We start from the raw sequence: 43,982 nt of genomic DNA on the forward strand, positions 1-43,982 counted from the left end.
CGGTTCGCCGCCACCGGTGACGCGCGCCAGGTGGTGACCGATCCGGCGGCCCGTTATTACGGTGCAGTGCTCCACGAGGACACCATCGTCCCGATCGACGGGGAAGACGCGACCATCTATCCCACGCGTTTCAGCGACTGGATGGCCTCGAGCGCGTCGAGCGGCGCGCAATAAAGGTGCGTCGAATGGAACTGACTAATCAGACTGCCGTCGTCACCGGTGGAACGGCGGGCATCGGGCTGGAATCGGCCCGGTTGCTCGCCAGCGAAGGTGCCACCGTCATCATCTCGGGACGAGACCCCGCGCGAGGTGCGCGGGCAGTTGAGACGATCGGCGCAAACGCTCGGTTCGTCCAGACCGACATGGCCGACGCCGAATCGGTGAATGCGCTGGTGCGGGAGTGCGGAGAGGTCGACATCGTCGTCAACAACGCCGCCAGCTTTCCCTCGGCGCTGACCGTCGATCAGGACATCTCCGCCTTCGAGACGATGTTCGACACCAACGTCCGGGGCGCCTACTTCCTGGTCGCCGGACTGGTGCCGGGCATGCTGCGGCGCGGCAGGGGCAGCATCGTCAACGTGACGACAATGGTGGCGTCCAAGGGTGTGCCGGGGGCATCCGGTTACAGCGCTTCCAAGGCTGCCCTGGAATCCCTGACCCGGACGTGGGCCGCGGAGTTCGGGACGGGTGGGGTGCGGGTGAACAGTGTGGCACCCGGCCCGACCCGCACGCCCGGGGTCGCCGCCGAATGGGGCGAGGTGAACGAGGAACTCGGGAAGGCGCTGCCGCTGGGCCGCACCGCCCACGCGGCCGAGATCGCCGAGGCCGTACTGTTCCTCAGCTCACCACGTGCCAGTTTCATTACCGGCTCGACGTTGCACGTCGACGGCGGCGGTTCGGCGGTCTGACTGTCTGACGGACTGACCAAGCGATCAGGCGATCGCGCGCACCACGCCCATTGCGACGGCACCCCAACTGGGCGGCACCACCAAGCGGCCGACCACCACACCGTGGCCCACGGCCACCGTCATGTCGGGTGGCGCCGGGATCTTGGGCCGTGCCGATGTACCGGACAGGGTCATGCTCCTCGACGAACTGATCGCCGACGCGAACACACTCACCGGCGAGACGAACTTGCACTGCCGCAGCAACTGAGTGATCCCCGAGGTGACTGCGGCCGAACGCACCGGGCCCGCGAGGCTACGCAGCGCCTGCGGCACCGCTGGCATTGCCGGGGCCAACATCGCCGGCGCGCCGTCGTCTCCGTCGGAACCCATCAGCGCCGGCATGTTGTAACCCAACGCCGGCGGCGCCAGCTCCGGCAAGGTGGCGGCAGTGGCCGAGGCGGCGGCATAGCGGTACATCGCGGCGGCGTCCTGCGCCCACATCTCGCCGTAGTCGGCCTCCAGGGCCGCGATCGCCGGTGTGTATTGCCCGGTGGCATTCGTCGAGCTCAGCGCCGCCAAGCGGGCGCGGTTGGCGGCGATCACGGCTGGCGACACGGTGGCCGCGAGCGCATCGTCGAAAGCGCTGGCCGCGGCCCTGGCCTGGCCCGCGATCTCCTCGGCCTGCGCGGCGGTACGGGTGAGCCAGCGCAGGTAGGGGGCGGTTGCGTCGGTCATGGCGTCCGCTGCGCAACCCTGCCAGCCGTCGGCGGCCAGGGTGGCGACGGTCGACCGGTAGGCGTTGACAGTGCCATAAAGTTCGTCGGCCAGCCGGTCCCATGCGTCCGCGGCAGCCAGCATCGACCGTGAGCGCGAACCCGCGTACATCCGGTCCGAATTGACCTCGGGCGGCAACGCTCCGAAATCCATTCCTCGTCACCCCCGTCGTGGCGTCGCTCAGTTCACCTGTCGTTAACCTTATGTTAAGGCCTGATTGGGTGGATGTTCGCCACACTGACGAAATTCACATGAAACGCAGTTGATGCGGTCTAGTGATCAGGAGTCTCGGCCCGGCGGGCAGCCTCGCGCGCCAGTTGCAGCCGGGATGAAAAACCCAGTTTGGTGTACATGTGCGTCAGGTGCGCCTGAACAGTGCGCGGTGAGATGAACATGGTCTCGGCGATGTCTTTGTTGGCCAAACCCTCACTGACCAGACGGGCCACCTCGAGTTCGGTGGGGGTCAGCGCGGCCCAGCCACTCGTCGGCCGCTTTCGTTCGCCTTGCCGGCGCAGCACGTAACCAGTGGCGTCGTCCACCGACCATGCCGACCCCTCACCGTATGAGGCCTGAAAACCGTCCTCGCCCAACGCTTGCCGACAACTGCCCAGCATCGAGGCGTATGCGGACTGATACATGGGAAAGCGGAATTCGCCGGTTTCGGCGCGCAGGGTGTCTGCTAACCCGATAAACCGCACCCCCTCCGCGTGGTTGCCGCCGGCGACGGCTAACCGGGCGAGGACCTCGAAAACCGAGGGGATGCTGAGACGAACACCGTTGTCGGCCGCGAGCATCAACGCCCTACGCGCGTCGCGGCGGGCCTGCTCGGGCTCACCGCGGTCCGCGGCGACGTGGGCGCGAATGCTCAACGCAAAAATGTGGTGCCAACCGGCCAGCGTGGCCACGGCCTCGTCAGCCAGTTCCTGCGCTTTGGTGAGATCACCCTCAGCGTGGGCGCACAGGGCAACGGCAGTGGCTGCCACCGTGCCGCGGTGCACGCCGGGATGGTCCCAAATTTTTGCGCCGAGCGCGTTCGCCGACGAAGCGTCGTCGTCGGCCATGGCGGCGATGGCCAGGACGGTCGCTGCCGCGAGTTCCACCACGTCGTCGAGTTCCGCTCCTGCGGCCATCGCCGCGCGGCCCACGTCCCGGGCGGCGGCAACATCACCTCGATACACCAGCGCGCACCCCAGGCTGACCAAACACAACATCATTCCGACGGTGTCGCCGTCGCCTTCACAGTCGGTCAACACCGCCCGGTAGGTGTCGATCGCACCGTCCAGGTCGGCACGAAACATCTTCGACATGCCAGCGCTCCAGCGACACATGTGTTCGTTGAGCCAGTCGCCGAGCGCCCCCGCGACTTCCGTTCCCTCCTGGCCGACGGCGTCGGCTGCCACCGGATCCCCCGCCATGGCGGCGAGAAATGCCTGCCGACCCAGGATTTGACTAAGCCGCCAGTCATCGCCGGTCACCCGCACTAAATGGATCGCTTCGGCCAAATACTTTCCCGCTGAATCGAAGTCGAGAACCGCGATGCACCCACAGGCGGTCAAAGTGCGGGCTAGCAGCGCGGGATCCCCGAGTTCGCGTGCAGTCTCCAAGGCGCGGTGCACCTGCCCCATGCTGTCGGTCGCCGCGCTATACGAATCCAGGACAGCCTTATCCGCGATCGCCCGTGCATGTATCGCCGGGTCGATGGCGTCCGGATCGAAGCCGTCGCAGTCCAGAACCGAGTTGAACCAAGACAAACCCTCACGCAATCGACCGCGGCCCTGCCACAGCGGCTGCAATGAGGAGACAAGTTGCAACGCCTGTTCGTACCGGCCGTCTTGGCAGCTGTAGGCGAATGCGGCCCGCAGGTTGTCCAGTTCGTTCTCGACGCGAACGACGTAGTGCCGAAAGTCGTTGCGGGTCGGGGTATCCAGTGCCGCGGCCAGCACCGTGTAGTAGTCGCGGTGCCGGTGACGGACCGCCTCGGCCTCACCCGAGTCGCTCAACTTCGCCAACCCGTATTCGCGAATTGTTTCAAGCATCCGGTAGCGCGCTCGGTCGGCGATGCTGTCGGCTTGGACCAGGGACTTGTCCACCAACAGGGTCAGTTGGTCGAGTACCTGGTAGCGCTGCACGCCTGCGCCGCCGCACACCGCCACGGCGGCGTCGAGGTCGAAACCACCCGCGAATACCGCCAACCGGCGAAACAGGATGCTCTCGGCGTCAGTCAGCATCGAATGTGACCAGTCCACCGAGGCACGCAGTGTCTGCTGCCGCCGCACGGCCGTGGGGGCTCCCCCGGTAAGCAGCTCAAAACGGTCCGTCAAACTATCGCGGATGTCGGCCGGCGACAATGCCCGCATCCGCGCGGCGGCAAGTTCGATCGCCAGCGGCATGCCGTCGAGTCGCCGACAGATCTCCGTGATGGCCTCTGTATTACCTTCTGTGACAGCAAAATCAGGCCGAACGTGGCGGGCGCGGTCGCTGAATAACTTCACGGCGTCGTCGACCACCCCCAGCGAGGGAACCTGCCAGTTCACCTCCGCTGCAGTGCGCAACGGTTCGCGACTGGTCGCCAGTAGTCGCACGGCAGGACAGCGGCCCAGCAACGCCTCCGCCAGTGCCGTCACCGCTTGGCGCAGATGCTCGCAGTTGTCCAACACGATCAGTTCCGCGCGGTCGCCGATGCGCGCCGTGAGAGTGTCCAGGGTCGGGCGGCCAGGTTGATTCGGTAGGCCGAGAACTTGCGCGACGGCTCCCTCGGCCAGGGCCGGGTCGCTGATCGGAACAAGATCTACGTAGTGGATCTGCCTACCGGTCTCCTCAACCAGGTGGTTTGCCAGCTCAATAGCCAACCGGGTCTTGCCGACGCCGCCGGCGCCAGTCAGTGTCACCAACCGGTGTTCGCCGAGCAACTGCATGAGCTCGACGATCTCGGTGCTGCGCCCGACGAAGCTGGTCAGTGGAATCGGAATTGACTGCGCCACAGCTCTGTTCGAGGACCGCAACGGCGGGAACTCGACGCGCAGATCCGGATGGCAGAGTTGCAGTATCCGCTCGGGGCGGGCCAGGTCGCGCAGTTGATGGATACCGCGATCGGTCAACCACGAGCCGTCCGGTAAATAGTCGGCCAGGACTTGTTCGGTGGCCGCGGTCAGCACCGTCTGGCCACCGTGGGCCAGGTCGCGCACCCGAGCGGCTCGATTGATGGTGGGCCCGAAGTAATTCGCGCCATCGCGCAGCTGGATCTCTCCGGTGTGCACTCCAATCCGCAACCGCAGCGGGGCCAGCGGTGCCCGCTGCAACGCCAACGCGCAGCAGGCGGCGTCGCTGGCCCGCGCGAAGGCGATGACGAAGCTGTCACCCTCGCCCTGTTCCATCGGCCGCACCCCGTGATGCTCGTTCACCAGCCGATCCAACGTCGCGTCCAGTCGCATCAGCACTTCGGGCATCTCGGTTGGACGGCTCTGCCACAGACCGGTGGATCCTTCGATGTCTGCCAGCAGCAGGGTCACCGTTCCGGTTGGCAGTTCGTTCACGCCCAACTCGCTCCAGTTCAGCGACACCTTGTGCACGCAAGGATCAGATTCACCCATGCTAGCCAGCCTGCGCCGTGCCGTTCCTCGCAACATCAGCGAATATGCGTAGAAAACCGGCATGTCGCGGGAGGCGGTGAATTACGCGGTCCGGCCAATGCTGTGTGGCCGGCTTGGACCGCATAGTCGAACACACCGACGACAGAGGAGACGGACGACAATGACCCAACAATTCTGTGAGGCCGCGGTCGGCGCCGTCATCGCCGGTCACTATGACCCGCGGTGCACCGACCTCGTCGCGGCACTGGCCGACGAACTCACCACCGGCGGTGAACTCGGCGCCGGTATCGCCGTCGACATCGACGGCGAGACGGTGGTGGACATCTGGGGCGGATACGTCGACCGCGCCAAGACCAGGCAGTGGAACTCGGACACCATCGTCAACGTCTTCTCCAGCACCAAGAACATCACCGCGCTAGGGGCGCTGCTGCTCATCGACCGGGGTGAACTCGATCCGTACGCGCCCGTCGCGAACTATTGGCCGGAGTTCGCCGCAAACGGCAAGGATGCCGTCGAGGTGCGCCATGTGTTGAGTCATACCTCGGGAGTATCGGGTTGGGAATTGCCGTTCACGATCGAGGAGGTCTACGACTGGGAGAAGTCCACCTCCAAGCTCGCTGCCCAGGCGCCGTGGTGGCAGCCCGGCACCGCGTCCGGCTATCACGCGGTGACCAGCGGCCATCTGATCGGCGAGATCGTTCGCCGGATTACCGGCCTTACACTGAAACGATTTGTCCTTGAGTCGATTTCCGAACCCTTGAACGCAGACATCCAGATCGGCGCGCGCCCCGAGGACGACAGCCGCATCGCCGAGTTGATCCCGCCGCCGCCATTGGACGTGCCGCTGGACGCGGTGCCCGAGGATCATCCGATGCGCAAGACGTTCGGCATGCTCGCGCCCAACGCCGAAGCCGCGCTGATCGCCCAGACAACGGCCTGGCGGCGCGCGGATATCGGAGCGGCCAACGGTCACGGAAATGCCCGTTCTCTGATGCGAGCGCTGTCGCCGATCTCCCTCGGCGGGACCATAGCCGGTCAGCAATTCTTGCGCCGGGAAACCATCGACCTGATCTTCGACGAGCAAGCCGATGGAATCGATCTGGTGCTGGGCATGCCGGCGCGTTGGGGCATCGGGTACGCGCTGCCCAAAGCAGAAGCGGTGCCTGACATTCCGTCGGGTCGAATCTGCTACTGGGGCGGCTGGGGCGGTTCCGTGGTCGTCATGGACCTCGATCGCCGCATGACATTCGCCTATGTGATGAACAAGATGGGGCAGGTCACTTCGGCCGGGTCGGACCGTACCCAGAAATACACCCGGTTGGTCTATCAGGCTGCTGAACGGTTTTGTCCAGCCGACTCAGCCCCGCGACCGTGACAATGCCCACCAGGATCAACGCGCCCCACACCATTCCTTCGGCGTGCAAGCGGTGCGCCACGCCGAACAAAAACCCGACCACGAGGTTGCCCACCAGGATTCCCACCCCGACGATGGTGCTGTAGAACCCATAGTGGGTGGCCACCCGGTTGTTCTGCGAAAGGGTTACCACGGTTCGCATTTCGAAGGGGAACAGCACGGCAGACGCGATGGCCAGCAGGCCCGCCGAAAGCAGCAGAGCCGACACACCGGCGGCCGTTCCGAACCGCTGGCCGTTCGGTACCAAGGCGAGCGGCACATAGGACGACGCCAAGATCAGCGCGCCGACCACCAGGGCGCGGCTGGGTTCCCAGCGCTCGGCGAACCATGCGACGGTACGCAGTTGCCCAGCAATGGCGATGAGTCCGGACACCGCGAACATCGCGGCAACCAACAGTGATGGTCGCCTCGGCGCCAGGAGCGCGGCCTGCATCGGCAGCGCCAGATAGATCTGGAACGACAACACATAGGCGCCGATCATGGTCGCGGCGAAGCCGAGGAACCTGCGGTTGCCCAGCACCTTGCGCCAGTCCTGCGGGATCGAAACGCGGGCGTCCGCGGGGTCAGCTTCGCGCTGCGGCAACGTTCGCAGTTGTGCGACGGTGAGCACAGCGAACACCGCAGCCGCAGCCAATACGGTGACGCGAAAATCCAACGCCACCAGAGTAAGTCCCGCCAGCGGGCCCAGCAGGATTCCCGCCTGATAGAAGACGTTGAACACCGCGAACGCCTCGAGCTTGCGGTCACCGGAATCGACTGCCACGTAGGCCCGCACTGCCGGGTTGAACAGTGCCCCGGCGAAACCCGTTGCGGCCGCCGCGATCAGCAGCGCAGGCAGGGATTGCGCGAAGCCGAGCAGAACGAACCCGCCGGTGCGCAACAGGCATCCGGTGACTATCAACGGCTTGTAACCGAAGCGGTCGGCAAGCGTACCGCCTACAAAGAACATGCCCTGCTGCGAAAAGTTGCGTATACCCAGCACGAGGCCGACCGCCCAGGCCGCCAGCCCGAGAGGGCCGGCGAGGTAGGCGGCCAGATACGGCATCAGCAGGTAGAAGCCGAAATTGATGCCGAACTGGTTCACCATCAGCACCCGGGTGGCGGGGTTGAAGCTGCGGAACTGCGCGATGAATCGCATTACGTCACCGCCCGCATCGGGTCGACTACGGATGTGGTGCGTGTCCAGCGGCTTGCCACCGCGTCCGCCGCAGCAGCTATTTCGTCGGGTCTGGTGGCTGGTCGCCCGCCCAGCAAACCGTTTGCGGCGCAATACTCGTCGTTGTAGATGGTGTCGAAATACCGCTGCGGGCCATCGGGGAAGACTGCCGCGATCGTGGTGTCGGGCGACAGCGTGCGCGCTGCCCAGCCTGCGACCAATGCGACAGCCCCGACGCTCCACCCGCCGCCGGCGTAGTGGGTGGCCGCCATGCTGCGTGCCGCCCAGACCGCCTCGGCCGGAGCGACCCAGTGCACTTCGTTGAACGCACCGTAGTCGACGTTGCCGGGATAGATGCTCGAGCCGAGCCCGCGCATCAGGCGTTTGGCTGCGGGTTGTCCGAAGATGGTGGACCCGATGGTGTCGACGCCGATCAACCGCAAATTCGGATTGAACTCCCGCAATACTCGCGCGACCCCCGCCGAATGTCCGCCGGTGCCCACCGAGCAAACCAGGACGTCTACGCGCCCGAGTTGGGCAGCCAATTCCAGAGCCATTGTTCGGTACGCATCCACATTGTCGGGATTGCTGTACTGGTCGGGGTTCCACGCACCGGGTTCAGCGGCCAGCAGTTCGTCCACCCGATCTTTGCGCGCCTGTTGCCAGCCGCCCACCGGGTGGGGCACGGTCACCATGTCGACCCGGGCACCATAGGCGGTCAACATGCGCGCGATGATCGGTTCCAGACCCGGGTCGGTAACGAGCGTGACGGGGTGCTGGTGCACGTTGCCGGCTAGAGCGAGTCCCAATCCCAGTGTCCCGCTGGTGGACTCGATGATCGCTGCACCCGGCTGCAGGTCGCCGCGAGCGCGGGCACGCTCGACCATGTGCAACGCAGGGCGATCCTTCATACCGCCTGGGTTGAATCCCTCCAGCTTGGCCCAGAACCCACGATCAGCGGTTCGGACCGGGCTGGTGTCGCCGGACACCCAGAGCACCGGGGTGTTGCCAACCATGTTGTCCGGCCGATGATTTCGGCCCGGCACTGGGTGGTAGCCCGCGGGGACCTGACGGTAGCGATCTCGGATCGCTCGCAGTGAGGTGTGGTGGGAGCGGGTGGGAACTCGCAGATTGTCAATGGTCATTGTCCGGTTCACTTTCGTCGCTTCTCCATCGGCGCTAGCGATCTCGCCAGCTTGAGAGATGAGGTTTGGGTCAGCGGTCTCCGGCCGTGGCGGCGTGGCTCACGGCTTGGCGCTGACCGATCAGCGACGGGCCAGGCAGTAGCGGATCAGGAGGTCTTGACCGGACGGCGGCTTTCCCGACGACCCCGGTGGGCCACGTCCGGCCTGGTGATACGGATAAGCGGGCATGGCGGCGATGGTCGAGACCGCGGCCGCCGGGATAGCTGCGAAAGTTGTTGTATCCGCCAGTGCTGGCGGGACACCCGCAATATCGGGCGGGCACCCAACATGGTGCATGTCGACCATCGACGCAAAGCTCGTCGGGGCCGCCGCCAGCGCACTAGTGGACTGGCGGTTTACCTGGGGCAACCAGCAGTGGGCCACCAGCGCGGTCACCGACCATGCCGCGACGACGACAACTATCGCCAATCGCATACCGTGGCGCCGCCGGTTCATGTCGGCACTGTATACCCCCCATGGGTATACTGTAAAGCGGCCACGGGCCAACGCCTGTCGGCCGCACGGGTTGCGATATGGCCACGCGCTGAGCAGGGTAGAAGACGTTCGGAATCGACCGCGGCGAATCGACACAGACGAGGAGCAGTCCATGCCGGTCCCGCTGACCAGCGGTTACCCCGCAGACAGCGTTCGCTTCAACAGACGTGACTTCCTCGCCGCCGGTGCTGCCGCTGGCGGTTTGGCACTAAGCGCCTGCGGTCGGCCAAAGGGACCGGTGTCGCCCAGGGCCGCCGCGATCGCTGCGGTGGAGGCCACTCGCCCGCGCAGTGGCAGGACCGTGACGACCAGCCTTACGCCGCAACCCGCGCGCATCGACATCGGTGGCCGGATCGTCGATACGCTGGCCTACGGTGACGCCATCCCGGGCCCCCTGATCCGGGCGACCGTCGGCGATGAAATCGTCGTCTCAGTCACAAATAAACTCGATCATCCGACCTCGGTCCACTGGCACGGTATTGCACTGCGCAACGATATGGACGGCGCCGAACCCGCCACCCCCAACATCCCCGCCGGTCAGCACTTCACCTACCGGTTCTCCGTGCCGAATTCCGGTACTTACTGGGCTCATCCGCACACCGGACTCGACGCAGACAAAGGCCTCTACTTGCCGTTCATCATCGACGACCCGACCGAGATCGGTCGTTACGACGCGGAATGGATTGTCATTCTTGACGATTGGACCGACGGCGTGGGCAAGTCACCGCAGCAGCTCTACGACGCGCTCACCGCGCCCAACAAGCCGCCCAGGCAACCACCACCGCCCCCGCCGACCACGAGCACGAGCACGAGCGCCACGACTTCCAGTGCGCCCGCGATGACCTCGACTTCGGCCAGGCCGACGGACGGGATGCCCGGGATGCCTGAGATGCCCGGGATGCCGGGAATGGGTGGTGTTGGCACCAGCGACCTGCTTGGGGGCGACGCCGGCGACATCGCCTACCCCTACTACCTGATCAACGGGCGAATCCCTCAGGCCGCCACCACATTCAGAGCCAAGCCCGGTCAGCGAGTACGGATCCGAATCATCAATGTGGCCTCCGATACCGCGTTCCGCATCGCCCTGGCGGGACACACGATGACGGTCACCCATACCGACGGTTATGCCGTGGTGCCTACTCGGGTCGACGCCCTGCTGATCGGGATGGCCGAACGCTACGACGTCCTCATCACCGCGGCGGATGGTGTGTTCCCGTTGGTCGCAGCCGCCGAAGGCAAGGACGCACTGGCCCGTGCATTGCTGGTCACCGGTGCGGGCAGTCCGCCCGACCCGCAGTTCAGGCCAGGCGAACTGAACAAACGTGTCGGAGTGATCGACATGTTCACCGCGGTGACCTCGGCCAATCTGGGTCGTCCCGCACCCAATCTCGATCTGCCGGTGGTGCTCGGCGGCACGATGGCGAAGTACGACTGGACGATCAATGGCGAGCCGTACAGCAGGACCAAACCGTTGCATGTGCGGAAAGGCCAGCACCCGACTCTGACCTTCGACAACACCACCATGATGTGGCATCCCATCCACCTACACGGGCACACCTTTCAGGTCATCAACACCGATGGCACCTTGGGCGCACGCAAAGACACTGTGATCGTGCTGCCCAAGCGCAAGCTGCGCGCGGTGTTGATTGCCGATAATCCGGGGACGTGGGTCATGCACTGCCACAACACCTACCACCAGGAGGCGGGCATGATGACTCGGCTGGACTATGTGTACTGAGGGCACCTCGGCCGATGTCGAAACTGAAGATTTGCAGGTGCCCACTCGGACTTCTTCTGCAGATTTTCAGTCTCGATGACTCGCGGCCACCCGCTAGCCGGCGAAGAACTCCAACAGTATTTCGTTGACGCGGGTGGCTTGTTCGATCTGCGGACAGTGGCCGGCACCGGGAACCACCACCGAGCGGGCACCGTCGATCTGGTCGGCAATCTGCGCGGCCCAGCCCGGAGGAAGAAGCTTGTCGCTGCCGCCCTCGACAACCAGCGTCGGCAGACCGATCCGATGATAGGGCCGCGCGCTCGACGCCAGCGCAGGCGTCGCGGCGTTGGGGCGCCGAAACCTGGCCGCCGCGACCGCTTCCCACGCTCCCGGCGCGGTGCTGGACTCGTAGCGGCGCCACACATAGTCCTCGTCCGCGGGATATTTGGCGTCGTAGAACAACGCTTCGACGATCTTGCGCATTGCCGGCAAGGTGGCGTCGTATTGCTGCAGCGCGTCGAAATGGTGGTTCTGTTGGATTTCTCCGCCCCCGCAGATGATCGCCATGCTGCGCACCGGCAATAGCGGCGCATCCGACGTGGTGTCGGTAAGCAGATTGATCGCGCCCATGGAATTACCCGCGAAGTGTGCCGACTCGACACCGAGCAGCGCGCAGAATCGCGCCACATGCCGGATGCGCATGGCCCTGCTGTTGACGAAGTCGACGACCTTCGCCGAACGCCCGAACCCGAGTTGGTCCGGGGCCAGCACCCGGTAATGCGCTGCGAGTGCGGGTATGGTGCGCTCCCAACCTAATTCAGCACTGGCGCCGAACTCGCCGCCGTGCAGCAACACCACCGGCTCGCCGTCCCCGGCCTCGAGGTAACCGGTGGTGAGGCCGTCGACCTCGATGGTTCTGTGTTGTATCTCCATCATTTGATCGCGATCGGATTGACCGGCGAGCCCACTGCTCCCGTGAACCGCAAAGGCGGTGCAATCAACTGGAATTCGTAGACGCCGTCGGCGGCACAGTCCGCTGCCAGCGCGGTCAGGTCCCAGTATTCGCCCAGCATCATCCCCATGTCACGCAGGCAGAGCAGGTGGAACGGCAGGAACAAGCCTTCGACGCCGGAGACCGGATCCTCCACCTGCAGGTTGTCAGCCGCCACGGCGGCGATGTCGTGGTCGTGCAGCCACTGGGCGCAACGCCAATCCAGCCCGGAATACGGCTCCATTTTGTCACCGGTCAGGAGAAACCTGGTCCACCAACCGGTTCGGATCAGCACGATGTCTCCGCGTTCGATCGTCACCTGCTGAGCGCGAACGACGTCGTCCAATTCCTCTGGAGTGATGGGGTTCCCGTGCTCAAGGAACACCTCGGCGCCACGGTGTCGGACCAGATCGAGTAGCACGCCGCGGGAGGTGATGCCTTTGACGTCGACCTTGTCGATGCCGCAGTGGAAGGCACCCAGGCTGGTCACCGAATCCGCCGGGAAGCCGTTGTAGAGCTGGTCCTCGTAATACACGTGGGACAACGCATCCCATTGCGTGGCGGCTTGCAGCGGCATGATGATCATGTCGTCGTTGAACCGAAACGGGTTGTCGGCGAGGTAACTGCTCAACTGGACCGCCGTCGGATTTTTCTCCCACCCTGGCCCGTACTGCAGCAGCGAGCTCGCGTCACCCCCATCTACGGTCATCACGTGTACGGGGTTTTGCCGAAAGCCGAACGCGCCCTGGGGCCCCGACGATCCGAAGTCCACTCCGAGGGGGAAGACCTTGCCGTGCCGCACCAAGCTGGCCGCCTGTCGGACCTTTTCGGCGGTGATGAAATTCAGGGTGCCGAGCTCGTCGTCATCTCCCCACCGCCCCCAGTTGCTGAGATCTTTTGCGACCCGACGAAAGTCGGCCATCGTTGCCATCAGGTCTCCTCGAGCTCACGGGCGATCGCGGCCCCCACGTTCCCGCCGTCCACCCACACGACTTGGCCCGAAATGTAGCTGGCCGCAGCACTGTTCAGGAACAGCAGCACCGCGGCCTGTTCGGCCGGATCGGAGACCCTGCCCAACGGCTTGGGGATGTCGTCGAGGAATGCCGGGCCGTACGCAGTCCGCAGCTGGTCCAGGATCGGGGTTTCGGTGACCCCGGGGCCCGTGCAGTTGATCCGAATCCCTCGCGCACCCAAATCGGTAGCGCTGCGCATGGTGTAGAGAATGACGGCTTCCTTGGATAATTGGTAGCCCGCGCCCAGCGTGTCCGGGTGGCACTTTGCCCAGACGATGCCTTCCTGCATCGTGGCGGTGCGCAACAGCGGAGCGACCTGCGTCAGGTGCTCGCGGTATGCCGCGGCTGCCAGTGACGAGACACTCACGATCGAAGACCCTGCCGTCATGGTGGGAATCAGCGCTTCGGTGAGATGGCGCAGGCCCAGAAAGTTGATGGTGACGACCAGGAGCGGGTCACCGACTCCCGACGACACACCGGCGACGTTGAACAACGCGTCGACGGGTCCGCCGATGGCGGCGACAGCCTGGTCGATCGACGCCGGATCGGCCAGGTCGACTGGGTGGAAAGCGTTGACCTCGAGCGCGGGCCGGCGTTTGTCGAGCCCCACCACCTCGGCACCGAGTTCGGTGAGCTGGCGTACCAGGTGCGCACCGATGCCCGAAGCACATCCGGTCACCACGACACGACGACCGTCGTAGCGCCACAGCTCGTCGTATCCGGTCAACCGCTCTCCTGCGCAAGCCGATTGTTCGTCACTTGCCCTGCTCCTTCAGTCGCTGCGCGGCCTGCACCCGGCCTTCGTTGATCTCGGCCATCGCCTCGGGAATCTCACTGGCGGTGAACTTACCGCCGCGCCCGGTCGGCAACCCGCCGAACGAGTAGGTCTCGTCGAACGGCGGCACCGTCGATTCGGGGCGGCGCGCCTCCACCTTTTCGATCACCGGTGCCAGCCGGGCAGCCTTCTCCGCCACGTGCTTGGCGTCGCGCTCGATGAACTCGGGCAGCACCTCCTTGCCCATCAACTCGATGGACTCCATCGTGCCCTCGTGACTGCGCGGATTGAGCAGCAGGATGATTTCGTCCACACCGCTTTCTTCGTAACCGCGCAGGAACTCGCGAACGGTAGCCGGGGATCCGATTGCGCCGCGACCGGGGCCGTAGGCCAGCGTCGGATCCTTCTCGACCTCTTCGAGATAACGCTCCCAGACCCCGGTCCGGCCCGGGGTGTGCACACCGGTCATGTAGTAGTGCATGATCCCGAACGAGAAGAAGCCGCCGCCCTGTCCGAGGCGCTGCAAGGCCAGGTCGTCGGACTTCGCGACCATCATGGACAGATCGCCGCCGATAGCCAGGATGTTCGGGTTGATCGCGGGCGTGACGGGTACGCCGTTCTCCTCGAATTCCTTGTAGTACCCGTTGACCCGCTCGGTGAGCGGCCCAGGCCCGGTGTACGCGAAACTCAAGGCCCCGATGGCCTTTTGGGCGGCCATCTGCACACTGGCCGGTCGGGTGCAGGCGACCCAGACCGGTGGATGAGGTTTCTGCAGCGGCTTGGGAATGACGTTGCGGGCGGGCATCTGGACGTGTTCGCCCTTGAACCCCGTGAACGGCTCCTCGATCATGCAGCGGATGGACACCTCGAGCGCTTCCTCCCACTGCGCCCGCTTGTCGGCGGGGTCGATGTTGAATCCCCCGAGTTCCCCGACTGAAGATGACTCGCCGGTACCGAATTCGACTCGTCCGTTGGACAACAGATCCAGGGTGGCAATCCGTTCCGCTACCCGGGCAGGATGATTGACCACCGGCGGAAGATGCATGATGCCGAAACCCAGCCGGATGTTCTTGGTGCGCTGGCTGGCCGCGGCCAAGAAGATCTCCGGCGCGGTGGAATGGCAGTACTCCTCGAGGAAATGGTGTTCGGTCAGCCACACGGTGGAGAAACCGGCTTTGTCCGCCGCCTCCACCTCGTCGAGGCAATCCTGCAACATCTGTCGTTCATCGTCCGGCACCCAGGGCCGCGGCAGCGCGAACTCGTAGAACAGCGAAATCTTCATCTTTTACCTCCTAGGAGAATTCAGGGTCTGGGTTGCATCGAGGTTGGCCTGTTGTGCAATAAGGTGATTCGCCGCGACGAAGCCAAAAGTCATGGCCGGTCCGATGGTCGCGCCGGCGCCGGCGTAACTGCGGCCCATCACCGGCGCGGAGGTATTGCCCACCGCGTAGAGTCCGGGCACCACGGTGTCGTCGCGGCGCAGCACTCGGGCGAATTCGTCGGTACGCAGACCGCCTGACGTGCCGAGGTCCCCCAGCACCACGCGGAACGCGTAGAAGGGCGGGGCGCCCAGCGGATACAGGTTTGGGTTGGGCAGCGTCGGGTCGCCGTAGTAGTTGTCGTAGACGCTGTCGCCGCGCAGGAAATCGTCGTCGTGCCCTCGGCGCGCCAGTTCGTTGAAGCGCTCGGCGGTCGCTCGCAGTTGCTGCGCGGGGACGTCGATTTTGGCGGCCAGTTCCTCCCATGTCGATCCGGCACGCACGACGCCGGAGTCCAGCCAGGCCTTCGGCACCTTGCGCCCGGTCGGCACCGGCGCACCAGGAATCTTCGGTATCGGCAGATGACCACCCACGACGTAACGATTGAACGACCGGTGATCGGTGATGAGCCAGCACGGGATATGCGTCACACCCGTCTTCTGGCCCTCGATCATGGCGTGACCGAAATCCATGTAGGGCGCGGCCTCGTTGATGAATCGCCGGCCCTCGCCATTGACGATGAACTGCGCCGGCATCATCCGCTCGTTGAGCATGAATTGCATTCGCCCATCCGGCCATTGGATGGCCGGGAACCACCATGCCTCGTCGAGCAGGTCGGCGGCGGCACCCACCTGCTGACCGGCCCGGATGCCGTCACCGGTTGCCGCGGGGTTGCCGAAACTCCAGTCCCGATCCACTACCGGCTGATGTTCTTTGCGCCAGGCCATGTCATGGTCGAATCCGCCGGACGCCAGGACCACTCCGCGCCGGGATCCGATCCGCTGCGGCTTGCCGTCCCGCTCCACCAGCGCGCCGATCACCGATCCGTCTGCGGCGGTGAGCAATTCGGTCATCGGCGTGTTCAGCCACAGCGGAACGCCGCCGTCGCGCATCGCGAGCCGCAGCCGTGCGGCCAGGGACTGCCCGATGGCGGCGATCCGTTCCCCCAAGACCCGGGCCCGGACCATCCGTGCGATCAGTTTCACCAGTACGGCCTTGCCGGTCCAGGACTGCCGGATCTGATAGAAGGAACGGAGCTCTTTGGGCCCCAGCCAAATTCCCTTCGGCGCCAGGGCCAGCGGTTGCAATAGCTTGTCTTCGTCGTCACCGAGATGACGCAGGTCGATGGGTGGCACGTTGATGGTGCTGCCCAGCTCGGACCCGCCGGTCAGTTCGGGGTAGTAGTCGGCATAACCGGGTTTCCACACGAATTCCAGCCAGGGACTCAGCCCCTCCAGGAAGGCCAGCATTCGCGGCGCCGACTCGACGTACTGCTGCAGTCGTGCGTCACTGACCAGTCCGTCGGTGATCTGGCGGAGGTACTCAACGACCGCGTCCGGGTCGGGTGAATAGCCCGCTCTGCGCTGCGCGGGTGCACCCGGCACCCAGATGCCCCCGCCGGACAGCGCGGTGGAACCGCCGAATCGCGCCGACTTTTCGATGACCAGTGCATCCAGGCCGGCGGCGGCCGCGGTCAGGGCGGCGGTCATGCCCCCCGCGCCGGAGCCGACGATCAGGACATCGACGACGCGATCGAACTCGTCGCGGGCAGGCACGGCAGTCATCCGGCGGGCACCGCCGTCCGGATGGCGAAGCCGGCGATCAGGGCGGCCGCTTGCTTGTAGTAGCGCACCGTGGTGCGGTACGGCCCAGCCGTCGCCAATGCCGCGAAAGCGGCGATCCAGGTTCGGATCTCGTGTGCGGAACTACCGCCCTCGTGCGTGACGAACGCATTCGACCACTGGTCCAGATCAGCGAGGTGTCCGCTGTCCACCACATCCAGAAAGCGTTGGTCCCAGGCCGGGTTGAGGCACTGCAGGTCGGTGGTCCCGTCGGCGAAGCGTTTGGCGACGTCGATGACTTGTGCCTGCCGGGCCTGGCGCTGTTCGGCGGTCATGGGCCGCCCGTGCACGATCCGTTCCAGCGCCGTGGGATCGGCGCTGGCCAGTGTCGGCACCGGCGGGCTGTGGGACAGGCCGCCCGATCCGATCACCAGCACGCGCTGGTCCAGGGTGGCAAGAAAGTCACCCACCGCGGTGCCCAGGGCGCGGCACCGACGCAACGGGCCCAACGGGGGCGCTACCGCATTGATGAAGATGGGTACGAGCGGGCGTGAGGTCGCGGTGCCGAGCAACCTTTCCAAGGGCTGGACGGTGCCGTGGTCGACATCCATGCCGGCCGATACCGCGACGTCGACGCCCGCGGCCAGAACCGCATTCGCGCAGTCTTCCGCAACGTCCTTGGCCACTTCAAGTGGACCGGCGTGGGTTCCGTAGTCGCCGACGCCGTTGGCCTGCATGCCGATACAGAACGGCGGCATCAGTTTGTAGAAGAATCCGTTGTAGTGGTCCGGGGAGAAGATGACGACGAGTTCCGGGTCGTAGTCGGTGACGAATTCGCGCGCCTGGGCGATCGCGGCATCGACATCGTCAAGCAGATCCCGCGGCGGCCCCGGTAGATTCAGAAGCGGGCTGTGGGACATACAGCAAAGAGCCAGTGGCACTGTCGAACTCACCCCCTTGCGGCGTCAGGGCGAGGGCTTCGATGAGCGCCTTGCTCAACTCGGGTGACCGTTGAGCGATGCAGGCCCCGGCGATGCAGCGGTCCGGACGCAGGAACACCACCGATTCCGGGTGTGCGTCGAACCAGGCTTTGAGTCCGCCGGAGCGGTCGCCGACGATCACCACGTCGGGATCGTCCTGGCCGGCCCAATGCAGCTGAGTCAAGGGTCGCAGCGCAACGAAACGGGCGCCCAGGGCTTTCCAGTCGGCGAAGGCCTGCTCCCCCAGGATCTTGCGCGGATCGTTGTTCCAGCACAACACCGCGAACCAGGGACCGAGCACATCGTCGAGCAGGACGTTGGGCTGCGTCCGGGTATCGACGCGGGGCTGCACGAACAACGTGCCGGCCGGTGATTCCGGACGGCCGTGTACCACCGCGCCGTGCTCGTAGCGAGGCATCGGTTTGAACCGCATCTCCAGCACATACCGTTTGAGCGTCGGCACGATCGACGCGGACCGGATCAGCACGTCGCGCGCTCCGGCGACCCGTCGGTTCGTCGGCGAGATGACCCGGCCCACCATCGTCGACAGGTCGATCATGGCGCGGGCGTGCTTGCGCCGCTCGACATCGTAGGTGTCCAGCAACGCGTCGCCGGCCCGACCGGCGACCACCGCAGCCAACTTCCACCCCAGGTTGGCGGCATCACGGATGCCGCTGTTGTAGCCCTGGCCCTGCCACACCGGCATCAGATGCGCCGCGTCCCCGGCGAGCAGCATCCGGCCGGCGCGAAACGCACCGGCGATCCGTGAGTGGTGGGTATAGACCCGGCGTCGGATCACCTCGACGCGATCGGGGTAGGGCACCATCCGCGCCAGCATCTCCCGCAAAAAGTCCGGATCCTGCGCCTTCTCGTCCGACTCGTGTGCGTGAATCATGAACTCGAAGCGGCGAATTCCGTGTGCGATCGAAATCGAGGCGTACGGGCGGTCCGGGTCGGCACCCACCTCACTGTTCGGGTGACCCAGCGGGTCGTTCGCGATGTCGACCACCAGCCACCGGGTCGGTGACGTCGTGCCGTCGAAGGAGACACCCATCATGCCGCGGGTCATGCTGCGGCCGCCGTCGCACCCGACGACGTAGCGGGCACGCACGGTGGTGGTGCCGTCGTTGCCGCCCAACTCGACAGTCACCACGTCGGCGTCTTGTTTGCAGGAGATCATCGGGTGGCTCCACCACACCTCGATGTGGTCGAATCTGTCCAGCCCGCGCAGCAATTCGGCGTCGACCAGCGGCTGTACGAATCCGTTGCGCTTAGGCCAGCCGAAACGTGCATCCGGCGGCGCCATTTCGGCGAGCACCCGGCGTTTGGCGTCGTAGAACCTCAGGATCTGGTTCGGCACGGTGTGCGGCAGGATGTTGTCGACCAAGCCGATGGACTGGAAGGTGCGCAGCGCCTCGTCGTCCAGACCCACCCCGCGTGGATAGTCGATCAGCGTCGAACGTTCCTCCACCACGAGTGCTCGGATACCCTGCAGCCCAAGGATGTTGGCCAAGGTCAAGCCGACGGGCCCGGCTCCGACGATGATCACATCGAAATCCGTGCTGGCCATCAGCGGCCCAGCAGGAAGTCGATGTGCAGCCGGTTGAAAGTCTTGGCGTCCTCGTATTGCGGCCAGTGGCCGCAACCCGGCATCACCTCGAACCGCGCGCCGGGAATCATCGAGGCGATGCGCCGGCCCTCGGACACGTCTGCGGTGGGGTCGTCACTGGTCCACAGCACCAGGGTGGGTGCGGTGATCGAGCCGTATTCGGCGGGGCCCAGCAGGTTTCGGGCCCGAATCTCCGGATCCTGTAGGGCCATGATGTCGCGCATAGCCCCGACGAACCCCGGTTGCCGGTAGATGCGCTGCCTGCTGGCTACCAAGTCGTCGTAATCCTTTGACTTGTCGGCCATCAACCACTTGATGCGCGCTTGTACGGTCTCCCAGGCGGGGTCCTCGGCCGCGGCCATCGACAGTGTGATAATCCGCTTCATCACCACCGGGTCGGCCTGCGATCCCCCGGCGGTGTTCAGCACAAGCCGGTCGATGACATCCGGATGATCGACGGCAGCGCGTGCGGCGACCCAACCCCCCAGCGACTCACCGCTGAGTTTGATGCGGTCGGCCCCGATGCTGCGCACCACCGCCATCAAATGTTCGACGTAGTGCCGGATCTCCAGCGGGTGGCCCGGTTTGTCGGTGTAACCGTGCCCCAGCATGTCGATCGACCAGGTCCAGAAATGTTCCGCGTGCGCGGCCAGATTCCGCACATAAGCCTCGGCGTGACCTCCGGACCCGTGCAGTAACACCAGCACCGGCCGGCCTGGTTCACCGGCCCGCAAGTAGCGGGTACGCACTCCGTCCGCGTCGAGGTAACCCTGGCAAAACTCGACGCCCTGCAGGTCGCTCCAGACGCTCTCGAACTCCGTCACAGTTCCTTCTCGCGGAAATTGGGTTATCGATCTACCAACAAGATATGTGCTAATATCGCACACTAATGTGCGTTATATATAGAGCTTCGCTCCCGCCCGGAGGTCTGTCAAGAGCGTGACGGGTTCCCAGACGCTGGCCAGAGGACTCACCGCGCTGCAGTTGGTCGCGACCTCCTCGACCGGCCTCACCATGCAAGAGGTCGCCGACCAGGTCGGAGTGCACCGGACCATTGCGTACCGGCTCCTGTCCACCCTGGCCCAATTTCGGCTGGTCTCCAAGGGTGAGGACGGCCGCTTTCGGCCGGCGGCCGGCCTGGCCACGCTCGGTGCGTCGTTCGACCACAACGTGCGTCAACTGTGCCTGCCGACGCTTCGGGGGCTCGCCGACGAACTGGGCACCACCGTGTCCTTGTTGGTGGCCGAGGGCGATGAACAGGTCGCCATCGCGGTGATCGTGCCGACCCAGGTCGCCTACCAACTCGCCTTCCACGAAGGCAGTCGCTACCCGCTGGACCGGGGCGCTGCCGGAATCGCGCTGCTGGCGAGCATGCCTCCGCGCCCTGCCGAACGCGACCTGGTCACCGCCGCACGCCAGCGCGGTTGGATCACGACGCACGGTGAGATCGAACCCAACACCTACGGACTCGCGGTGCCGGTGCACCGCCCCGCCCCGTCGCCGCCTACGTGCATCAACCTGATATCGCATCGCGAGGACCTGGTGATGCGCGGCAAGGACGCCGTCATCAGGGCCGCAGAGCGGCTGTCCACGCTATTGAGCTGAAGGGACCATGCCTTTGATTCGCTGGGATCACGAATACGACGTCGTCGTGCTCGGCAGTGGTGCTGCCGGCCTGACCGCCGCGTTGACGGCAGCGGGCACCGGCGCAACCGTGCAGGTGTACGAGAAGGCCGAAACCGTCGGCGGCACCACTGCGGTCTCGGGCGGGATTGCCTGGATTCCGGCCCATAACCGTTGCCCTGACCGGGAATTGACGGTCGACGATGCGTTGCGGTATCTGCGCGCGCAGTCTTTCGGCTCTATGGACGACACATTGGTGGACACGTTCGTGCGCACCGGGCCGTCGATGCTCGACTTCGTCGAGGACCACAGCGCCCTGCGCTTCGAGGTAGCTACCGGCTTCCCCGACTACCAACCCGAGTTGCCGGGCGGGCAGCCAGCGGGCGGCCGTTCGCTGAGTGCGGCCCCGTTCGACCTCGGCCAGATCGGTGACTGGGCCGCCCGCATTACGGCGTTTCCCGCCGACTGGTCGAATGTCGGTTTCGACGCCGAAACCAGAGCCCGTCTGCATGCCGAAGTGGAACGGGCCGGCGAATTATGTGTGGCCGGCACGGCGCTGATTGCCGGTTTGCTGAAAGGTCTGCTGGACCTGGGGGTGACGCCGTGCACCAACTCGCGCGCAACCGAACTCATCGTCGAGTCCGGCGGAGTCGTCGGGGTCCGGATCGCCGGACCCCAGCGCAGTATGGATATTCGCGCGCGCCGCGGTGTCATCCTGGGCACCGGCGGATTCGAATGGGATTCCGCGCTAATTCAGGCTTTTCTGCGCGGGCCGATGCACGGCGCCGTCTCGCCGCCGAACAACACCGGTGACGGCCTCCGGATGGCGATGGCGCTCGGCGCAGACCTGGCGAACATGGGTGAGGCATGGTGGGTGCCCATCGTGCGAATACCGAACGACACCATCGAAGGCAAGCAACGCAGCCGCAGTGTGCGACTCGAACGCACCCGACCGCGCAGCATCATCGTCAACCAGGCCGGCCACCGGTTCGTCAACGAAGCCTGCGACTACAACTCGATGGCCGGCGCGTTCCACTACCTCGATCCCCGCGGCGGCTACGTCAACGACCGAGGGTGGATGGTCTTCGATTCAATTCATCTGCGCGACTACGGATTTCTCGGGGTCGCGCCGGGTGCGCCGGTGCCTGACTGGTTTTGCGAATCGGCCGACCTCGCTGAGTTGGGCGCCAAGACCGGCATCGATGCGGCCGGGCTGACTCGCACCGTAGAGCAGTGGAACCGGAACGTCGCGGCCGGCGCCGACCCCGACTTCGGTCGCGGCTCCAGCGCATACGACGGCTACTGGGGTGACCAACGCGCCACCACGCTGGCAGGAAAGACGTTGGGCCCCATCGACACCGCCCCCTACTACGCGGTGCCGGTGCACATCGGTGCGATGGGCACCAAGGGCGGTCCGCGCACCGACCGCGACGGTCGCGTGCTGCATGTCAGCGGCCAACCCATCGACGGATTGTTCGCTGCGGGCAACGCGATGGCCGGGGCAACCGGCCGGGCCTACGGCGGCGCCGGCGGAACAATCGGCCCCGCAATGGTTTTCGGGTATCGCGCAGGTTACGCGGCCGCCACCGGCGAGTCCGTCAAGCCTTGAGCGGTAGTTCCACCCGAACGTGCGTGCCGACCGGCGTGTCAAGGAAGACGAAAGTTCCGGCGGCGGCGTCCACGCGCGCGCGATGCGAGGCCAGGCCGATATGCCCCTCACCCAGCCGCCGCGCCATCGTGTCGTCGTTGACCCCCACACCGTCGTCGGCCACGTCCAGCACGCAGCTCTGACCGTTGATCCGCAGGGTCACCGAGGCATGCCGGGCACGCGCATGGTGCACAACATTGGACAGCAACTCGCGGACCACACCGAACATGATCGGGTCGACATCACTTCGGATCGGGTAGTCGATGTCGGTAGCGACTTCGATACCCGAGCGGGCGGCGGTGAAACCGGCCAACTGCTGCACCGCAGCTGCCAAACCCACCTGCTCGAGAACTGCCGGGTGCAACTCGAAAGTGGCCTGCCGCAACCGCTCCGATGCGGTCTGCAACCCCGCCAACGCCCGGCCCACCCGATCATCGTCGGGGTCCTCGAGCTGTAACTCGACCAACTCCTGGCGGGCAGCCAGCACGTCCTGTAGCGCTCCGTCATGGATGGACTCCGAGATCCGACGCTGCAAATCTTCCGATGCCGTCATCGTCTGCGCCAACAACTCTTCCCGCAACGCACTCAACCCGGCGATCGAGTGCGTGTGCCGTTCTTCGATACGGACCACCACCAGCGCGGTACCGCACAGGAATGCGTACAGCGCGAACCGAAAGATGGCTTCGGGCCACCCGATTGCGGCCACCATGACCGGGTCTTCGACGACCGCCAGTGCAAAGCCGACCAATGTGAAGGCCAGCACCACAGCCGCCCGGTGAGTCGAAACATCAAGGCCGACAAGCACCGGCAACAGGGTCATGATCAGCAACGGGTAGACACCGTCGCTGGACAGAACCTGGTAACCCGTCAGCGCCACCACGTCGATGGCGGTGAACACGAACGGCTCCAACCGTCGCATCCCGTCCACCGGCCCCATGCCGATCCGCCGGCGGGACGGCCCGTATGCCAGCACCAGCGAACACACCGCGGTGAACGCGTACACCCCGATCCAGATGCATTGCTGCGCCCACTCCGACCGCCGGGTTCCGATCAGCGTGGCAGCGATCATCAGGCCCGCGACACCGATTCGTAGCACCGACGCTATCCGGTAAGACCGCAGGCGGTGCGCGCTGCGCACCCGGTCCAGTTCGACGTCACTGGTCGCCACGGAACCACCGTACTCACGAGCACCGGTCAGCCTTTGCCGGCAGCCGCTACACTCATCGCCATGGATGGCGCGGGGACGCCTGAAAAGGTGCGGGTGGTCGTCGGTGACGATCACCCGCTGTTCCGAGAGGGCGTGGTACGCGCGCTTTCGCTGAGCGGTTCGGTGAATGTCGTCGGCGAGGCGGACGACGGCTCGGCCGCCCTCGAATTGATCAAGGAGCATTTGCCCGACGTCGCCCTGCTGGATTACCGCATGCCCGGCATGGACGGCGCGCAGGTGGCGGCCGCGGTGCGCAACAACGAATTGCCGACCCGGGTGCTACTGCTGTCCGCGCACGACGAGTCGGCAATCGTGTACCAGGCACTGCAACAGGGCGCTGCCGGGTTCCTGTTGAAGGATTCGACGCGCACCGAGATCGTCAAGGCGGTGCTTGATTGCGCAGCAGGTCGCGACGTGGTGACACCGTCGCTGGTCGGTGGCCTTGCCGGGCAGATCCGACAGCGCGCGGCACCGAACGCCCCGGTGCTCAGCGCACGCGAACGTGAGGTACTCGTTCGCATCGCCCGCGGCCAGAGCATTCCCGCGATCGCCGGCGAACTATTCGTGGCGCCTTCCACGGTCAAGACTCACGTGCAGCGGCTTTACGAGAAGCTCGGCGTCAGTGACCGGGCCGCCGCGGTCGCCGAGGCAATGCGCCAGGGGCTGCTTGATTAGCCGCTTGAGCGCTCATTCCTGTTGCGGTGCAGGTGATAACAGCCGCGCTGCGGCGGTATAGGGATCGTCGCGGCCATCGACCACCGCCTCGGCGAACTGGTCCAGGTCTGTCCGCGTCCGCAGCAATGTCTGTGCCAGGGAAAGGATTTGGGCCCGGGCACGGGCCAGCCGACGGGTGCGGTTGTCGGCGCGATGATGAGCATCGATCGCGGCCACTAGATCCGTCAGTCCGTCACCCCGCGCGGCGACGAGGCTCACAATCGGGGCCTTGGTTTCCGCCCGCAGATCCCGCACAGTCTGTTCGGCGCCTTCCCGGTCGGCCTTGTTCACCACCACGATGTCAGCGACCTCCAGCAGTCCCGCCTTCGCGGCCTGCACCGCATCACCGGCCCCGGGATTGAGGATGACAACCGTTGGATCCGCGACGGCGGCGATCTCGATCTCGGACTGTCCAACCCCGACGGTCTCCAGCAGAACCACGTCATAACCGATGGCGCCGACGAGTCGGATGGCTGCGGGTACCGCCGCCGCCAGGCCACCCAGATGACCGCGGCTGGCCACCGAGCGGATCAGCACATCAGAATCGTTGATATGCGCGGTCATTCGAATACGATCGCCCAGTAGCGCGCCGCCGCTGAACGGCGACGAAGGGTCCACGGCCAAGACGGCCACCCGGTTGCCCTGGGCCCGGTACGCGCCGACCAGCGCGGCGATCGTCGTCGACTTGCCCGCCCCCGGTGGACCGGTGATACCGATCACCCGGGCCATATTCGTGGTGATCGGGCCGATGCCGGCCAACACTTCGGCACGGCGTTCGCTCTCGACCAGGCTGAGCAGGCGACCGGCGGCGCGCGGAGAGCCGCTGCGCGCCTTGGCAATCAAATCGGAGACGTCCATGGCGACGGCTTCGGGCACGGGCATGCTCCAGTCAGTGACCAAGAATCGAGAACATTATTCTCTCATTGTGAGAGTCTGAGTTGCAAGGAAGCACTAGGAGGGCCGGTTGAACACGATCGAGGTGCCCGGCGGAAGGGTCTGGTTCAAGCGAGTGGGCCCGACAACCACAGGCCGTGCTGGTTTGCCGTTGCTTGTCGTACACGGCGGTCCGGGACTCCCGCACTACTACCTGAATTCTCTGGAACGCCTGGCTGACCAGCGGCCCGTGCTCTTCTGGGATCAGCTTGGCTGTGGTAACTCCGATCGACCGTCCGATACCGGGCTCTGGACGATGGAGCGTTCGGTGGCCGAGATGGATGCCGTTATCCGGGGGTTGGGGTTGGACGCCTTCCACATCTTCGGCAACTCGTGGGGCGGCATGCTGGCCCAACAGTATGTGCTCGACGTTCCATCCGGCGCGGTCAGTCTGACCATCTCCAACAGCACCGCGTCCATACCCCGATTCGCCGACCACGTGACGCGGCTGAAGTCTCAGTTGGACGAGGCAACCCGGCACGCCATCGATCACCACGAAGCGGCTGGGACCACCCATGCTTCGGAGTATCAGGCCGCCATCATGACCTGGAACGAAACATTCCTATGCCGCGCGCTGCCCTGGCCGAAGGATCTCCTTGAGGCATTCCAGAACATGGGCACCGAAATCTTCGAGACGATGTTCGGCCCCAGCGACTTTCACATCGTCGGGACCATTCGGGACTGGGATGTACGCGACCGCCTGCGCGAAATCACGCTACCGACTCTGCTGCTCGCGGGCCGGTTCGATGAATGTTCTCCTGACGACATGCGGGAAATGCACGAGCACATCGTCGGTTCGCGGTTCGAATTCTTCGAGAAGAGCGCCCACCTGCCATTCATCGAAGAGCCGGCGAAGTTCGACGCCGTAATGCGCGACTTCCTTCGTCGATACGACTAGGGATTGGCGCTAGGAGATGCGGGTATAGACGCAGCGTGATTGGCTGCAAGCCGTGCAGCCGCGAAGGAATCGGAACAAGGGGGCCGCGATGAAGCGTGAGGTCGGCGCCAGCCTGCGGGTCAACGTGACCGATCCCACGTCGCTGGAGTTCCAGATCGCGGTCGCTTGCCTGCCCGGGTTGGACGTGCGCGAGTCGCTGACGGCCACCCTCGACGGTGAACCGATTTCGTTGCGGGAGATCAGCGGTCAGCACGGCACCCGGATCCACGCTGCCGACGTCGGGGTAGGTGATCTTCAGGTCGACTACGAAGCCACGGTGGTCGGAACGGCGGAGCCCCCGCCGGTCCACGACATCGACATCTCGACCTATCTGCGACCCAGCCGCTACGCCGAGTCGGATAAATTCTTCGGCTTCGCCGCCACCGAGTTCGGCCAGTACACCAACTCCGTGACCCTGCTGGAGAAGGTGTCCTCCTGGGTGGGGACCCGGCTGAAATACGTTCCAGGATCCAGTGATCCGATCGATGGAGCAGCGGACACCCTGCTCGCCGGCGCAGGAGTGTGCCGTGACTACGCCCACCTGGTGGTCGCGCTGTTGCGGGCGGTCAATGTGCCCGCCCGCCTGGTCGCGGTGTACGCACCCGGCTGCCAACCGATGGACTTCCACGCGGTGGCCGAGGCGTTGGTCGACGGAAAGTGGCGTGTGGTGGACGCGACCTGCCTGGCGCCACGTCAGACGATGGTGCGGATCGCCACCGGACGGGACGCCGCCGACACCGCCTTCCTGGACAACCACGGCGGGTCCATCGAGCTCACCCAAACAATGATCACGGCGGTCATCACCGATTCCCTACCGCGCGATTCAGTCGAAGACCTCGTCTGCCTGGGGTGAGGGGCTTTCAGTTTCGCGATCCCGACCACACGGCGAAATCGCGCGCGAGAGATTGCAGAGCCGATCGGTTCGTCAGTTCTTCCCAGAGTTGAGCTTGCTGACGATCGCGCGGAAATCTTCGGTCACGAACGATTGATGCTCTGCGGACAGGGCGTAGTCCAGGCTGGCCAGCACAGCGCGTTCTAAGTGGATATTGAGCACCCGTTTGGTGCTTTCCACCGCCTGCTGCGGGAGCCCCATGATGCGTTCCGCGCAGGCGATCGCCTCGGCGAGCGGATCGTCGACGACATGATTGGCCAGGCCGAGTTCGACGGCCCGCTCGGCGCGAATCCTGGTGCCCGTCAACGCATATTCTTTGGCCAGCAGCAGGCTGATGTGCAGAGGCCAGGTCAGTGGGCCGCCGTCGGCCGCCACCAGACCCACCTGCACATGCGGATCGGCGAGAAACGCGTCGGGGGCGATGAACACGAGGTCGCTCAACGCCACCAGACTGCAGCCGAGTCCAACCGCGGGACCATTGACCGCAGCTATCACCGGGATTCGGCAGCGCGCCATGCCCAACACGATCTCGCGGCCGTCTCGAATGGTCTTGGCACGTAGGTCGGCGTCCTCGGCCAACTCGGCGAGATACGCGAAATCGCCACCTGCCGAGAATGCTTTGCCGCTGCCGGTGATCACCGCGGCACGGGCCGAGGCGTCATCGGTGAGCCGCTGCCAGAGGCGCGCGAGTCCGACGTGCAGATTGTCGTTGACGGCGTTCAGGTCGTCGGGGCGGTTGAGCGTGATGATGCGCAGCGCACCGTCGGCACGAACGTCGATTTCGCTTGGCATGTCGTACACGTCAGACTCCCAATCCCAGGATTCGTGAGGCGATGATGTTCTTCTGTATCTGTGATGTCCCACCCATCACACTCTGCGCGCGGCTGTACAGGTAGGCGCTGAGCAGATCCGGGTCGCGGGTACCGCCGACGGCCAGCGCGGCGTGCCCGACCGACTGTTCCACCCAGGTCATCAACAGCTTGTCCAGCGAGCCCTCCGGGCCGTGCGATACCCCGTCGAGTTGTTCGGATAGTCGGCGCCGCACGTGGTGCGTCAGCATCTCCGCCTCCACCGCGGCCCATGCGAGCTCGTCGCTCACCTCACCGTCGCTGCGGGCCACCAACTCTCGGACCAGCTTGTTGTAGCGGGCCGCGTAACCGAGGGTGGACGGTTCGCGTTCGTGCCCGACCACGGTCATGGCGACCGCCCAGCCGTCCCCCGGCGCGCCCACCATGCGATCGGCCGGCACCGTCGCGCCGTCGAAGGACACCTGACCGAATTCGTTGGTGACTCCGTTGATCATCCGAAGCGGACGCTGTTGAACGCCAGGCTGTTTCATCGCGAGGACGAACGCGGACAGGCCGCGGTGCCGTTTGGCGTCCGGATCGGTACGGGCCAGCAACAGACACCAGTCGGCAACGTCTGAGTAACTGGTCCAGATTTTGTGTCCATGGATGACGTAGTTGTCACCGTCGCGAGTGGCGGTGGTGGTCAGCGACGCTAGGTCCGAACCCGCGCCCGGCTCGCTGAAACCCTGACACCAGCGCTCGGTGCCGTTGATGATGCCGGGCAGAAACCGTTGCCGCAGCGCATCACTGCCGTGCCGGCCGATGCCGAAAACCAAATAGCCGACGCTGGGTCGCGGCGGGGCGCCGGCGCGGGCCAATTCCTCGTCGACGATCACGTCGTACACCGGCGGCAGTTCCCGCCCGCCGTACTCGCGCGGCCAGGACAGCCCGAAGAATCCCTCCTCGTACAGGGCGCGGTGCCACTGCGCCTGGCGGGCCCAGTACTCGTCACCCGAGCCACCGAACTCCGTGGCGTGCAAAGCCAGCCAGGATCGTAGCCGGTCCCGGAACTCTGCTTCCTGCGCCGAGTCACGAAAGTCCACGAGCGACCTCCTTCAGGCTGACCGGCCACAGCTCGGTCGATGTCAGTGCCCGGCGCAGATATACGTGCACCAGGCACTCCCAGGTATTGCCGATGCCGCCGTGCACCTGAATGGCGGTCTCGCAGACCGTTCGGGCGGCGCGGGCACAGTAGGTCTTCGCCACCCGGGCCGCCTGAATGGCTTCGGTCGGGTCGAGCTCGTCGACAGCCCACGCGGCATGGCGCAGCACGCTCACCGAACCCTCGATCAGCGCGATGCTCTCCGCCAGCAGATGTGCCACCGCCTGATACGACCCGATCGATTTACCGTACTGCTCACGGATTTTCGCGTAGTCACAAGCAACGGCATGTGCCCCGCGCGCCGACCCGACCAGGTCGGCGGCCGTGGCGACCAACGCAAGGGCCGCAAATCGTTGCGCGGCTTCGGCGGGTATCTCGCCCAGCGGTCGCGGTGCTCCGGTGAGTCCCGCGCATACGCGGGTCAGGTCGGCACCACCGCCATCGTCTTCGATGTCGTCGGCCGAGACGGAGGTACCGGCAAGCAACAGAGCACGCCGGTACCCGCGAGTGTCGATGGCCCGATCGTCCACGGCGATCGTTGCCGCATCGATGCCGCCGTCGAGGTGGCGTGCCAGATCGTCGGCCAGCACCGGGCCCAGGAAGGGTGCGTCGACCAGTCGGCGGCCGAATTCCTCGGTGACGATCGCCACTTCCACCCCCGAGGCTCCGTCCGAACGCAAAGACCGCCAGCCCGTCAGATCAATCTGCTTGTCCAGCCGGGTGATTCGGGTCTGGTCGGCCAAGTCTTGCACCGCTCCCGGCCCGAGATCGTCAGCCATCTTGGCGGCAGCGTCGCGTAGCTGCTGTTGTTCAGCGGTCAGACGTACATCCATAGCTCTCCTTGAGTACTCTGCGCAGCACCTTGCCAGAGGGCAGGCGAGGAATGTCTGGGACGAACACCACCCGGCTCAGGCGTTTGTAAGATGCCAGCGTCGCGTCCACCCGAGCGGTCAGCTCGTTGGCGAAATCTGCTGTCTCGCAGGCCCGGTCGGCAGCGACAGCGGCGATTACGGCTTCCCCGTTGGTGCCGTCGGGCACGCCGAAGACCGCGCAGTCCCTCACCCCCGGATGACAGTGCAGGACCGTCTCGATCTCGGCGGGCGCGACCTGGAACCCGCGCACCTTGATCATTTCCTTGAGCCGGTCGGTGATTCGCAGCCAGCCAGCAGCGTCGACCCACCCGACATCCCCGGTGCGATACCAACCGCCACTGAGGACTTCGGCCGTCGCAGCGGCGGGTAGGTAACCGGCCATCATTGAATCCGAGCGAGCTTGGATCTCCCCCACCTCACCCGGACTGACCGGCTCGCCGGTCTGCAGCGAGACCACCCGCAACTCGACACCGGGCACTGGACGACCCACCGTATCGAGCCGCGCACCATCCAGCGGGTTGCAGGTGATGACGGGAAGTTCGGTGGTGCCGTAGGCGGGAACCCAGCCGATGCCGGTGCGCCTGGTCACCGTCTCGGCGATGCTGGCGGTGACGGGCGTCGCGCCCCACATGATGTACCGCAGAGACGACAGATCGTAGGTTTCGAGTCTGGGATGCGACGCGACGGCCAACGCGATTGGTGCGACGGCCATTTCGACTGTGATCCGGTCGGTTTCGATGTGGTGCAGCATCCGGTGAATGTCGAAGCGCGGGTGTAGCCGCAGCCAGGTTCCGGTGCGGAGTGCGGTGAGAATGTTGAGTAGGCCCAGGATGTGCGACGGCGGGGTGGCGATCTGGATGCGATCGCGGTCGGTAAGCCGCAGCGCGTCGCGCCACTGCCGCACCGCCACGTCCAGTGACGCGTGGGTGTGCCGGACGGCCTTGGGCAGCCCGGTGGTTCCGGAACTGAACACCAGCACCGCATCGTCGCCGTGCCGCCGGGCATCGGTGGCTGGTTCCGCAGGCGGTGTGGGTTCGTCCAGGTGCAACATCGGCATCAGCTCCGCCAGCACCGGGTGGTCACCGACGGCGTGCGCGGGGTCGGTCAGCGTCAGCGCGTGCTGAACCTCACCCTGTTTCCACGCCGGACTGAGCAGAACCGCGGCCGCGCCCAGGCGCCAGATCGCCTCGATCACGGCAACGAACTCCGGCCGGTTGGACGACATCACCGCGACCCGATTCCCGGCGCGAACGCCACGTTTGCGCAGGCTGGCGGCGAGCCCGTCGGCCAGCGCCGCGAGCTGGGGCAGGGTAAATTGCCGATCCTCGAACACGAGCGCGGCCGGCTCGCTCACGTCTTCGGTCCTCCCGGCGGTTGGGGACAAGGTCAAACAAGGTTGAGAAGATCCTATCGTCCTGTGAGAATAGTATTCTCTATAGTGAAGAATGCAACTAATCTCAGATAGGCGGTCATGACGGAGTCCGGCACGATAACCATTCACCTGGACCGCAAGAAGGTCACGGTTTCGCTGGTTCCGGGTGAGACGTTGCTGCAAAGCGCCCGCCGGGCGGGGTTGGAGCCGCCGTTCAACTGCGAGGCGGGTAACTGCGGAACGTGCATGGCCAGGCTCACCGAAGGCACCGCGACCATGCGGGTCAACGATGCTCTCGATGACGACGAAGTCGAAGATGGCTACATTCTGACGTGCCAGGGCATACCGGACATCACGCCGATCACGGTGCGGTACGAGTAGTCAGCAGGGAGGCTGCAAGCATGGCCAGAGGCATCATCTACGTCGAGACCTTTCCCAGTTCGCCTGACCGTGAGCAGGAGTACAACACCTGGTACGACGAGGTGCATCTGCGAGAACTTGTTGCTCTGCCCGGGATCGTCGGTGCGCGCCGGTTGCGGCCGGTCAACGGCGGGGGTCCTTACGTTGCGCTGTACGAGGTCGAGGGTGACGACCTGCAGGCGATATTGCAGAGCATGAGCGGTGCCAAGCTGACCATGTCCAGTGCGCTGCAACTCGATCCGCCGCCGATACCGCGGTTACTCGAAGTCATCACGGACTATCAGCCGTAGGTCCGTGCGCCCAGGGCTTGCGTGTTTGGTGCGTGGGCGCTAAGGCGCCTGGGCGTCAGGGCGTCCCCACGCCCAACGTGAAGCTAGCTTCACGCTCGACGCCCAGCGTGAAGCTAGCTTCACGTTCGAGGCGCGTCGTCAAGCAAGCTTCACTCCCAAGAGTCGTCCCCACGCCGAGCGTGAAGCTAGCTTCACATTCGACGCCCAGCGTGAAGCTAGCTTCACGTTCGAGGGGCGTCCTCTAGCAAAGCTTCAAGCCCGAGGGGCATCGTCAAGCTGGGGCGGCGGCCGGTAATCCGGCTCATAGCCCGCCACGTGGATCGGACTGCCTACCAGGCGCATATCCCCCGCGGACACCACCACTTCCGGGGTCGCTTTGAGCGCCTCGGGCAGCGTCCGTACCGCCGCCGCGGGCACCCCGAGTGGACGCAGTCGTCGTTCCCAACTGGCCGCGGTGTCGGTGGCCAGCATCGCCGTGACGACGGTCAGCACCTCGTCACGCCGAGCCACTCGCTCGGCCATCGTCTCGAACCCGCCGATACCGGCCTCGGTGGCGAACGACTTCCAGAATCCGTCATGGGTGATGAACAGCGCGAGGAATCCGTCGGCAGTCGGAAATAGTTGTGCTGGAACGTAATACGAGTGGGCGCCGTATGGTCTGCGCTGCGGCTCGACGCCTTCGTTGAGGTAGGCGGCCGCGTGGTAGTTCAGCTGGGAGAACATCACGTCGCGCAGCGAAACGTCCACCTGCCCGCCGGTGCCGGAGATGATCTTCGCCAAAAGTCCCAGCGCGGCAGACATTCCGGTGGAATTGTCGGCCGACGAGTAACCGGGCAGCGTCGGTGGTCCGGCCGGATCACCAGTCAGGGCCGCGATGCCGACACCGGCCTGAACCACGTAGTCGAACGCCGGATCGTCGCCACCGTTGAGCCCGAATCCGGTGATGGCCACGCAGACGATCTTCTCGTTGTAGCGGCGCAGCGCCTCGTAGGTGAGTCCCAGCCGTCGGATGGCCGACGGTTTCAGGTTCACCAGCAGCGCGTGTGATTCCGCGACGAGCCCGCCCAGATAGCGTTGTCCCGCCTCACTGTTCAGATTCAGACAATGGCTGGACTTGTTGCGGTTGAGGCTGGCGAAGTAGCTGTCGCCGACCCCGCGGGATATCTCTCCCCCGGGCGGCTCGATCTTGGTCACGTCGGCACCCAGGTCGGCGAGCAGCATGGTGGCGTACGGACCGGCCAGCATGGTGCCGACTTCCAGGATCCGTATGCCGGCTAAGGGGCCAGGTGTGCTCACCGTAACTCCGCGGCCAGTTCGGCGAGCATTTCGCGCGTGCGGCGCTTGGAGGCGACGAGTTCGTCCCGGTTGTCGCCGATGGGCAACAGCCGCACCGACAGGTCCGTAACGCCGGCGTCGGCGAAAGAGCGGAATCTGTGCAATATCTGCTTCATGTCGCCGGCGGCACATAAGTCGCCGACATCCCGGGCGTCGCCGCGTTCGAGCAACCGCTGGTAGTTAGGCGACACCTCCGCCTCGCCGAGGATCCGGTTGGCGCGTTCCTTGGCTTCGTCGACCCGGGAAGGCTCGCACAGGCATACCGGAATACCCGCGACGATCCGCGGCGCGGGACGGCCGGCGTCCGCGGCGGCTTTGGTGATCTTCGGCGCGATGTGATCGCCGATCGCACGCTCGTCGGCCATCCACAACACGGTGCCATCGGTAAGTTCACCAGCCAGTTGCAGCATCACCGGTCCCAGCGCAGCGACCAGCACCGGCATCGGCGCATCGGCCCCGATCACCAGCGGATTGTGCACGGTGAACGAATTGTTCTCAACGTCAACCGATCCCGGCCCGTTGATGGCGGCGTTGAGCACTTCCAGGTAGTCGCGGGTGTAGGCGGCCGGTTTCTCATACGGCAGTCCCAGCATGTCCCGGATAATCCAGTGGTGCGACGGTCCCACACCCAGGGCGAGCCGGTTGCCGGCCACCGCATGCACCGAGAGCGCTTGGCGGGCAAGGGCAATCGGGTGTTGCGCCTGCAGTGGCACCACCGCGGTACCCAGTTCGATGCGCGAACTGTGCGCGGCCATCAGCGACACCATGGTCAGGCAGTCGAAATCGTTGGGCACCTGGGGCATCCAAGCGGTATCCAGACCCGCCGCTTCGGCCCATTCGATATCGGCGGCCAACCGGGCGACCTTGCGGGCCATATCGCCGCGCTCGGCGCCGATCATCACTCCGATGCGCACGTTTCCTCCGGTGCGGGTTCAGGCGTGCCAGTCAGCGTGCGGATCTCGCGCACCAGCGTGTCCAATGGGGTACCGGTGGGGAAGACCGCCGCCGCACCGGCAGACAGCAATTTGGGTACGTCAGCGTGTGGGATGGTGCCGCCGACCACCACAGCGATGTCGCCGGCGTCGGCGCCGCGCAGCGCCTCGATGGTGCGGGCGGTCAGCGTCAAGTGCGCTCCGGACAAGATGCTGAGTCCGACGACCGCGACGTCTTCCTGGACCGCGATCGACGCGATGTCCTCGATGCGCTGGCGGATACCGGTGTAGATGACCTCGAAGCCCGCGTCGCGCAGGGTGCGTGCGACGATCTTGGCGCCGCGGTCATGCCCGTCGAGACCGGGCTTCGCGACCAGGATGCGGGCGGCCACCTAGAACACCACCGGCTGCTGGAATTCGCCCCAGACCGCCTTGAGCGCCGAGACCATCTCCCCGACCGTGCAGTAGGCATTGGCGCAGTCGATCAGCTTGTGCATCAGGTTGTCGGTTCCCTCGGCACTGCGCGACAACGCGGCCAGCGCAGATCCCACTGCGGCGCTGTCTCTTTCGGCCTTGACCTGGGCCAGGCGCTTGAGCTGCAGATCACGGCCTTCGGCGTCGAGTTCGTAGGTGACGACATCGGGTTCGGGTTCCTGGGAGACGAATCTGTTGACCCCCACCACGGGGCGGGTGCCCGCTTCGATGTCCTGATGAATCCGGTAGGCCTCGTCGGCGATCAGACCTTGCAGGTAACCGTCCTCGATCGCGCTGACCATGCCACCGTGCTGTTCGAGGTCGGCCATGATCTCGACGATCCGGGCTTCGGTGGCGTCGGTGAGCGCCTCGACAAAGTAGGACCCGCCCAGCGGGTCGGCCACCTGCGCCACACCGGTTTCGTAGGCGAGGATCTGCTGAGTGCGCAGGGCCAGTGTGGTGGACTCCTCGCTGGGGAGCGCGAACGGCTCGTCCCACGCTGCGGTGAACATCGACTGCACGCCACCCAGGACCGCCGCCATCGCTTCGTAGGCCACCCGCACCACGTTGTTCTGCGCCTGCGGCCCGTACAACGATGCGCCGCCACACACACAACCGAACCGGAACATCGACGCCTTGTCCTTGCTGGACCCGTAGCGCTCCCGCACGATTGTGGCCCAACGGCGCCGTCCCGCACGGTATTTGGCGACCTCCTCGAAGAAGTCACCGTGGGTGTAGAAGAAGAAGGAGATCTGCGGCGCGAATTCGTCGATGGTCATCCGGCCCCGTTCGACCACCGTGTCGCAATAGGTGACGCCGTCGGCCAGAGTGAACGCCATCTCCTGCACCGCCGTGGCGCCGGCATCCCGAAAGTGCGCCCCTGCCACCGAGATCGCGTTGAACCTCGGCACTTCGGCCGCGCAGAACTCGATGGTGTCGGCGATCAGTCGCAGCGACGGCTCGGGTGGCCAGATCCAGGTTCCGCGCGAGGCGTACTCCTTGAGGATGTCGTTCTGGATGGTGCCGGTGAGCTTGGCGCGCGGTATCCCTTTGCGCTCGGCGGCCGCGACGTAGAACGCCAGCAGAATCGCCGCCGTGCCGTTGATGGTCATGCTGGTGCTCAGCTTGTCCAGCGGGATGCCGTCGAACAGGATCTCGAAATCGGCCAGGGTGTCCACCGCGACGCCGACCCGCCCGACTTCCTCCCCGAAATCGGGGTCGTCGGAGTCGTATCCGCACTGAGTGGGCAGGTCGAGTGCGACGGACAGGCCGGTGCCGCCCTGCTCGAGCAGGTACCGGTAGCGACGGTTCGACTCCTCAGCGGTTCCGAATCCGGAGTATTGGCGGAAGGTCCACAGCTTGCCGCGATACCCGGAGGCGAAGTTGCCGCGGGTGAACGGGAACTCGCCCGGCGGCGGCGGTTCGGCGCGTCGATCGGCCGGGCCATACACCGACGCAAGCGGTATGCCCGATGGGGTCTGGGCTGCGTTATCCATCAGTGCATAACGTACTTGCAAAAAAAGAGAATGCCAATACCATTATGCTGACCTGGGAAAACGCTTCAAAGCGGTGCCGGAATGGGACTGAAAATCAGCCGTTTCCGGCTTCCGTGAAAGTTTTGTGACCATGAGCACACGCGTGGGGCCCGTCTAGTGGTTGGGGAGCGGCCTGCCGCGGCTGTCACGTGCACAAATGCGGCAAACCAAATGGCGCCGGGACGGCCGTCCGTGCGGTGCGGCGCCACCCCCGGATGATTTACGCTCAACCTGCGCCTATGAGACCGCGGGCGCGGAACAAATTGCTTCCGCTAGGAGTTCGTATCGGCGGAACCTCCCAAACTGACGAAAAGAGTCGACCTTGCGCCGCATTGGATCCCCCACGCTGTCGTTTTCGCGGGTGGCGCCGCTGCTGGCCGTGGTTGTCGTGACGCTGATTGCTCTGCTGGGACCCCCCACCGGTGTCGCCCGCGCCGGCGCCGATCCGGGGTGCCCGGACGTCACTGTGGTGTTCGCTCGGGGGACATTTGAGGCCCCCGGCGTAGGCGCCACGGGGCAGGCGTTCGTCGATGCGCTCAACGCCAGGCTGGCAGGCAAGAACGTCGCAATCGATCCGGTCGACTACCCGGCCTCGCTGGACTTCGCACGGGCCGTGGACGGCGTGGCCGACGCAAGTTCGAAGGTCGAAGCTAGCGCCCAGAACTGTCCGAACACCAAGATCGTGCTCGGTGGTTACTCCCAGGGCGCGGCTGTCGCCGCCTACACCACGTCCGACTCGGTACCCGATGGCGTTGCCTTGCCTGAGGGGGTGAACGGCCCGATGCCGCCCGCCGTCGCGTCCAAGGTGGCCGCGGTGGTGCTGTTCGCACCTCCTTCCGATTGGTTCCTGCATCTCGTCGACCGCAGCGCGCCCCCGATCAATATCGGTCCGCTCTACGCCGGCAAGACGCTGCGACTGTGCGCCGAAGGGGACCCGGTATGTGCCCCCGGCGGGCGTAACCGCGCCGCGCACAGCAGCTATCGGGACAGCGGCATGGCAAACCAGGCCGCCGATTTCGCCAGCAACGCCATCCTTTCCTGACCGGACGTCATGTCAGGCACGGCATAGTATTTCGCCGTTCGGTATACCGAACCAGCCGTCGGTAGCAGCCGCCCATTGCCGCCACGCCGACGAAATCTCTTCCAGTTCGGGACGATTCGCCAGCCCGGTGTCCACCAGTTGGTGCGCGAGGTCCGAGTGCAGGATCCGATCCGCCCACATGCCGCCCCACCAGTCGCGATCCTCGACCGTCGCGTAGCACCACATGCTCGCGGTCGGTGTGATGTCCACGAACCCCGCCTGCGCGGCCCACGACAGTAGCCGCCGGCCGGCGTCCGGTTCGCCGCCGTTCGCACGCGCTGCCTGAACGTACAACTCGAGCCAACGATCCAGCGGCGCCAGTTGTGGATACCAGAGAAACCCCGCGTAGTCGGCGTCTCGAACCGCGACAACTCCACCCGGAACGCACACCCGGCGCATCTCCTGCAGTGCCCGGACGGGGTCGGCCACGTGTTGAAGCACCTGGTGAGCGTGCACGACGTCGAAGGCGTCATCAGGGAGGTCGAGCGCATGAACGTCGGCGACGACGAACGAGATGTTCGTCTGGTTGCGCCGGTGCGCCTCGGAGCGAGCCAGGTTCAAGGCTGCATCGGTGATCTCGACCGCCGTCACCGATCCCGGTGCCACCAGCGCGGCCAGGTCGGTGGTGATTGTTCCTGGGCCGCAACCGATGTCGAGCACAGACAGACCCGGCCGCAGGGACGGCAACAGGTAGGCCGCGGAATCGTGCGCGGTGCGGCGCCGGTGACCGCGGAGCACCGACTCGTGATGTCCGTGGGTGTATACAGCTCGAGGTTGCTCACTCACGGGAGAAGTCTAGTTAGATCTGTCAGTTGACCGGCACGTCGAGAATCGGTTGATTGGCTCCGGCGCCGGGGCCGTCGAAATGCCACCACTCGCCGGAGTAGGCGGCCAACCCTCCGTAGGTCATGGCGTCGCGCAGGCGTTTGCGGTTCGCCTGGGCTTCGGCGCTGATCCCCTGCGTCGCGTAAGCGTTGGCGCGCGCGGAGAACTCGTCGAAGTCGGTACCCATGTCGGCCAGGCAGATACCGCTGACCACCTGGCCCGGCGGGCAAGGGGGTCGCGCGGCGGTGTAGGTCACGTCAATCGATCTGCCCGACTCGTGGCTCCGCGCGTACTGGCCGGGGCGGGCCACCCAGGTCGGATCGGGCACTATCTGAAACATCTTGACCTGCACCTCGTGTGGCCGATAACAGTCCCAGAAAACCAGGACATGCCCCTGCTGGCGCAACGCGGTCCCGGCCGCCGCGAGGCCCTGCGCCATGGACTGATGCACCAGGCAGCGAGCGTCAGCAGGGTAGAGCTGCGTCTTGGTGAAGTTGTTCGTCGTCGCGTATCGCAGGTCGATCAGCGCGTCCGGAACCACGGTGCGCACGTCGACGAATCCCGCTGCACGGGCTTCCGCGCTCACGGGTGGCACGCTGGGACCCGGCGGCACCGTGGTGCGGACGGGCTGGACACGTACCGACGGGCCCATCCGGGGTGGGGGCGACTCGAGCCAGACGCCCTGTCCGGCGGCCGCCGCGAGGAGTCCGGCCACGGCGCAGCTCCGCAGCAGATGCACCCAACCGCGCCCCACCAGCCTTAACCGACGCGATCCATGGCGTTCTGCAGGATTGTCCCGGCGATTTGGTCAGCCGGCTCGAGGCCCAATACGCCGATCGACATCAACACCCCCGATTTCACCCGGTAGATGTGACTCCACGCCCGCGCGTTGATCCGCACGGTGGAGGAGTCCGGCCGGTCGAGGGTGAAGTCGAAATTCGGGTCATGCAAGTCCACGCAGTCTTGCAACGAAGAATCCAACTGACGGAGCACACCCCGGGCCGTGCTCGAATTGGGGTACAACGCCACAGCCTGACTGACTGTTTGAATCATGGCCGGCCCGCCGGGCTTCAGATCGTCGGTGATCCCGTGATAGCCCGCACTGCGAAATTCCGACCAGCCGGTACCGAAGGTGACATCGCTGATGCCGGCCGCCCGGCAGGGTCCCGGCGCGTTCAGGTCACTAGGTGGCGGATGACGCAGATCGGCATGCGTATGTGCCGTCAGCTCTTCGTAATTGGCGATCCGGCGGACGTCGTCGATGCTGACGATCAGTGCGTCAGCACGGGAGCCGGGCGTGGGACTGGGGCTGGCCGGCGTGGCCGAGTGCGAGCAACCTGCCAGGGTGGCTATTGCGCAGCTCGCCGCGACCATGGCTTTAATGGCTTTAATGGTTTTGATGGCTTTAATGGTTTTGATGGCTTCAGTGGTCTTGATGGCTTCAGTGGTCTTGATGGCTTCAACCGCGCCGGTGGCGGTCATACGAATGACTCGTGCCCGCCTCAACGCCATGCCGGACAGTTTACGGATGGCGGCGCGTCCCGCCGGGCGCACACACAGGTCGCGGTGAAATCGACCGGGGTTACAGTCGCGACGTGTCCGAAAGCAGCGCCTCATCGGCGGAGGAGCAGGTAGCGACCGGCGGGACCAGGTCACCGAGGGGGCCCGGTACCGTCACGCCTCTCTCCGTCGCGATGAAGCAAGGTTCGATCGCCGAGCATGACGCCGCGGAGCAGTCGCCGTACGTTTCGGAACTTCTTTCCGGACGCGTCAACCGTCGGGGTTATGCCGACTACCTGCTGCGGTTACGCATGGTCTACGACGCACTCGAGGCTGCGGTGCGCGCCTGGCGCGACGACCCGTTGGTCGCCTCGGTGTATGACCCCGCGCTGGAGCGAGTGACCGCCATTGACGCGGATCTCGACTTTTGGGCTCCCGGCGCAGTTCGGCAGGTCGACTCACCGGCCGCCCAGTCCTACCGGAACCGCCTGGCCGGCGCGTCATGGGGCGGTGCGTTGGTGGCCCACCACTACACCAGGTATCTGGGCGACCTGTCGGGTGGCCAAGCGATCGGCAAGACGCTCAACCGCACATTCGGTCTGGATGGCGCCGGATTGGCGTTCTACAAGTTCCCGGTGCGGGCCAAGCCGTATAAGGACGCGTACCGAGCCCGACTGGACAACCTCGCGATGGACGCGACCGACATCGGTCGCGCGGTCGCCGAGGTCAAGACGGCTTTCAATCTGAACCGGGCGTTGTTCGATGAATTGGCGGAGAATCTGCCGGCCTACCGGCGCTGAAGACGCATAAAAAAACGAGCGTAACGCTGCGGCGAAATTACTTCTCGATAATCGCCGCAGCGTTACGCTCGTGACTCTCTTTCCGAACTTTTAGCGGGTCAGCCGGGTCCCGGTACGGCGTCCCGTCACGGCCTCGTAGATGGCGATCAAGAGCACCGCTGCGGCAACACCGACGAAGAACGGAATCCAGGCGATTCCGCCGTTGGCGTTGTGGTAACCGAACTGGCTGGTGATCACGGAGCCGAGCAGGCCACCAAGGGCACCAAGTAGAACCGTCATCATCATGCCGATGCTTTGCCTACCGGGCATGACCAGCCGGGCCACCACACCGATAATCGCGCCCACGACCAACGCCAGAACTATCGTTCCGATCATTTTCGCTCCTATCCTCGCGGCGCCCCCATCGGACACCATCTGGAAGGCCGAGTTCCCCAAACTCGCGGGCTTGTAACCATCCATCTCTAGCGAGTTTGGCGCCAACAATCGTTGCAAGAGAAGCGTTTAGGGGGCGCAGGCCGAGGGTAGTCGGGAGGTGCGTTCGACTTACGCCTATCAGGAGCCGGAGTAGTGAAAACTTGTGTGTGCCCCGCGTGTGGTTATCCCACGTTGAGTCCCGCTCTGTGCGCATTCTGCTCCCCCGGCGAGGCATTTCCCGGTAATCAGGGATTCAATGCAATGCCCTTCACTACCACGTTCTCGCGCGACGCAGCTCCGCAGTGGATCAAACCCGTCGCCAGCTGAATCCGCCCGACTGTTACGGCCGAATTGCTCTGCGCTAGCTGGGAATTGACTGGACACCAGCCCAGTCACGCTATCTCGGCGTAACCCGCGTGGTAGGCATGGGCCCATGGCGTACGTGTGGGCGCAATCACAGGTAATGGCCTCGGCCGCAGCGCAAGTGACCGCGATCGGGACGGCGGTCGACGCCGCCAGCGCCGCCGCTGCGCGCAGCACCACCGGTCTGGTATCGGCGGCTGCCGACGAGGTATCGGTAGCGATCACAAGCCTTCTGGATGCCTACGCAAAGGAAGGCCAGCAGGCCATTTCCCAGGTGGCCACACTTCACCGGCAATTCGCCCGCTCGCTGGTCACGGCGGCTAGCGCATACGCCGGAGCCGAATCCGTAAACGTGAGCAGTCTCACCTCGATGTTCAGTTCCGGTAGCAGCGGATTGGTGACCCTTGTCATGGATGGGAGCGGGACGCCCATACCGCCGGCGGATTTCGTCGCCAACGTCGTCGCCCGTTACGTCTCGCCGCACTTCCCCGCAGGCCTGGTGCAGGCACTTGCGCTGCCCGCGGGGGAATTCCCGGACAGCGGAATCAAAGACCTGACTTCGGACGTCTCGATCGCCCGCGGTGTGACAATCTTGAACAACGCAATTCAACAGCAACTCGCCGCCGGAAACGCGATCAACATCGTGGGCTATTCGCAGAGCGCAAATATTGCGTCCCTGGCAATGCAATTGCTTGACCCCACCGGAACGCCGAGTTCGCTGCCCATCAACTTTGTCCTACTCGGCAATTCGATGAATCCCAATGGTGGTTGGGACGCGCGCTTTCCCGGCCTCAGCCTGCCGAGTCTGGGGATTACCACTCTGGGTGCGGCACCCGCCAATTCCTTTCCGACTCTGAGCTACACCATCGAATACGACGGTTGGGCGGACTTCCCGCGATACCCGATCAATATCTTCTCCGACCTGAACGCTCTGGCCGGCATGGTGACCGTGCACACGACCTACGACAGTCTCACTGCGGCGCAACTGAATTCGGCGATCGTGTTGCCGACGCAAGGAGCTACCACGACGACGTACTACATGATTCCGACGCTGAATCTGCCACTGCTGGATCCGCTTCGGTCCATCCCCTTCGTCGGAAACCCGATCGCGGACCTCATCCAGCCGGTGCTCGAGCCAATCGTCAACTGGGGCTACGGCGACCCGAACTTCGGCTGGTCTACCGGCCCGGCCAATGTAGCTACCCCGTTCGGCTTTCTGCCGCCGCTCGGCGCCACCGCTGATCTGGGCCCCGCCATACTGCACGGCATACCGCAAGGAATTGCCGCGGCGGCACACGACCTGGCCACCGCGGGTCCCCCGCAGCTGCCGTCCCTACTGGACCTGTCGCCCTCGACAGGCAGCCCGGGCCTGCCCGCCTGGCCGCAATCGCTGTCGGATGTCCTGCTGAGCCTGAAGGGGGCCAACACGCAGATCGTCGGCGCCGCGACGACCGCGTTCTCGACGGCCTACGCCACGCTGCTACCGACCGCGGACCTCGCGACCGCGGCCTTGATCTCGCTGCCGTCCTATGACGTGAACCTGTTCCTGGACGGACTCCAACAGGCGGCCAACGGCCAGCCGTTGCAGGGGATTGTCAACGCCTTCGGGAACCCGATCGCCGCCAACGTCGGATTGCTCTCGCTCACCGGCGGTTTAGAGCTCACCGTCCTGGCCGAGTCGGCCGATTCGATCCTGACCGGGATGCCATTCCCGAGTGTGTAACTGGTGGCCAGGGGCGGGATCGAACCGCCGACCTTCCGCTTTTCAGGCGGACGGATTAGCCGCTGACCTGCGGTTTAACGGTTTTCATGCGTCAAATACGACGCGCTGAGCGCGTCTGACGCATGCCGTCTGTCCGGCGACCGGACAGAAACCGGACACGGTGACAGCACTCCCGACAGGGAACCCTTCACCGCCCATCACTCGATGATGCGCGCCTTGGGCTCCCGGGGAGTAGGTACCCGATGCCCAGCATCTCTGTGCCGACAGTGCGCTCTATCGGCGCTGCGGCGGAGCAATTACCTCTTGGACCGACCACAACCCGAACGGCCAGCCGGAACACGGCCGGAGCCGCGGACGCCGGTAGACCGCGAGCGCCCGAGGCCGCCAAGGCCGCAGGGCGCGAGAGCGACAGCGGTCGGTCGGACGGCGGTAGCGGTGGAGGCCGTGTTCCGGCTGGGACCAACGGGCTTGTTATATGTCCCAAAAGTGTCCGCGACACCATCGATCACGGAGCTGA

Annotated in this window: 41 protein-coding genes and 1 tRNA gene (1 of these 42 running past the window's edge); 14 read left to right on the forward strand and 28 right to left on the reverse strand. The window is 65.3% G+C overall.

Features of this window, described 5'->3' with window-relative positions; genetic code table 11:
* A protein-coding gene (locus A5636_RS04580) for an SDR family oxidoreductase (protein WP_065157497.1) crosses the window boundary here: on the forward strand, positions 1-174 show its 3' portion. 594 nt of this gene lie to the left of the window's left edge; the window shows 174 of its 768 coding nt (coding positions 595-768); its start codon lies off the left edge, out of view; the stop codon is at positions 172-174.
* Between the two features lie 11 nt (positions 175-185).
* Positions 186-908, forward strand: coding sequence for an SDR family NAD(P)-dependent oxidoreductase (locus tag A5636_RS04585; protein WP_065157498.1), 723 nt, complete (start codon positions 186-188; stop codon positions 906-908).
* 24 nt (positions 909-932) lie between these two features.
* Here the strand turns inward: A5636_RS04585 and A5636_RS27065 are convergent, their stop codons facing one another.
* Together A5636_RS27065 and A5636_RS04595 are read right to left on the reverse strand one after the other, a co-directional pair.
* A complete protein-coding gene (locus tag A5636_RS27065; RefSeq protein WP_065157499.1) occupies positions 933-1,814 on the reverse strand; it encodes a PPE family protein in 882 nt (293 codons plus the stop codon).
* 119 nt (positions 1,815-1,933) lie between these two features.
* Complete coding sequence (locus A5636_RS04595) at positions 1,934-5,251, reverse strand: helix-turn-helix transcriptional regulator (RefSeq protein ID WP_065157559.1); 3,318 nt, start codon at positions 5,249-5,251, stop codon at positions 1,934-1,936.
* 160 nt (positions 5,252-5,411) lie between these two features.
* Here A5636_RS04595 and A5636_RS04600 point away from each other — a divergent pair, with 160 nt between their 5' ends.
* The gene (locus A5636_RS04600) at positions 5,412-6,626 is read left to right on the forward strand and encodes a serine hydrolase domain-containing protein (protein ID WP_065157500.1); all 1,215 of its coding nucleotides are present in this window, start codon (positions 5,412-5,414) and stop codon (positions 6,624-6,626) included.
* Here the strand turns inward: A5636_RS04600 and A5636_RS04605 are convergent.
* From A5636_RS04605 to A5636_RS25985, 3 genes are all read right to left on the reverse strand, one after another.
* Positions 6,529-7,803, reverse strand: coding sequence for an MFS transporter (locus A5636_RS04605; RefSeq protein WP_065157501.1), 1,275 nt, complete (start codon positions 7,801-7,803; stop codon positions 6,529-6,531). The genes A5636_RS04600 and A5636_RS04605 overlap by 98 nt on opposite strands.
* Positions 7,803-8,966 carry a PLP-dependent cysteine synthase family protein gene (locus tag A5636_RS04610; RefSeq protein ID WP_081287594.1) on the reverse strand — a complete coding sequence of 388 codons (1,164 nt, stop codon included), beginning with the start codon at positions 8,964-8,966 and terminating at the stop codon, positions 7,803-7,805. Before A5636_RS04610 ends, A5636_RS04605 begins: the two co-directional genes overlap by 1 nt.
* A 120-nt stretch (positions 8,967-9,086) precedes the next feature.
* On the reverse strand, positions 9,087-9,461 hold the full coding sequence (locus A5636_RS25985) for a hypothetical protein (protein WP_155763584.1): 375 nt from the start codon (positions 9,459-9,461) through the stop codon (positions 9,087-9,089).
* A gap of 151 nt (positions 9,462-9,612) precedes the next feature.
* Here A5636_RS25985 and A5636_RS04615 point away from each other — a divergent pair, with 151 nt between their 5' ends.
* The gene (locus A5636_RS04615; RefSeq protein WP_065157561.1) at positions 9,613-11,238 is read left to right on the forward strand and encodes a multicopper oxidase family protein; all 1,626 of its coding nucleotides are present in this window, start codon (positions 9,613-9,615) and stop codon (positions 11,236-11,238) included.
* 93 nt (positions 11,239-11,331) lie between these two features.
* On the opposite strand, the gene A5636_RS04620 is transcribed toward A5636_RS04615, so the two are convergent.
* From A5636_RS04620 to A5636_RS04655, 8 genes are read right to left on the reverse strand one after another with little or no spacing between them, the layout of a single operon-like run.
* Positions 11,332-12,150, reverse strand: coding sequence for an alpha/beta fold hydrolase (locus tag A5636_RS04620; RefSeq protein WP_065157502.1), 819 nt, complete (start codon positions 12,148-12,150; stop codon positions 11,332-11,334).
* Entirely contained in the window at positions 12,150-13,139 is a 990-nt protein-coding gene (locus A5636_RS04625) for a cyclase family protein (protein WP_065157503.1), read from the reverse strand. Before A5636_RS04625 ends, A5636_RS04620 begins: the two co-directional genes overlap by 1 nt.
* A complete protein-coding gene (locus tag A5636_RS04630; RefSeq protein WP_065157504.1) occupies positions 13,139-13,948 on the reverse strand; it encodes a coniferyl-alcohol dehydrogenase in 810 nt (269 codons plus the stop codon). The genes A5636_RS04625 and A5636_RS04630 overlap by 1 nt, the downstream gene beginning before the upstream one ends.
* Before the next feature lie 28 nt (positions 13,949-13,976).
* Positions 13,977-15,278, reverse strand: a complete 1,302-nt coding sequence (locus A5636_RS04635; RefSeq protein WP_065157505.1) for an LLM class flavin-dependent oxidoreductase — start codon at positions 15,276-15,278, stop codon at positions 13,977-13,979.
* 3 nt (positions 15,279-15,281) lie between these two features.
* Positions 15,282-17,039, reverse strand: coding sequence for an FAD-binding protein (locus A5636_RS04640; RefSeq protein ID WP_065157506.1), 1,758 nt, complete (start codon positions 17,037-17,039; stop codon positions 15,282-15,284).
* The gene (locus A5636_RS04645; RefSeq protein WP_065157507.1) at positions 17,036-17,956 is read right to left on the reverse strand and encodes a 3-carboxyethylcatechol 2,3-dioxygenase; all 921 of its coding nucleotides are present in this window, start codon (positions 17,954-17,956) and stop codon (positions 17,036-17,038) included. Before A5636_RS04645 ends, A5636_RS04640 begins: the two co-directional genes overlap by 4 nt.
* Positions 17,904-19,586: a bifunctional 3-(3-hydroxy-phenyl)propionate/3-hydroxycinnamic acid hydroxylase gene (locus A5636_RS04650; RefSeq protein ID WP_065157508.1), complete on the reverse strand. Its 1,683-nt coding sequence runs from the start codon at positions 19,584-19,586 to the stop codon at positions 17,904-17,906. The genes A5636_RS04645 and A5636_RS04650 overlap by 53 nt, the downstream gene beginning before the upstream one ends.
* Positions 19,586-20,449 carry an alpha/beta fold hydrolase gene (locus A5636_RS04655; protein WP_065157509.1) on the reverse strand — a complete coding sequence of 288 codons (864 nt, stop codon included), beginning with the start codon at positions 20,447-20,449 and terminating at the stop codon, positions 19,586-19,588. Before A5636_RS04655 ends, A5636_RS04650 begins: the two co-directional genes overlap by 1 nt.
* A gap of 115 nt (positions 20,450-20,564) precedes the next feature.
* Here A5636_RS04655 and A5636_RS04660 point away from each other — a divergent pair, with 115 nt between their 5' ends.
* Positions 20,565-21,230 carry an IclR family transcriptional regulator gene (locus A5636_RS04660; RefSeq protein ID WP_065157510.1) on the forward strand — a complete coding sequence of 222 codons (666 nt, stop codon included), beginning with the start codon at positions 20,565-20,567 and terminating at the stop codon, positions 21,228-21,230.
* A gap of 16 nt (positions 21,231-21,246) precedes the next feature.
* Positions 21,247-22,857 carry an FAD-dependent oxidoreductase gene (locus A5636_RS04665; RefSeq protein WP_065157562.1) on the forward strand — a complete coding sequence of 537 codons (1,611 nt, stop codon included), beginning with the start codon at positions 21,247-21,249 and terminating at the stop codon, positions 22,855-22,857.
* On the opposite strand, the gene A5636_RS04670 is transcribed toward A5636_RS04665, so the two are convergent.
* Entirely contained in the window at positions 22,847-24,064 is a 1,218-nt protein-coding gene (locus A5636_RS04670) for a sensor histidine kinase (protein ID WP_065157511.1), read from the reverse strand. The two genes, A5636_RS04665 and A5636_RS04670, sit on opposite strands and share 11 nt — an antisense overlap.
* A gap of 60 nt (positions 24,065-24,124) precedes the next feature.
* Here A5636_RS04670 and A5636_RS04675 point away from each other — a divergent pair, with 60 nt between their 5' ends.
* The gene (locus A5636_RS04675) at positions 24,125-24,778 is read left to right on the forward strand and encodes a response regulator (RefSeq protein WP_065157563.1); all 654 of its coding nucleotides are present in this window, start codon (positions 24,125-24,127) and stop codon (positions 24,776-24,778) included.
* Between the two features lie 12 nt (positions 24,779-24,790).
* Here A5636_RS04675 and meaB read toward each other — a convergent pair whose 3' ends face one another.
* Positions 24,791-25,675, reverse strand: a complete 885-nt coding sequence (gene meaB / locus A5636_RS04680) for a methylmalonyl Co-A mutase-associated GTPase MeaB (RefSeq protein WP_065157564.1) — start codon at positions 25,673-25,675, stop codon at positions 24,791-24,793.
* A gap of 106 nt (positions 25,676-25,781) precedes the next feature.
* On the opposite strand from meaB, the gene A5636_RS04685 reads away from it, so the two are divergent.
* The gene (locus A5636_RS04685) at positions 25,782-26,648 is read left to right on the forward strand and encodes a proline iminopeptidase-family hydrolase (protein ID WP_065157512.1); all 867 of its coding nucleotides are present in this window, start codon (positions 25,782-25,784) and stop codon (positions 26,646-26,648) included.
* Positions 26,649-26,736: 88 nt separating this feature from the next.
* On the forward strand, positions 26,737-27,540 hold the full coding sequence (locus tag A5636_RS04690) for a transglutaminase-like domain-containing protein (protein ID WP_065157513.1): 804 nt from the start codon (positions 26,737-26,739) through the stop codon (positions 27,538-27,540).
* A 72-nt stretch (positions 27,541-27,612) separates the two neighbouring features.
* Here the strand turns inward: A5636_RS04690 and A5636_RS04695 are convergent, their stop codons facing one another.
* The 4 genes from A5636_RS04695 to A5636_RS04710 are packed head-to-tail and all read right to left on the reverse strand — an operon-like array spanning position 27,613 to position 31,755.
* Complete coding sequence (locus tag A5636_RS04695; protein WP_065157514.1) at positions 27,613-28,380, reverse strand: enoyl-CoA hydratase/isomerase family protein; 768 nt, start codon at positions 28,378-28,380, stop codon at positions 27,613-27,615.
* A gap of 1 nt (position 28,381) precedes the next feature.
* Entirely contained in the window at positions 28,382-29,470 is a 1,089-nt protein-coding gene (locus tag A5636_RS04700) for an acyl-CoA dehydrogenase family protein (RefSeq protein WP_065157515.1), read from the reverse strand.
* Positions 29,457-30,362, reverse strand: a complete 906-nt coding sequence (locus A5636_RS04705) for an acyl-CoA dehydrogenase family protein (protein ID WP_065157516.1) — start codon at positions 30,360-30,362, stop codon at positions 29,457-29,459. The genes A5636_RS04700 and A5636_RS04705 overlap by 14 nt, the downstream gene beginning before the upstream one ends.
* Positions 30,340-31,755, reverse strand: coding sequence for a class I adenylate-forming enzyme family protein (locus A5636_RS04710; protein WP_065157517.1), 1,416 nt, complete (start codon positions 31,753-31,755; stop codon positions 30,340-30,342). The genes A5636_RS04705 and A5636_RS04710 overlap by 23 nt, the downstream gene beginning before the upstream one ends.
* 117 nt (positions 31,756-31,872) lie before the next feature.
* Between A5636_RS04710 and A5636_RS04715 the strand changes: the two genes are divergently transcribed.
* Positions 31,873-32,154, forward strand: a complete 282-nt coding sequence (locus A5636_RS04715) for a 2Fe-2S iron-sulfur cluster-binding protein (protein WP_065157518.1) — start codon at positions 31,873-31,875, stop codon at positions 32,152-32,154.
* Positions 32,155-32,174: 20 nt separating this feature from the next.
* Positions 32,175-32,483 carry a DUF4286 family protein gene (locus A5636_RS04720; protein WP_065157519.1) on the forward strand — a complete coding sequence of 103 codons (309 nt, stop codon included), beginning with the start codon at positions 32,175-32,177 and terminating at the stop codon, positions 32,481-32,483.
* Between the two features lie 252 nt (positions 32,484-32,735).
* On the opposite strand, the gene A5636_RS04725 is transcribed toward A5636_RS04720, so the two are convergent.
* From A5636_RS04725 to A5636_RS04740, 4 genes are read right to left on the reverse strand one after another with little or no spacing between them, the layout of a single operon-like run.
* Positions 32,736-33,728 (reverse strand): CaiB/BaiF CoA transferase family protein, encoded by a 993-nt coding sequence (locus A5636_RS04725; RefSeq protein ID WP_065157565.1) that lies wholly within the window; start codon positions 33,726-33,728, stop codon positions 32,736-32,738.
* 47 nt (positions 33,729-33,775) lie between these two features.
* Complete coding sequence (locus A5636_RS04730; RefSeq protein WP_065157520.1) at positions 33,776-34,732, reverse strand: LLM class F420-dependent oxidoreductase; 957 nt, start codon at positions 34,730-34,732, stop codon at positions 33,776-33,778.
* Complete coding sequence (locus tag A5636_RS04735) at positions 34,717-35,142, reverse strand: cobalamin B12-binding domain-containing protein (protein ID WP_065157521.1); 426 nt, start codon at positions 35,140-35,142, stop codon at positions 34,717-34,719. Before A5636_RS04735 ends, A5636_RS04730 begins: the two co-directional genes overlap by 16 nt.
* Positions 35,143-36,720, reverse strand: coding sequence for a methylmalonyl-CoA mutase family protein (locus tag A5636_RS04740; RefSeq protein ID WP_065157522.1), 1,578 nt, complete (start codon positions 36,718-36,720; stop codon positions 35,143-35,145).
* A 361-nt stretch (positions 36,721-37,081) separates the two neighbouring features.
* On the opposite strand from A5636_RS04740, the gene A5636_RS04745 reads away from it, so the two are divergent.
* Positions 37,082-37,801, forward strand: coding sequence for a cutinase family protein (locus A5636_RS04745; protein ID WP_437339796.1), 720 nt, complete (start codon positions 37,082-37,084; stop codon positions 37,799-37,801).
* A 12-nt stretch (positions 37,802-37,813) separates the two neighbouring features.
* On the opposite strand, the gene A5636_RS04750 is transcribed toward A5636_RS04745, so the two are convergent.
* From A5636_RS04750 to A5636_RS04760, 3 genes are all read right to left on the reverse strand, one after another.
* A complete protein-coding gene (locus tag A5636_RS04750) occupies positions 37,814-38,626 on the reverse strand; it encodes a class I SAM-dependent methyltransferase (RefSeq protein WP_065157523.1) in 813 nt (270 codons plus the stop codon).
* Positions 38,627-38,648: 22 nt separating this feature from the next.
* Positions 38,649-39,317, reverse strand: a complete 669-nt coding sequence (locus A5636_RS04755; RefSeq protein WP_065157567.1) for a M15 family metallopeptidase — start codon at positions 39,315-39,317, stop codon at positions 38,649-38,651.
* Between the two features lie 107 nt (positions 39,318-39,424).
* Positions 39,425-40,039 (reverse strand): sensor domain-containing protein, encoded by a 615-nt coding sequence (locus A5636_RS04760; RefSeq protein WP_081287606.1) that lies wholly within the window; start codon positions 40,037-40,039, stop codon positions 39,425-39,427.
* A gap of 221 nt (positions 40,040-40,260) precedes the next feature.
* On the opposite strand from A5636_RS04760, the gene A5636_RS04765 reads away from it, so the two are divergent.
* On the forward strand, positions 40,261-40,965 hold the full coding sequence (locus A5636_RS04765; RefSeq protein WP_367592376.1) for a heme oxygenase (biliverdin-producing): 705 nt from the start codon (positions 40,261-40,263) through the stop codon (positions 40,963-40,965).
* A gap of 90 nt (positions 40,966-41,055) precedes the next feature.
* On the opposite strand, the gene A5636_RS04770 is transcribed toward A5636_RS04765, so the two are convergent.
* Positions 41,056-41,340, reverse strand: coding sequence for a GlsB/YeaQ/YmgE family stress response membrane protein (locus A5636_RS04770; RefSeq protein WP_065157526.1), 285 nt, complete (start codon positions 41,338-41,340; stop codon positions 41,056-41,058).
* Positions 41,341-41,812: 472 nt separating this feature from the next.
* Between A5636_RS04770 and A5636_RS04775 the strand changes: the two genes are divergently transcribed.
* Entirely contained in the window at positions 41,813-43,465 is a 1,653-nt protein-coding gene (locus tag A5636_RS04775) for a PE family protein (protein WP_065157527.1), read from the forward strand.
* 1 nt (position 43,466) lies between these two features.
* On the opposite strand, the gene A5636_RS04780 is transcribed toward A5636_RS04775, so the two are convergent.
* Positions 43,467-43,534: transfer RNA gene (locus A5636_RS04780), tRNA-Phe, on the reverse strand.
* Positions 43,535-43,982: the final 448 nt, after the last annotated feature.

The sequence above is a fragment of the Mycobacterium asiaticum genome, from assembly GCF_001673315.1.
Taxonomy (GTDB): Bacteria; Actinomycetota; Actinomycetes; order Mycobacteriales; family Mycobacteriaceae; genus Mycobacterium; species Mycobacterium asiaticum_B.

Coding starts and splice junctions, on each gene's coding strand:
- A5636_RS04715 (WP_065157518.1), top strand. CDS start 31,873: ATGACGGAGTCCGGCACGATAACCATTCACCTGGACCGCAAGAAGGTC.
- A5636_RS04675 (WP_065157563.1), top strand. CDS start 24,125: ATGGATGGCGCGGGGACGCCTGAAAAGGTGCGGGTGGTCGTCGGTGAC.
- A5636_RS04770 (WP_065157526.1), bottom strand. CDS start 41,340: ATGATCGGAACGATAGTTCTGGCGTTGGTCGTGGGCGCGATTATCGGT.
- A5636_RS04690 (WP_065157513.1), top strand. CDS start 26,737: ATGAAGCGTGAGGTCGGCGCCAGCCTGCGGGTCAACGTGACCGATCCC.
- A5636_RS04645 (WP_065157507.1), bottom strand. CDS start 17,956: ATGTCCCACAGCCCGCTTCTGAATCTACCGGGGCCGCCGCGGGATCTG.
- A5636_RS04625 (WP_065157503.1), bottom strand. CDS start 13,139: ATGGCAACGATGGCCGACTTTCGTCGGGTCGCAAAAGATCTCAGCAAC.
- meaB (WP_065157564.1), bottom strand. CDS start 25,675: ATGGACGTCTCCGATTTGATTGCCAAGGCGCGCAGCGGCTCTCCGCGC.
- A5636_RS04635 (WP_065157505.1), bottom strand. CDS start 15,278: ATGAAGATTTCGCTGTTCTACGAGTTCGCGCTGCCGCGGCCCTGGGTG.
- A5636_RS27065 (WP_065157499.1), bottom strand. CDS start 1,814: ATGGATTTCGGAGCGTTGCCGCCCGAGGTCAATTCGGACCGGATGTAC.
- A5636_RS04620 (WP_065157502.1), bottom strand. CDS start 12,150: ATGGAGATACAACACAGAACCATCGAGGTCGACGGCCTCACCACCGGT.
- A5636_RS04760 (WP_081287606.1), bottom strand. CDS start 40,039: ATGGTCGCGGCGAGCTGCGCAATAGCCACCCTGGCAGGTTGCTCGCAC.
- A5636_RS04595 (WP_065157559.1), bottom strand. CDS start 5,251: ATGGGTGAATCTGATCCTTGCGTGCACAAGGTGTCGCTGAACTGGAGC.
- A5636_RS04725 (WP_065157565.1), bottom strand. CDS start 33,728: ATGCTGGCCGGTCCGTACGCCACCATGCTGCTCGCCGACCTGGGTGCC.
- A5636_RS04640 (WP_065157506.1), bottom strand. CDS start 17,039: ATGACTGCCGTGCCTGCCCGCGACGAGTTCGATCGCGTCGTCGATGTC.
- A5636_RS04610 (WP_081287594.1), bottom strand. CDS start 8,966: ATGACCATTGACAATCTGCGAGTTCCCACCCGCTCCCACCACACCTCA.
- A5636_RS25985 (WP_155763584.1), bottom strand. CDS start 9,461: ATGAACCGGCGGCGCCACGGTATGCGATTGGCGATAGTTGTCGTCGTC.
- A5636_RS04775 (WP_065157527.1), top strand. CDS start 41,813: ATGGCGTACGTGTGGGCGCAATCACAGGTAATGGCCTCGGCCGCAGCG.
- A5636_RS04650 (WP_065157508.1), bottom strand. CDS start 19,586: ATGGCCAGCACGGATTTCGATGTGATCATCGTCGGAGCCGGGCCCGTC.
- A5636_RS04585 (WP_065157498.1), top strand. CDS start 186: ATGGAACTGACTAATCAGACTGCCGTCGTCACCGGTGGAACGGCGGGC.
- A5636_RS04755 (WP_065157567.1), bottom strand. CDS start 39,317: ATGGGCCCGTCGGTACGTGTCCAGCCCGTCCGCACCACGGTGCCGCCG.
- A5636_RS04720 (WP_065157519.1), top strand. CDS start 32,175: ATGGCCAGAGGCATCATCTACGTCGAGACCTTTCCCAGTTCGCCTGAC.
- A5636_RS04705 (WP_065157516.1), bottom strand. CDS start 30,362: ATGGATGTACGTCTGACCGCTGAACAACAGCAGCTACGCGACGCTGCC.
- A5636_RS04605 (WP_065157501.1), bottom strand. CDS start 7,803: ATGCGATTCATCGCGCAGTTCCGCAGCTTCAACCCCGCCACCCGGGTG.
- A5636_RS04615 (WP_065157561.1), top strand. CDS start 9,613: ATGCCGGTCCCGCTGACCAGCGGTTACCCCGCAGACAGCGTTCGCTTC.
- A5636_RS04740 (WP_065157522.1), bottom strand. CDS start 36,720: ATGGATAACGCAGCCCAGACCCCATCGGGCATACCGCTTGCGTCGGTG.
- A5636_RS04600 (WP_065157500.1), top strand. CDS start 5,412: ATGACCCAACAATTCTGTGAGGCCGCGGTCGGCGCCGTCATCGCCGGT.